At 46.1% G+C, this 57,671-nt stretch carries 51 protein-coding genes, 1 pseudogene and 1 riboswitch; of the genes and pseudogenes, 27 read left to right on the top strand and 25 right to left on the bottom strand.

The window, feature by feature from the left end; translation table 11 throughout:
* Positions 1 to 269 precede the first annotated feature (269 nt).
* Positions 270 to 1,214, bottom strand: a complete 945-nt coding sequence (locus VL525_RS00790) for a helix-turn-helix domain-containing GNAT family N-acetyltransferase (protein ID WP_325382282.1) — start codon at positions 1,212 to 1,214, stop codon at positions 270 to 272.
* 126 nt (positions 1,215 to 1,340) lie between these two features.
* Positions 1,341 to 1,943: a GIN domain-containing protein gene (locus VL525_RS00785; RefSeq protein WP_325382280.1), complete on the bottom strand. Its 603-nt coding sequence runs from the start codon at positions 1,941 to 1,943 to the stop codon at positions 1,341 to 1,343.
* A gap of 256 nt (positions 1,944 to 2,199) precedes the next feature.
* On the opposite strand from VL525_RS00785, the gene VL525_RS00780 reads away from it, so the two are divergent.
* The 6 genes from VL525_RS00780 (at position 2,200) to VL525_RS00755 (ending at position 7,481) form a co-directional block, all read left to right on the top strand.
* Positions 2,200 to 3,117 carry a DUF72 domain-containing protein gene (locus tag VL525_RS00780; RefSeq protein WP_325382278.1) on the top strand — a complete coding sequence of 306 codons (918 nt, stop codon included), beginning with the start codon at positions 2,200 to 2,202 and terminating at the stop codon, positions 3,115 to 3,117.
* Between the two features lie 60 nt (positions 3,118 to 3,177).
* Positions 3,178 to 4,224 (top strand): hypothetical protein, encoded by a 1,047-nt coding sequence (locus tag VL525_RS00775; protein ID WP_325382276.1) that lies wholly within the window; start codon positions 3,178 to 3,180, stop codon positions 4,222 to 4,224.
* Positions 4,225 to 4,320: 96 nt separating this feature from the next.
* Complete coding sequence (locus VL525_RS00770; protein WP_325382274.1) at positions 4,321 to 4,605, top strand: autorepressor SdpR family transcription factor; 285 nt, start codon at positions 4,321 to 4,323, stop codon at positions 4,603 to 4,605.
* Positions 4,592 to 5,263 carry an SdpI family protein gene (locus tag VL525_RS00765; RefSeq protein ID WP_325382272.1) on the top strand — a complete coding sequence of 224 codons (672 nt, stop codon included), beginning with the start codon at positions 4,592 to 4,594 and terminating at the stop codon, positions 5,261 to 5,263. Before VL525_RS00770 ends, VL525_RS00765 begins: the two co-directional genes overlap by 14 nt.
* A gap of 50 nt (positions 5,264 to 5,313) precedes the next feature.
* The gene (gene bla / locus VL525_RS00760; RefSeq protein WP_325382270.1) at positions 5,314 to 6,201 is read left to right on the top strand and encodes a class A beta-lactamase, subclass A2; all 888 of its coding nucleotides are present in this window, start codon (positions 5,314 to 5,316) and stop codon (positions 6,199 to 6,201) included.
* Between the two features lie 68 nt (positions 6,202 to 6,269).
* Positions 6,270 to 7,481 (top strand): MFS transporter, encoded by a 1,212-nt coding sequence (locus VL525_RS00755; protein ID WP_325382268.1) that lies wholly within the window; start codon positions 6,270 to 6,272, stop codon positions 7,479 to 7,481.
* 83 nt (positions 7,482 to 7,564) lie between these two features.
* On the opposite strand, the gene VL525_RS00750 is transcribed toward VL525_RS00755, so the two are convergent.
* Both VL525_RS00750 and VL525_RS00745 read right to left on the bottom strand, forming a co-directional pair.
* Positions 7,565 to 8,263: a class I SAM-dependent methyltransferase gene (locus VL525_RS00750; RefSeq protein ID WP_325382266.1), complete on the bottom strand. Its 699-nt coding sequence runs from the start codon at positions 8,261 to 8,263 to the stop codon at positions 7,565 to 7,567.
* A gap of 49 nt (positions 8,264 to 8,312) precedes the next feature.
* A complete protein-coding gene (locus VL525_RS00745; RefSeq protein ID WP_325382264.1) occupies positions 8,313 to 8,816 on the bottom strand; it encodes a hypothetical protein in 504 nt (167 codons plus the stop codon).
* 99 nt (positions 8,817 to 8,915) lie between these two features.
* On the opposite strand from VL525_RS00745, the gene VL525_RS00740 reads away from it, so the two are divergent.
* Positions 8,916 to 10,793, top strand: a complete 1,878-nt coding sequence (locus VL525_RS00740) for a CocE/NonD family hydrolase (RefSeq protein WP_325382262.1) — start codon at positions 8,916 to 8,918, stop codon at positions 10,791 to 10,793.
* 39 nt (positions 10,794 to 10,832) lie between these two features.
* Here VL525_RS00740 and VL525_RS00735 read toward each other — a convergent pair whose 3' ends face one another.
* Entirely contained in the window at positions 10,833 to 11,132 is a 300-nt protein-coding gene (locus tag VL525_RS00735) for an antibiotic biosynthesis monooxygenase (protein ID WP_325382260.1), read from the bottom strand.
* A 1-nt stretch (position 11,133) separates the two neighbouring features.
* Positions 11,134 to 12,675, bottom strand: a complete 1,542-nt coding sequence (locus tag VL525_RS00730; RefSeq protein WP_325382258.1) for a GDSL-type esterase/lipase family protein — start codon at positions 12,673 to 12,675, stop codon at positions 11,134 to 11,136.
* 184 nt (positions 12,676 to 12,859) lie between these two features.
* On the opposite strand from VL525_RS00730, the gene VL525_RS00725 reads away from it, so the two are divergent.
* Positions 12,860 to 13,354, top strand: a complete 495-nt coding sequence (locus VL525_RS00725) for a hypothetical protein (protein ID WP_325382256.1) — start codon at positions 12,860 to 12,862, stop codon at positions 13,352 to 13,354.
* A 1-nt stretch (position 13,355) separates the two neighbouring features.
* Here the strand turns inward: VL525_RS00725 and VL525_RS00720 are convergent, their stop codons facing one another.
* From VL525_RS00720 to VL525_RS00710, 3 genes are all read right to left on the bottom strand, one after another.
* The gene (locus tag VL525_RS00720; protein ID WP_325382254.1) at positions 13,356 to 14,117 is read right to left on the bottom strand and encodes an MBL fold metallo-hydrolase; all 762 of its coding nucleotides are present in this window, start codon (positions 14,115 to 14,117) and stop codon (positions 13,356 to 13,358) included.
* Positions 14,114 to 14,386 (bottom strand): hypothetical protein, encoded by a 273-nt coding sequence (locus VL525_RS00715; protein WP_147032209.1) that lies wholly within the window; start codon positions 14,384 to 14,386, stop codon positions 14,114 to 14,116. The genes VL525_RS00720 and VL525_RS00715 overlap by 4 nt, the downstream gene beginning before the upstream one ends.
* A 345-nt stretch (positions 14,387 to 14,731) precedes the next feature.
* Positions 14,732 to 15,541: an SDR family NAD(P)-dependent oxidoreductase gene (locus tag VL525_RS00710; RefSeq protein ID WP_325382251.1), complete on the bottom strand. Its 810-nt coding sequence runs from the start codon at positions 15,539 to 15,541 to the stop codon at positions 14,732 to 14,734.
* Positions 15,542 to 15,660: 119 nt separating this feature from the next.
* Between VL525_RS00710 and VL525_RS00705 the strand changes: the two genes are divergently transcribed.
* Positions 15,661 to 16,722 carry a polysaccharide deacetylase family protein gene (locus VL525_RS00705; RefSeq protein ID WP_325382249.1) on the top strand — a complete coding sequence of 354 codons (1,062 nt, stop codon included), beginning with the start codon at positions 15,661 to 15,663 and terminating at the stop codon, positions 16,720 to 16,722.
* A gap of 168 nt (positions 16,723 to 16,890) precedes the next feature.
* Complete coding sequence (locus tag VL525_RS00700) at positions 16,891 to 17,370, top strand: hypothetical protein (RefSeq protein WP_325382247.1); 480 nt, start codon at positions 16,891 to 16,893, stop codon at positions 17,368 to 17,370.
* Positions 17,371 to 17,534: 164 nt separating this feature from the next.
* Here the strand turns inward: VL525_RS00700 and VL525_RS00695 are convergent, their stop codons facing one another.
* Together VL525_RS00695 and VL525_RS00690 are read right to left on the bottom strand one after the other, a co-directional pair.
* The gene (locus tag VL525_RS00695; protein ID WP_325382245.1) at positions 17,535 to 18,215 is read right to left on the bottom strand and encodes an outer membrane lipoprotein carrier protein LolA; all 681 of its coding nucleotides are present in this window, start codon (positions 18,213 to 18,215) and stop codon (positions 17,535 to 17,537) included.
* Between the two features lie 65 nt (positions 18,216 to 18,280).
* Positions 18,281 to 20,824: an FtsK/SpoIIIE family DNA translocase gene (locus tag VL525_RS00690; protein ID WP_325382243.1), complete on the bottom strand. Its 2,544-nt coding sequence runs from the start codon at positions 20,822 to 20,824 to the stop codon at positions 18,281 to 18,283.
* A 185-nt stretch (positions 20,825 to 21,009) separates the two neighbouring features.
* Here VL525_RS00690 and VL525_RS00685 point away from each other — a divergent pair, with 185 nt between their 5' ends.
* Positions 21,010 to 21,657, top strand: coding sequence for an ankyrin repeat domain-containing protein (locus tag VL525_RS00685; protein WP_325382241.1), 648 nt, complete (start codon positions 21,010 to 21,012; stop codon positions 21,655 to 21,657).
* 8 nt (positions 21,658 to 21,665) lie between these two features.
* Here VL525_RS00685 and VL525_RS00680 read toward each other — a convergent pair whose 3' ends face one another.
* A complete protein-coding gene (locus VL525_RS00680; RefSeq protein ID WP_325382239.1) occupies positions 21,666 to 21,989 on the bottom strand; it encodes a hypothetical protein in 324 nt (107 codons plus the stop codon).
* 175 nt (positions 21,990 to 22,164) lie between these two features.
* Here VL525_RS00680 and VL525_RS00675 point away from each other — a divergent pair, with 175 nt between their 5' ends.
* Positions 22,165 to 22,866: a peptidoglycan-binding domain-containing protein gene (locus tag VL525_RS00675; RefSeq protein ID WP_325382237.1), complete on the top strand. Its 702-nt coding sequence runs from the start codon at positions 22,165 to 22,167 to the stop codon at positions 22,864 to 22,866.
* Positions 22,867 to 22,978: 112 nt separating this feature from the next.
* Here the strand turns inward: VL525_RS00675 and VL525_RS00670 are convergent, their stop codons facing one another.
* Positions 22,979 to 24,550, bottom strand: coding sequence for a M20/M25/M40 family metallo-hydrolase (locus tag VL525_RS00670; protein WP_325382235.1), 1,572 nt, complete (start codon positions 24,548 to 24,550; stop codon positions 22,979 to 22,981).
* A gap of 106 nt (positions 24,551 to 24,656) precedes the next feature.
* Between VL525_RS00670 and VL525_RS00665 the strand changes: the two genes are divergently transcribed.
* On the top strand, positions 24,657 to 25,250 hold the full coding sequence (locus VL525_RS00665; protein ID WP_325382233.1) for a Crp/Fnr family transcriptional regulator: 594 nt from the start codon (positions 24,657 to 24,659) through the stop codon (positions 25,248 to 25,250).
* A gap of 140 nt (positions 25,251 to 25,390) precedes the next feature.
* Entirely contained in the window at positions 25,391 to 25,822 is a 432-nt protein-coding gene (locus tag VL525_RS00660) for a carboxymuconolactone decarboxylase family protein (protein ID WP_325382231.1), read from the top strand.
* A 49-nt stretch (positions 25,823 to 25,871) separates the two neighbouring features.
* On the opposite strand, the gene VL525_RS00655 is transcribed toward VL525_RS00660, so the two are convergent.
* Positions 25,872 to 26,126, bottom strand: coding sequence for a DUF4342 domain-containing protein (locus VL525_RS00655; RefSeq protein WP_325382229.1), 255 nt, complete (start codon positions 26,124 to 26,126; stop codon positions 25,872 to 25,874).
* A 141-nt stretch (positions 26,127 to 26,267) separates the two neighbouring features.
* On the opposite strand from VL525_RS00655, the gene VL525_RS00650 reads away from it, so the two are divergent.
* Positions 26,268 to 28,133 carry a RagB/SusD family nutrient uptake outer membrane protein gene (locus tag VL525_RS00650; RefSeq protein WP_325382227.1) on the top strand — a complete coding sequence of 622 codons (1,866 nt, stop codon included), beginning with the start codon at positions 26,268 to 26,270 and terminating at the stop codon, positions 28,131 to 28,133.
* Here the strand turns inward: VL525_RS00650 and VL525_RS00645 are convergent, their stop codons facing one another.
* Entirely contained in the window at positions 28,134 to 28,817 is a 684-nt protein-coding gene (locus tag VL525_RS00645) for a GDSL-type esterase/lipase family protein (RefSeq protein ID WP_325382225.1), read from the bottom strand.
* Between the two features lie 209 nt (positions 28,818 to 29,026).
* Here VL525_RS00645 and VL525_RS00640 point away from each other — a divergent pair, with 209 nt between their 5' ends.
* From VL525_RS00640 to VL525_RS00630, 3 genes are read left to right on the top strand one after another with little or no spacing between them, the layout of a single operon-like run.
* Positions 29,027 to 30,070, top strand: coding sequence for a sensor histidine kinase (locus VL525_RS00640; RefSeq protein ID WP_325382224.1), 1,044 nt, complete (start codon positions 29,027 to 29,029; stop codon positions 30,068 to 30,070).
* 5 nt (positions 30,071 to 30,075) lie between these two features.
* On the top strand, positions 30,076 to 31,260 hold the full coding sequence (locus tag VL525_RS00635; protein WP_325382223.1) for a TlpA disulfide reductase family protein: 1,185 nt from the start codon (positions 30,076 to 30,078) through the stop codon (positions 31,258 to 31,260).
* Positions 31,257 to 31,937, top strand: a complete 681-nt coding sequence (locus VL525_RS00630; protein ID WP_325382220.1) for a LytTR family DNA-binding domain-containing protein — start codon at positions 31,257 to 31,259, stop codon at positions 31,935 to 31,937. Before VL525_RS00635 ends, VL525_RS00630 begins: the two co-directional genes overlap by 4 nt.
* Here the strand turns inward: VL525_RS00630 and VL525_RS00625 are convergent.
* Positions 31,914 to 32,744, bottom strand: a complete 831-nt coding sequence (locus VL525_RS00625) for a hypothetical protein (RefSeq protein WP_325382218.1) — start codon at positions 32,742 to 32,744, stop codon at positions 31,914 to 31,916. The two genes, VL525_RS00630 and VL525_RS00625, sit on opposite strands and share 24 nt — an antisense overlap.
* A gap of 120 nt (positions 32,745 to 32,864) precedes the next feature.
* A riboswitch (Fluoride riboswitch) is annotated at positions 32,865 to 32,941 on the top strand.
* A gap of 38 nt (positions 32,942 to 32,979) precedes the next feature.
* On the opposite strand from VL525_RS00625, the gene crcB reads away from it, so the two are divergent.
* Positions 32,980 to 33,354 carry a fluoride efflux transporter CrcB gene (gene crcB, locus VL525_RS00620; protein WP_325382216.1) on the top strand — a complete coding sequence of 125 codons (375 nt, stop codon included), beginning with the start codon at positions 32,980 to 32,982 and terminating at the stop codon, positions 33,352 to 33,354.
* On the opposite strand, the gene VL525_RS00615 is transcribed toward crcB, so the two are convergent.
* The 7 genes from VL525_RS00615 to katG all read right to left on the bottom strand — a co-directional run bounded on the left by VL525_RS00615 (position 33,347) and on the right by katG (position 41,197).
* The gene (locus VL525_RS00615) at positions 33,347 to 33,988 is read right to left on the bottom strand and encodes an HAD family hydrolase (RefSeq protein ID WP_325382214.1); all 642 of its coding nucleotides are present in this window, start codon (positions 33,986 to 33,988) and stop codon (positions 33,347 to 33,349) included. The two genes, crcB and VL525_RS00615, sit on opposite strands and share 8 nt — an antisense overlap.
* A 13-nt stretch (positions 33,989 to 34,001) precedes the next feature.
* Positions 34,002 to 34,763 carry an NYN domain-containing protein gene (locus VL525_RS00610; RefSeq protein ID WP_325382212.1) on the bottom strand — a complete coding sequence of 254 codons (762 nt, stop codon included), beginning with the start codon at positions 34,761 to 34,763 and terminating at the stop codon, positions 34,002 to 34,004.
* A gap of 318 nt (positions 34,764 to 35,081) precedes the next feature.
* Positions 35,082 to 35,372 carry a hypothetical protein gene (locus VL525_RS00605; RefSeq protein ID WP_325382210.1) on the bottom strand — a complete coding sequence of 97 codons (291 nt, stop codon included), beginning with the start codon at positions 35,370 to 35,372 and terminating at the stop codon, positions 35,082 to 35,084.
* A gap of 378 nt (positions 35,373 to 35,750) precedes the next feature.
* Complete coding sequence (locus VL525_RS00600) at positions 35,751 to 37,268, bottom strand: Gfo/Idh/MocA family oxidoreductase (protein ID WP_325382208.1); 1,518 nt, start codon at positions 37,266 to 37,268, stop codon at positions 35,751 to 35,753.
* A gap of 8 nt (positions 37,269 to 37,276) precedes the next feature.
* Complete coding sequence (locus tag VL525_RS00595; protein ID WP_325382206.1) at positions 37,277 to 37,981, bottom strand: DUF1080 domain-containing protein; 705 nt, start codon at positions 37,979 to 37,981, stop codon at positions 37,277 to 37,279.
* A gap of 250 nt (positions 37,982 to 38,231) precedes the next feature.
* Positions 38,232 to 38,579 carry a DHCW motif cupin fold protein gene (locus VL525_RS00590; protein ID WP_325382204.1) on the bottom strand — a complete coding sequence of 116 codons (348 nt, stop codon included), beginning with the start codon at positions 38,577 to 38,579 and terminating at the stop codon, positions 38,232 to 38,234.
* Positions 38,580 to 38,914: 335 nt separating this feature from the next.
* Positions 38,915 to 41,197, bottom strand: coding sequence for a catalase/peroxidase HPI (gene katG, locus VL525_RS00585; RefSeq protein WP_325382202.1), 2,283 nt, complete (start codon positions 41,195 to 41,197; stop codon positions 38,915 to 38,917).
* A gap of 586 nt (positions 41,198 to 41,783) precedes the next feature.
* Here katG and VL525_RS00580 point away from each other — a divergent pair.
* From VL525_RS00580 to VL525_RS00570, 3 genes are all read left to right on the top strand, one after another.
* A complete protein-coding gene (locus tag VL525_RS00580) occupies positions 41,784 to 41,939 on the top strand; it encodes a lmo0937 family membrane protein (protein ID WP_325382200.1) in 156 nt (51 codons plus the stop codon).
* Between the two features lie 153 nt (positions 41,940 to 42,092).
* Positions 42,093 to 42,557 (top strand): PA2169 family four-helix-bundle protein, encoded by a 465-nt coding sequence (locus VL525_RS00575; RefSeq protein WP_325382198.1) that lies wholly within the window; start codon positions 42,093 to 42,095, stop codon positions 42,555 to 42,557.
* Positions 42,558 to 42,676: 119 nt separating this feature from the next.
* The gene (locus VL525_RS00570; protein ID WP_325382197.1) at positions 42,677 to 43,156 is read left to right on the top strand and encodes a hypothetical protein; all 480 of its coding nucleotides are present in this window, start codon (positions 42,677 to 42,679) and stop codon (positions 43,154 to 43,156) included.
* On the opposite strand, the gene VL525_RS00565 is transcribed toward VL525_RS00570, so the two are convergent.
* Both VL525_RS00565 and VL525_RS00560 read right to left on the bottom strand, forming a co-directional pair.
* Positions 43,153 to 44,136 (bottom strand): GlxA family transcriptional regulator, encoded by a 984-nt coding sequence (locus VL525_RS00565; protein ID WP_325382195.1) that lies wholly within the window; start codon positions 44,134 to 44,136, stop codon positions 43,153 to 43,155. The genes VL525_RS00570 and VL525_RS00565 overlap by 4 nt on opposite strands.
* 171 nt (positions 44,137 to 44,307) lie before the next feature.
* Positions 44,308 to 45,069, bottom strand: a complete 762-nt coding sequence (locus VL525_RS00560) for an NUDIX hydrolase (RefSeq protein ID WP_325382193.1) — start codon at positions 45,067 to 45,069, stop codon at positions 44,308 to 44,310.
* 212 nt (positions 45,070 to 45,281) lie between these two features.
* Here VL525_RS00560 and bglX point away from each other — a divergent pair, with 212 nt between their 5' ends.
* The 5 genes and pseudogenes from bglX to VL525_RS00535 form a co-directional block, all read left to right on the top strand.
* A complete protein-coding gene (gene bglX / locus VL525_RS00555; RefSeq protein WP_414684718.1) occupies positions 45,282 to 47,591 on the top strand; it encodes a beta-glucosidase BglX in 2,310 nt (769 codons plus the stop codon).
* A gap of 791 nt (positions 47,592 to 48,382) precedes the next feature.
* The gene (locus VL525_RS00550) at positions 48,383 to 51,613 is read left to right on the top strand and encodes a TonB-dependent receptor (RefSeq protein ID WP_325382191.1); all 3,231 of its coding nucleotides are present in this window, start codon (positions 48,383 to 48,385) and stop codon (positions 51,611 to 51,613) included.
* A 40-nt stretch (positions 51,614 to 51,653) separates the two neighbouring features.
* Positions 51,654 to 53,528, top strand: coding sequence for a RagB/SusD family nutrient uptake outer membrane protein (locus tag VL525_RS00545; protein WP_325382189.1), 1,875 nt, complete (start codon positions 51,654 to 51,656; stop codon positions 53,526 to 53,528).
* Positions 53,529 to 53,617: 89 nt separating this feature from the next.
* Positions 53,618 to 57,196, top strand: a complete 3,579-nt coding sequence (locus VL525_RS00540) for a VCBS repeat-containing protein (RefSeq protein WP_325382187.1) — start codon at positions 53,618 to 53,620, stop codon at positions 57,194 to 57,196.
* A gap of 7 nt (positions 57,197 to 57,203) precedes the next feature.
* Positions 57,204 to 57,671: pseudogene (locus tag VL525_RS00535) on the top strand (phosphoesterase); the annotation flags it as partial.

Below are 57,671 nucleotides of genomic sequence, written 5' to 3'. Positions count from 1 at the left end.
GATCAGAGATTAGTGATCAGCTAATTGGATAAGGAGGTTTTTATATTTTCCTGAATTCAAAAAAGACCCCCTCTTTGCGCAGCAGAGAGGGGGTAGGGGGTGAGTCGGCACGCCGCTTTGCGAGTTGACTCACTCGGCCGGCGCTACGCTGGGCCACCCTCTCTATCGCAAGCGATAAAGAGGGTTTAGCGGTTACCCTAAACAAAAAAAGACACCCTCTTTGCGCAGCAGAAAGGGGGCAGGAGGTGAGTCTCACGGAAAGGATGGGTTCACACCTTCAATTCCATCTGTATATTCGACCGTTCATAAGGTGACGGCGGACCTGTTATTTTTTCGAAACCCAACTTTAGGTATAAATTGATGGCAGGTTTTAACATGGTGTTGCTTTCCAGGTAAACGGTATCGGCGCCAAGTTCTTTCGCCTTGTCAATACAAGCGCGACCAAGCAGTGTGCCGATGCTTTTGCCCTGTGCTTTGGGTGACACCGCCATTTTTGCCAGTTCGTATTTTTTGTCGTCCATTTTGATAATGGCACAGGCGCCCACAACATCACCTTCATAAACGGCCATAAAAATATGCCCGCCTTTATCGATGATGTATTCATCGGGATGGTCCAGCGCTTTATGGTCCGACTCCTCCATCCGGAAGTATTGGGTTATCCATTCTTCATTCAGTTGCTTAAAAGCCTGTTTATGTTCTGGAGTGTAGTTAATGATCTCCACCTTGCCGCCTTCACGTTTCTTTTTTTCCTCCTGTACCCGGCGCAGCAGGCTCTTTTGCTCCAGTAAATATTCCCATTCTTCAATGGCTTTCCACAGGTCGTACTGGCTTTCGCTGAAAGCCTGGTTGATAGCCGCCGAAACATCTTCGTGCTGGTCGTTCAATTTCATAGCTGCTGCCTTTCCTTTTTCGGTTAACGATACAAAGTTTTTACGCTGGTCGTGCTTGTTCTTGCGTTCGGTAACAAAACCACATTTCACCATTTCACGCACAACCTGGCTTACCGAGGCATGGCTTTGCCCTATCTCGCGTGCGATGACGGTTATCGAGTTTTCGTTGGTTTGCGTCAGTACATAAAATACCGGCCACCACCTGGGCTGTATATCCACCCCATAAATGTGGTACAGTTGCGCGGCATCAGTGGTTATCATATCGCTCAACCCCCTTAGCCTCGAACCTATTGCCATTTTGCCAACCTTGTTGTAAAATTCCATTTTTATTTATTTACGTAAGTACTTACGCAAGTTTAGATACTTTATTTTTATAAATCAAATAATCATGCAAAAAAAATGGGTACAGAGGTTAAAACTCCATACCCATTGCTTTGAAAGAGAAATGAATTATTGTATAGCTACCAGGCTCTTGTCAGCGTTTAAATAATCTGGGTTCATCTTTTTTACCAAATGTTCGCTGTCAAGCATTGCATAATTCAGCGTAGCCGAATATTCGCAGCGCAGATTGGCATTATAAGCTGAACCTGACAGATCGGCCTTAGCATGACCGTTTAGTTTAAGATCAACTGCAAATACGTCAAGATTTAACTGGGCCGATGCATGATCATATAAGTTTACATCCAGTTCAAGTGCAGACAACTTGCCGAATGATTTCACCACTGCAGCATCATACATCGACAGTTTTTGCAGGTTGACAGCGCTAACCCAAACTACTAGTTTCTGATCCTTGTATGATGCTATGCGCAGCACACCGTCCTGGCCCTGCACCATAGCGCTTTCGGCGTAGTAGTTGTTATAAACTTTTACCTGGTCGGCGGCACCGTAGGATACATAAAGCTCCACGTTGCCGTGCACTTCTATCTTGTTGATGGGACCAACCTGGTTTAAAGTAGTTACTGCTTCTTTATCTGGTGTTGCAGCAGATGCAGCCTGGCTTGCACCCAGCAGAACTGATAAAGCAATTGCGAGAGTTAGTATTGAGGATTTCATTTTATTTAATGTTTTTAATTCTTGTTTTAATTATTGATCGTTTACACCCCTATGCCAAAATTGATACCTGTTTTGTAAAGTACTGATAATCAATAAGAAAAAATTTTACGAAAATGCGCTATTGTTCCGTAAGCGAACACCTGCCGTACACTGGCGGACGATTTTGTATTGCTTTTCCGGAGGTAGCCATCATTTTTTGACGGAAAGTTTTCAGGGGTTCGGTGGTAAATATTAACTTGCTTCAAAATTATCTGACATGGAATTTGGCCGCGTTGACCCCCACGAATTAGCATTGATCGATTTCACTCTTCCGGCCGACCCGGAGCTTACCGTCAAGACGTTAAAAGCTGCCAAAGGTACTGGTGAACTACAGGTGCATGTGGGCTGCGCCAAATGGGGAAGAAAGGAGTGGCTTGGAAAGATATATCCCCCTAAGACCAAAGAAGCAAATTTCCTGGACGAATACGTAAAGCATTTCGACTGCATTGAATTGAATGCCACCTTTTACCAGGTGTACGGGCCGGAAACGATCAATAAATGGAAGGAAAAAGCGGCCGCAAATCCAGGGTTTAAATTTTGCCCGAAGTTTTCTCAATCCATTACACACATCCGCAGGCTAAAAAATGCCGACGAACTGACTACGCAATACTACAACGGCATCATGGCTTTTGGCGACCAGCTTGGGCCGCTGTTTTTGCAGGTAGGCGACAACTATACTCCCAAAAGTTTTCCCGAACTGAAAGCTTATCTGGAACATTTGCCGAAAGATGTGCCGGTATTCGTCGAGGTTCGGCATAAAGAATGGTATGCTGTACCGGAAATACGCGATAATCTATTCAATGCCCTGCACGAATTAAACATTGGCGCAGTAATAACCGACGCCGCCGGTCGCCGGGATTGCGTACACATGGAGCTGCCAACACCGCACGCCTTTATCCGCTTTGTGGGTAATAGCCTGGATAAAACCGACTACAAACGTGTGGACGACTGGGTGGCCCGAATTAAAGACTGGAAGGAACAGGGCCTGCAATCGGTATGGTTCTTCATGCACCAGCACGACGAGCGCTATTCGCCCGAGCTTTGCGACTACGTTGTGGATGAGTTGAACAAGGCGTTGGGGCTTAGTTTGCACCGGCCCGAGTTTATCGAAAAAGAAAAAGGAATGTTTGATTAAATTGCATTCGCCTGTTCTTATCCTGATTTTTAGTATATTGATAACCTAAACTTATTACGCATGAAATATTTTTTACTCCTGATTTTTTTGCCCTTATTTTCATTCGGGCAGGTGACCGACCAGGCATTAACGGGTCTTTGGGTCAAAGTAAAGGCCCAGATGAAAGACGGCAGCCGGATCATAGACCATTATGGCTGCGGCATGGATTTCTTAAAGTATAATTTCGGAAACGATGGTTATGTGATCTATAGTAGCGGCGTGCTATTTGAGGGATATAAACTGCCGTATAAACTTAAAGGTGATTCGTTAGTTGCCGGAGGTGCTATCTACAACGTGATAGGTCTTGCAAATGATACTTTGAAGTTATCTCTGTTCGCTCCATTCGGCGTACAGGATAAACAGATCCCTGTATACTATTTTGTAAAGACTATGGAGCATAATGTGCATACGGCGGCAACATTTAATGCTATTTTAAAGGACTCGGTGTACGAGGCTACAAGAGAACTTTTTCCTCAATGCAAAGGAGACCTCAATGGTTGGATGTCCGAGATAAATACCAGGTATGATAAGGGGAGTTTAAAAGCCAGCTTTATAGTGGATAAAAAAGGCCGGGTGAAAAATTTCACGGTGTTAAGCCTCGATAGCGTGTCCAGAAGTTTCGCAAAAATAGCTGGAAATGGCATTGGAAATTTAAGCTGGATACCGGCAAAGAAAAATGGTGTGCCGGTAAATTCATTAGTGCTGATTACTTTAAAAACGGGCCGGCGCCCCTACCCCGGGTTAGGCGAGATGAATACGATGAGTATCGAATATCCCTTTATTTCCCCCGCGCCTTACGGCAAACTGTCTGAAGAGGAAGTGGAAGCTGTACGCCAAACTACAGATGAAGCCATTAAGCAATCAAACAACCGTAATTATGATAAGGCTCTGGAACTGCTCGATCAATGCCTCCAGGTAGATAATATAAATTTGAATGCGTATTATCTGAAAGCTTTTATTCATACTAACCTGGGTAAAAAGAAAGAGGCCTGTGCTGACTGGAGCATACTCGCCGGCCTGGGACAGGTGGAGGCTATTCAAAATCTCGCGAAATTTTGCAAGAATTAAGATAATATTCTATTGATAATCAACTCAATCATAAAATTGAGTTGTTTTTGTAACAAAGTATTTAGACATTTGTCTAAATATATAAATAGTCGAGAGTTGAATATATTATTTAAAGCATTGAACGACCAAACCCGCAGGGACATACTGGAACTGCTGAAGGACAAGGATATGACGGCAGGCGATATAGCCGATCAGTTCAACATATCCAAGCCCAGCATATCGCATCACCTCGACCTGCTGCGGCAGGCGGGCCTGGTGGTATCGGTAAAGGAAGGCCAGTTTATTTATTACTCGATAAACACCACAGTAATGGACGAAATGCTGAAATGGATAATGCAATTTAAATCACCACAAAAAGATAAAAACAATGAAAAGATTTAACAAAATGGACGTGGCTGCGCTGGTAATATGGCTGTTGCCATTGGCTTACCTGCTCTATGTTTTTCCAACCTTGCCGGAAACGGTGCCGGTCCATTTCGGGATCAAGGGCACACCCGACAGGTATGGCAGTAAAAATGAATTCCTGATCGGTCCGCTTATATTGATGGGCATGTCATGCCTGGTTTATTTTTTGTTCAAGTTCCTTCCGGCCATCGACCCCAAAAAGCTGGTAAAATATGGCGATGCAACTTTTCAAAAGATCGGTTTAGGTATCGTATTGCTGATGGCCGTTCTGTCCATCGGGATCACCCTGGCAACTATCGACAAAACCTTCAGGGTTGATAAAGTAATCTTGCCGGCGGTCGGTTTGTTCTTTGCATTCATGGGCAACCTGATGCACAGCATAAAACCCAATTATTTTGCCGGCCTGCGTACCCCCTGGACACTGGAGGACCCTGATAACTGGCGGGCCACCCACCGCCTGGCCGGAAAACTATGGTTTGCAGGGGGGCTGATACTCGCGGTGCTTGTGCTGCTGTTGCCTGTAAAAACCGGGCTTATTGCCTTTATGAGCGTGATGTTCGTTATCGTCATCATACCTGTTGTTTATTCGTACAGGTATTTTAAAAGTCATCATCCAAATAAAACAGGAGAGTAAGAAATTTATTAATTTGCAGGGCGTTAATCATAAAGTTTAACGCCCTTTTTATGCCTAAGATATTTGCCTCCTGCCTGTTGTTTGTAGTTTTATCCTTTAACGCAGTTTATGCCCAGGATAGCGAACTCTTAAACAAAATAAAAACCATCTCTGCCGAATCCAAAGGAATTGTCGGCGTGTCCATTCTCGGGCTTGAAAGCCACGATACCTTAAATTACAATTCGCAGTCGCGGCTGGTCATGCACAGTGTATTTAAGTTTCCGATTGCCATGTGCGTGCTTAACCTGGTAGATAAAGGAAAGTTCAAACTCGATGAAAAGATAAAGGTGGCTAAGCGAGACATGCACCCCAATACCTGGAGCCCCATGCGCGACAAATATCCCGACGGCGCCGAATTGCCTTTGAGTGAGATAATTGGCTACATGGTTTCACAAAGCGATAATACGGCCTGCGACTTTCTGCTGAAAAAAATAGGCGGGCCGAAAGTAGTGGAAGAATATATTCATAGCCTTGGCGTAAAAGGGATCGCGATAAAGGCTTCCGAGGCTGATATGGCCTCGGCCTGGGAAGTGCAATACACCAACTGGGCCAAACCCGCCGACCTGGTACATTTGCTTGATATTTTCTATCACGGAAAAGCCTTATCTAAGGCGAGTAACGATTTTTTGATGCAGGCTATGCTGGCTACCACTACTGGTCCGCACCGGCTCAGGGGGCTGCTTCCTAAAGACGCGGTGGTGGCCCATAAAACCGGCACCTCGCCAACCAATGCCGAAGGATTGTCTCCTGCCACGAACGATATAGGTATAATAACACTCCCTAATGGCAAGCACCTGGCCATAGTAGTGATGGTTTGTAATTCAAAGGCCGATGAAGCCACACGCGACGAGGTTATTGCCAAAATTGCCAAAGCAGCATGGGATACCTATGGGAAATAAGTATCATGGAAATGCCACGTGTTAAATTTTCATTAACCCAATAAAAGTTAACTATTACTTTTACCGGCATGAAAACCGGGTCTGTCACAACCAGCGAGGCGCCTGTTGAGCAAACAGTGTTCCTGATTTTATTCGCGATCAGCTTTTCGCATCTGCTGAACGATATGGTACAATCGCTGATGCCGGCGATATACCCTGTCATCAAGGATAGTTTTCATCTTAATTTCTCGCAGATCGGTATTATTACACTGGTATTTCAACTATCTGCTTCTATACTGCAGCCACTGGTTGGGATGTACACCGACAAGAAATCACATGCCTATTCCTTGCCCTTAGGTATGGGTTTAACGTTGATCGGCTTATTGTGTTTATCGCAGGCGCCGTCTTACGCTATGATACTAGTTTCTGTGATGCTGATAGGTATGGGTTCGTCCATATTCCACCCCGAATCGTCACGGGTAGCTTACCTGGCATCCGGCGGCAGGCGCGGACTGGCACAGTCGATCTTTCAGTTGGGTGGAAACGCAGGCAGCGCTCTGGGCCCCTTACTGGCAGCCTGGATCATCGTTCCGCAGGGGCAAAAAAGTATTTCCTGGTTTGGCATCGGGGCTTTGCTGGCTATCGTTATCTTATTTAAAGTAGGCGGCTGGTATAAAAAACAAATGCTGACCAGGCTCGCCACGCGCAAACATGCCGGTACGGGTCATCCTGAATTCCCTCGTAAAAAGGTTATATTCTCCATGTTCATCCTGCTGGTACTCATTTTTTCTAAATTTGTTTACCTCGCCAGTATCAGCAGTTATTATACCTTTTACCTCATCGGCAAGTTCCACCTTTCTGTACAGCATTCGCAATATTTTCTGTTCATGTTCCTGCTGGCCGTAGCCGTGGGTACCATAACCGGCGGGCACCTGGGCGATAAGTTCGGGCGAAAATATATTATCTGGATATCGATCCTCGGCGCGGCGCCGTTTACCTTGCTGCTGCCTTATGCTAATCTGTTCTGGACGGGTGCACTCTCCGTTATCATTGGTCTCATCATTTCCTCGGCTTTCTCTGCCATCCTGGTCTACGGTCAGGAATTGATACCGGGCAAGGTGGGCCTGGTGGCCGGCTTGTTTTTCGGGCTTGCATTTGGCATGGGCGGCTTGGGCTCAGCCCTGTTAGGCAGCCTTGCCGATCATACCAGCATCAATTACGTGTTTAAAGTGTGTGCGTTCCTGCCGCTTATCGGCGTATTAACAGGGTTTTTGCCGAATATAGAGGCGAAGAAGAAATAGAAGTCGGAAAGTCCGGAAGTCCGCACAAGTCCGAAAGCAATAATTTCCTGCCATGAACTATTATCCATCAACCATTAGCCAAACTAAATCACCGCCGTTTCCACATCCTCGTCCTTAAAGCCGCCGAACACTACAAAGTTCATGTTTTTGTAAATGCAATCCACGTCGTTAAAACCGGCTTTTGCAAGCATCTGTAATTGGGTTTCCAGGGGCGCCAGCTTATCCAGTTTGGTACGTTCAAAAGCCTGTACTATTGCTTCATGGTCAAGCCCCGAATGCGTCACCGTTTCGCGCCAGTTGTATTTATACAGGCTGTCGAACAGTTGGTTGCGGCCGGCTACCTGGTCGGCGTTAATGAACAGGCCGCCGTCGTTCAATGCTTGGTAAATGTTTTTATAAAGTTTCGCCTTATCAGCATCTTCCAAATGGTGGATGGCCAGGCCCGAAATGATCAGGTCGTACTTGCCGGGCAATGGTTCTTTGCCAAAGTCCAGCTCAATGTAGTCAAAATTGCTTCGTCCTTCAAACCGCTCTTTGGCCACGTCCAGCATCTTGCCCGAAACGTCGAGCAGGGTGTATTTCAGGTCGGGTTTTTCGCTGTAAATAAATTGCGAGAACAGGCCAGTGCCGGCGCCTATGTCCAAAACGGTTTTGGCATGGGTCAGGCTTTTTACCAGCGGCATGCAGGCAGTGTAAAAGTCGTTAAAGCAGGGGATCAAAAATTCCCGCTGCGAATCGTATTGCTTTGAAACGTTTCCGAATTGTTCTTTGATATCGCTCATAGGCCTTGGTTGTTTGATAAATTAACAATTCGAACTTAAAAAGGTTCGTTTACTGTATCGAGGGCTGGGTAGGTTCCGGTATCACCAGCTTTTTATTAAAGTTCGGGAATAACTGAGGGATTTTACTATAGGTGCCCCGGTTAATATCAAGAAAATACCAAAACTTCCCGCCGTCCTTTGTAACCGCCAGCAAATAACTGTTGTTAACTATACGGCTGTTAGGCGACTTAAGCGCTATCCTTTGCGGGATAAGGCAATGGATCTCGGTACCCGCTTTGTAAAACTTGCCAGGCGAGCCAACCGTAGCATCGGCGAAGGAAAATCCCTGGGCATTCATCTGCTCCAAACCTTGCTTAATGGTAGCTATCATTTTCTCTTTCCCGCCCATTTGTGCAACTATTTTTGGATAGGTATGGTCAGCTAAGGTGCTATAATCACCCTTTAGCAGTGCGTCAGCAACAGCCTGCGCCTGGTGTTTTAATCTTACCGTATCCTGCGCAAATGAGGCTAAAGGAATAAAAAGAATAATAACAGTCTTAATAAAAAATTTCATCACGCAATTTAAAAGCTTTACCCGATAATTCAAGCGCGAAGGTGGCTATTTTCAATCACCGTTAAAATTCCACATCTTTAAAATTATTAACCGATCATCATGAGAAAGACCTGTCTCTTCGCCCTGTTGTTATTGCCCTTTTTTGTCAGCGCCCAAAATGCTGATTCTGTTTGGTTTGTCAGCCATTACACCAAAAAGGAAGTTACCATACCCATGCGCGATGGTATAAAGCTTTTTACTTCCATTTATTTGCCGAATGATAAGGCAGAAAAGCACCCGATTTTAATGGAGCGTACCCCATATAGTTGCCGGCCCTATGGTTCAGACTACCTTCCCTTTTGGAGAACTCATTTAATGCAATATTGCAAAGAACAGTATATCATGGTGATACAGGACGTACGGGGCCGTTGGATGAGTGAAGGCGAATTTGTGGATGTGCGGCCCTTTAACCCAAATAAAAAAACGAAGCAGGATATTGACGAGTCCACTGATGCGTATGATACGATTGACTGGATGATAAAGAACCTGGAAAATAATAATGGAAACGTGGGTGTTTTAGGTACTTCGTACCCGGGATTTTATTCCAATATGGCCTCGCTAAGTGGGCACCCTGCATTGAAAGCGGTTAGCCCGCAGGCACCTGTTACCGATTGGTTTGTGGGTGATGACTTTCATCATAACGGTGCATTTTTCCAGATGGATGCCTTTGACTTTTATTTTGGCGGCGGCTTCGGTCAACCGCATCCCAAACCGACACCCCTCCCCGCCAAAAAATATGATTACCCGGTACATGATAACTATGAATTCTATTTGCGTGCCGGTGCTTTGCAAAATTTGACCAAATTGGTTGGCGACAGCATCAAATTCTGGAATGAAATGATGAACCATCCAAACCGCGATGCCTGGTGGCAGGCACGCAACGCCAGGGTAGGGGTAAAGGATGTGAAACCGGCAATACTAATAGTAGGCGGCGAGTTTGATGCGGAAGACTGTTTTGGCGCATGGAACCTGTACCAGGCGCTGGTAAAACAAAGCCCCGCCACAAATAGCCGGCTGGTGATGGGCCCCTGGTATCACGGACAGTGGGAGAATAACGACGGGACGCACCATGGAAATATTCAATTCGGCAGCAATACCAGCGAATGGTATGCCAATAACATCGAGGTGCCGTTCTTTAACTACTACCTGGAAGGTAAAGGCTCGGTAGACAGCATTACGAAAGCTACTATTTATTTTACCGGAGAAAACAAATGGCATCGCCTGCCGCAATGGCCACCTGCGGATATGACCCCGACACCGGTTTACCTGGAACCAAAAGGCGATTTGTCTTTCAGCATGATGGGGAATGAAAAGACTTCGTCTGACAGTTATATCAGTGACCCCGCCAAACCTGTACCGTATGATGAAGGCGTACATTTTAACCGCACACGTACTTACATGTCCGACGATCAGCGTTTTGCTTCGCGAAGGACCGATGTGTTAAGCTATCAAACTGACATTCTGAATAAGGATGTTACGTTGGGCGGCCCGGTTGTCGCCGACCTGGTGGTAAGCCTGTCCAATACCGATGCCGATTTTGTGGTTAAGCTGATAGATGTTTACCCGGATAGCGGGTCGTACAACGATGTTAATATTTATGCCGAGGAAGACCAGAAAGGTCCGTACCCGATGGGTGGTTACCAGATGCTGGTGAGGGCGGAGATCATGCGGGGCAAATTCAGGAACAGTTACGAAAAGCCGGAACCATTTGTGCCCGGTAAGCAAACCGAAGTTAAATATACCCTGCCCGATGTGGCGCATACCTTCAAAAAAGGACACCGCATCATGATACAGATTCAAAGCAGCTGGTTCCCTTTAGTCGATCGTAACCCGCAGCAATTTATGGACATCTATCATGCAAAAGATTCGGACTTTGTGAAAGAGACCATCAATATTTATCATGACCAGTCGAAGATCATTTTGCCGGTGCTGAAATAAGACACGATTTCGGGATTTAAGGGATTCGCAAGGAATTTGTCAAACATAAATGTCATAGTGACTTACAGATGGGTCAAAACTAATCATCATGTCCTGTGCAATTTTCGGTACTACAGCAGTTTCAAATGACTCACCGGCGAATTGTTTGATGGCGTCAATGCTCTCCCATTCGGTAATGATCAGGAATTCAACGCCTCTTTCTATGTTGCGCCTCAGAATGGACGCCTTTGAAAATCCCTTTATCTCTGATAGTTTTTTAAATGTATCGTCTTGCAAATGGGCGATATAATCGTCGACCCGTTCTTTTTTAACAATACCTTTCCAATGTCGCGCTATCATATTACTGCTTCCTTTTGAGCGCCTCAGCAATCGCTTTTTCTGCCAATGGTTCCATTACACGGTAGCCTTCCAAAGTAGGGTGTACGCCATCGTTTGATAGATTTTTTGGCAGGCCTTTTTCCGCGTCTACCATTTTTGAATAATAATCCAGGTAAACCACCCCATTTTTATCGGCATAACTTTTCAGCATTTTGTTAAGGGCGATAACCTTTTCCGTTGGGATGATCGATGGCCTCCAGGGGAAATGATTGGATGGCAAAACAGACGAGATAACCACCTTTATCCCTGCTTTACGCGCAAGTTGTGTCATGGATACTATATTGCCAAAAACATTTTCAAGTTTATTTGGGCCGGTATTTTCAGCAATGTCATTAATGCCAGCCAGTATAACCACCACCGATGGCTTAAGTTCGATCACGTCCTCGCGGAAACGCACCAGCATCTGCGGCGTAGTTTGCCCGCTGATGCCGCGGTCGTAATAAGGTTTCCCTGCAAAAAAGGCCGAATCGGACCTGATCCATGCGTCGGTAATAGAGTTACCCATAAACACCACACGCTTTTCGTTAGGTGCGGGCGGCGGTACCTTGCTGTTGTCACCTGCGTATCTTCTCAGGCCGGCCCAGTCGGGCTGGCTTTCAATCCTGCGGGCTTCTGCAACCTGCGGATCAAGGGGCGCTAAAAGGCCCTCCAATCCAAGCCAATCATAAAAGCGGTCTATCCAGTTGTCGGTAGGTATGCCCTGGTGCTTCATCCCGAAACCATGGTTCCCTTTGGCATACAGGTGCAGTTCGGCCGAGTGTTTGGATGCCAGCCATTTACTGTACAGGTCGACACTATGCGGCGCCAGGCCAAAACCATCGTCACTTGCGGCGGCTAAAAACAGGGGAGGGGCATCGGCAGGTATGGTTCCCTGCAATTCCGGCGGCATATATGCATAGATGGGGGCTACGTAATCGGGTTTGTTTTCGGGTGTATAATTGTAGGCGCTTGATGCTGCCATCGTTCCGCCTGCAGAGAAGCCGATGATCACAATGCGGTCCGGCGAAACCCCATACTCAGCAGCGTGCTGCCGAACATAAGCTATAGCGGCACGGGTATCAGCAATGGCAAGTGGGATAACTTTTTTTGCATCTTCCTGCATTTGCTTTACCGGTTTGGTACGCTGTTCCTCGGTAGGGTCGCTCGTCAGCGTGTGCATGACGCGATACTTCAGTACGAATGCTGTCAGGCCTCTCCATCTTAGCCAATCGGCTACATCGGTACCTTCGTTTTTAATAGATAAGGCCTGGAAACCACCGCCCGGGCAAACGATAACCGCTGTGCCGACGTTGTTGTTTTTCCACGGTTGGAACACAGTGAGCGATGGATGGGTGACATTGTAAACCACCGGCGTATGCCATAAGTTACTGTCGAGCTGTTTTTCTTCCCAGTTCCAGCTTTCCGAGCCGGGGGCAGCGCCGTTGTATAGTTGAATTACCTTTTGCTGTGCATGGACGGCGAATACCGCGAATGCGAATAATGCTGTCAATAATTTCTTCTTCATAATTAAGTTGATGGCAGATATGGTCACAATATCAGATTTTTTAATAGGCTTGTCAAAGTATAATTCGTCATTTAAACGCTGCTATTGTAAAAATTATGTTCATATACTGATTTTCAGGGCGTTTGTAATCCATTGATAAAATATCCGGCGGTGAATTTCGTATAGCTGTCTAAACATGTTTGTTATGGCGTTACCCCAACCACAACAATATCCCTTTCGTTCAATGCGCACCAGGATATTGCCCTTGCTCTTTGTTGTTACAGCTATCGGGCTGCAATCCTGCAGTCATAAAAGGCAGGTATTTATTAGCGAATGCGATGATGGCGTCGCTTTCAAGAAAGTAAGTTTCAGCAAACTGATGGACAGTATCGAAAATTACGACCAGCAATACATCGAAGTTTCGGGCAAATACGAAGAAGGGAAGGAACTGTCCGCCTTATTCAATGACCAAACATTGATCAATACTACAGCAGGCAACGCACTCTGGGTGAATTTTAACCCTGACTGCCCCTTGTATCTTGCCGGTACGCACCATGGGCTTTTTGAGTATAACGACGGGCAATTTACCCGGTTGAACAATAAATCGATAGTTATCCGCGGAAGAGTTGACGTTCGCAATAAAGGCAGTCACCAACGTTGTAAAGCGACAATTGACAGGGTAAGTTTGGTAAGCCTGTAAGTTACACTTCCAGCACCAGGCCGTCGTAAGCCAGGGTGATGTTTTTTGGAAGTAATCCGAGGATAGACTCATGTCGCCCCAACCGGTGACTGATGTGTGTGAAATAGGTCTTTTCGGCGCCGATCTCTTTGGCGAAAGCGATAGCTTCGACAAATGTGAAATGGGAAATATGCTTCTCTATCTGCAACGCGTTGATGACCAATATTTTTGTCCCCTTTATTTTTTGTTTTTCGGCTTCTGAGATAGTTTTGGCGTCGGTGATATAAGTAAAATCGCCAATGCGGAAACCCAGTACAGGCAGTTTGTAGTGCATCACCTCTATAGGCCTGAACTGGATATCACCTATCGAAAATGGTTTCAGGTCGATGGTTTTAAGGTTCACTTCCGGTATGCCCGGGTATTTCATTTCGGCAAAAACATAGGAAAACTCGCGCTTCAGCGCTTCCTGCACACGTGTGGTGGCGTAGACATCAATGGCCGATTCCTGGCGATAGTTGAAAGCGCGAATATCGTCCATACCGGCGATATGGTCCTTATGTTCGTGCGTAAAAACAATGGCGTCCAGGTGCCTCACTTTTGCCCGCAGCATCTGGTAGCGGAAGTCGGGTCCCGAATCGATCACGATCACCTTTCCTTGGGCCTCGACCATAATTGACGACCGCAGCCGCTTGTCGCGCGGATCGGGCGAGGTACACACCTCGCAATTGCAGGCTATAACAGGTACACCCTGCGAAGTTCCGGTTCCTAAAAAAGTAATGGTCACAGTTGCAGCCGGGTTTGTTTTATTTGTTGAACGAAGGTTATCTGTTTATCGTCGAGCAGGTCGTAATCAAGGTCCAGTTCGCGCACCAGCTCAACAATGGCGTGTATCTTGCTTTCGAGGTTGGAGAATTTGTTGACTACAATAACCTTGCTGCTCAGCAACATGCACGCGCCGGTTTTAAAGTTGCCTTTCTCGTACCGCACTTTATACCCTGCGCTGCGGAGTAAGATTTCCAGTTTTTCAAGCGTATGGGTAGTTAGCGTAAGCATGTGTCCCAAAAATAGCAAGAATAGATTTGAGATGTGAGATTCGGGGCGTTAGTTTTTAAAATATTTTGAATTTATGAAGTGCGGATGTTTTATTTTCGGTACACTACTTAGCGCCGCGGTCAGCAATGGACTCACCCCGACATCGCTAAGCCGCTTGTCGGCTCTTTCTCCGCCTTTGATGTAAAGAGGGCTGTAAAACAAGTAACCAACCGTTTTTAGCTATTGATCAGCAAGTAAAGACGGAGCTCTTCGGTTCAGAAACAACCCTCTTTGCTGCCTGCAGCAGAGAGGGTCGGCGAGCGAAGCAATGCCGGGGTGAGTCGGCACGGTGAGAGGTTAGACGCGTTATTTTTTTTCGGCCTTATCCAGCGATTTCCTGTATACTCCGCTCATTTGCTTCATTACAAATCCTTTCGGTAAAAATTTGATAAAAAAGCCGCCAACACGGTTCATAAAGCCAGGGATATGTACCAGTTTCCGTTTAACAAATGCATCTATCCCTTCTTTAGCGGCCTGGTCCACAGGCATCAGCCAGCTTTTCAGATCATTGAATTTTTCGCCTGCGGTCATTTCGGTAACAATGCCGCCGGGAGTATATACCGTAATGGAGAAATTTCGATTTTTCAATTCGTGCGATAGTGCAGTGGCGAAACTCAAAATGAATGCTTTGGTGCCCGAATATGCAGCCTGGTAAGGCACCGGGAATATCGCCGCCATGCTGGATACGATGAGGATGCCGCCTTCTTTGCCGGTTTTTTCAAACTCGAAAGTTAGCCGGTTGGTCATCCTTGCTACAGCATTTACGTTGGTTTGCAGCATTGTTTGGAAGTCGTCCCAGCCCAGTTCCTCGTGCCTGCCAAAATAGGTTATCCCGGCGTTAAGGATAGCGCCGTAAAGGTCGCCGCTTTTCAAAATTTCATCCAGCGCATGGTCAACATCTTCCAATTTGGAAAGATCGGCTGTTATCACTTTAACTTTGACACTGGCTTGCGTTTCCAATTCGGCTTTTAACTGTGCGAGCTTATCTTTCCTTCGCGCCAGCAAAATAAGGTTAGCGCCATGGCGGTTTGCCAGTTGCCGCGCTATTTCCTCGCCAAGCCCGGACGATGCGCCGGTAACTAATATCCATTTATCTTTGAATTGCAGTCTGCTCATGAACGGGATAAAGCTAAAGAAATTTGTGTGATTTGCCTCAACCTATATCTCCTCCCAAAGGAGGCGGACTATAATTTCCCGACTCAAAAGCTTATATTTATTTCCCAATTATAACCTTTATGAAAAAGCTTCTCCTTACCCTGTTGCTCTTAACAACCGGTATCTACACCTTTGCGCAGGAAGCCAAAACCTATGCCGAAAAGCTTGGCTGGCCCAAGGGTGCTAAAGTATTGATACTGCACGTGGACGATGCCGGCATGTCGCACGATTCAAACGATGGTGTCGAACAAGCAACCGGAAAGGGCGTAGCTACCTCTACCAGTGTGATGATGCCCTGTCCCTGGGTGCCTGAGATAGTGAAATATATTAAGGAACACCCCGATCTGGATGCCGGCCTTCACCTGACGCTTACATCCGAGTGGGAGAATTACCGCTGGGGGCCATTGGCAGGCAAAGCGGCTGTACCCGGCCTTGTTGATAAACAGGGAAGCTTCTATCCTGCGGTGGCGGCGGTTTACTTTAGTGCATCGGGCGACGAGGTGGATAAGGAGATACGCGCCCAATTGGATCGTGCGCTGTCCATGGGTTTTAAACCCACACATCTCGATTCGCACATGGGGACACTATTTGCGAAAAAAGCCTTTATGGAAAAGTACATCCGGTTGGGAATTGAAACACAGATTCCGGTGATGTTCCCCGGCGGAGATGACACTTTTTACAAAGCCGAGGCCAAAGCTGCGGTGGTAGCTGATATGAAGAAAAAAGGAACATACAAAGAAGGTATGACCATACCAGACCCGGCAGAACTTGCCGGGGCCAAAGATATTGGCGCCATGATATGGAAGAACGGCCTGCCCGTGCTCGACGATCTGCACAATTCGAGCTACGACTGGCAAATGCCGGATATTGACCATAAAACCGATGCCGAGATACAAAAATGGTACACCGATCATTATATCGAAAGCATAGGCCGGCTTAGTCCGGGCCTGACAATGGTGATCATGCACTGCACCAACCCGTCGCCTAACTTCCAGTATATTTGCAAAGAAAGCAAAAAACGAAAAGGCGACCTGATGGCTATGCTCGACCCCCGCTTAAGGACGTTTTTGAAAAAGAACGGTTATATTCTTACCACCTGGCGAGAGGTGATGGAAAGAAGGCAAAAGGCCGGGAATGAATAAAAGAAATTATTTTATTAATTCCTTTGTAGCATAAAGCCAATAATAGCCGTAATGTATGATATATCATTATCACCCGTCCAAATTTGACTGTTTCCGGGTGATAATATTTTAATAAATATCAAAATAGAAACTACATTTATACGTTTACAATTATTTAATAACCAAATTATGAAAACTTTACTCTTAACAGTTGCCATTGCTCTTATCACAATAACTATTTTTTCCTGTGGGAAGACGTCGGTTACACCTACTACACCTGTAAAGGTGGATACCAGTACCACACTTGTTGGCAGCACCTTAATAGTTGGTAACTGGAACCTGAAGAAGGACTCCGTTTTTTTAAATGGGGCCAGTAATGTTTACACGGGTGTGGATGGCGATCATTTTAAGTTCACAAAATACAGTAACCTGTATATCCACATAACATCGGGTAATCTTGTCGATACAGCGATATATACGCTTTCATCCCTCAATTTGCAGGTTTCATGGACGAATTTGTACTATAGCCAAAATGGTAATGTGGTAACCGGCCAAAGTAATTCATACCCATTCATCGTTACAACTATTGATGATAATAACCTGGTTCTTACATCAAATGTGAGTACCCCTGCCGGACAACGTTATGAGCGGCTGACTTTTACGAAGTAAGCCGGCATCCGTTAAATTTATCCCGCAACCGAATATTTTATTGCTGACCAATGCGTCAGTTTTTGAAAATTAAATATTTAGTTGTGGGATATGTTTTTTAATTTCGTTCAGGATCAGATCTAAATCTTATCTTCTCTCCTCAGCAAGGCTAACTTATCCCTGGTTCATCGCAGATCCACTACTTCCACACCCGGATGATCTTTTTTGTCAAAGGTAAATGTGCTTTCGGGCGTTTTTGGTTCGGATGTGAGGCTGCGGATAGTATAAGTATAGCGGCTGCCATTCTTATCGAATATCAAAGCGCTGTATATGGCTTTTTTGGTCTTGTCAATCGTCAGGCGTACTTTAAAAAATTGCTTTTTCGAGTCATCCGGCGTCAGATCAATTATTTGACATAATTTGCCGTCTATTTTTTCGTCGCCATTATAAACGTATTTGTAACCGTGTTCATAAATGGTGAATATCTGGGCAGGGTTCAGGTTATCGTCGCTATGGTCCACATCGTTCAATTCCACTTCTTTATCCTTTTTATTGTAGGTCCATTGGCTTTTGCCATCGCTGATAATTTCCTGTACTACGGTAGCTTTTTTTTCCTTTGGGTCGTAAATGGTCACTTTAAACTTATTGGCTTTAGGTTGCGATATCAGCGTCCCCGTTTGGGTATCATTCATCTGCGCCTGCGGGTCTTCCAGGGAAAAGGTAAAATCAGCCTTAATAATGTTATACCTGCTGTATTTTTTGCTAACCGCGCTTAATATCTTTTTTGCTTCCGCGTCTTTTTGGGCAAACGCGATGTTTAAGGTTAACAAAATTGCCAGGGTAGATGCAAATATTTTCTTCGTCATAATTATTGGTCATTAGTCAATGGTCAACTATAGTTCAGACCGCGACTGGTGAACAGGGTTTAATATCAAATTGTTTTTTGAATGGTTTCCAGGTGCCTTTCCAGGCTGTATTCGTCGCTGAACAGCACCTCACGGGCTTTGCTGCCTTCAAACGGGCCGACAATGCCTGTAGCTTCCAATTGATCGATTATACGCCCGGCGCGGTTATAGCCCAATTTCAGCTTACGCTGGATAAGCGAAGTGGAGCCTTGCTGATGCATAACTACCAGCCTGGCAGCTTCTTCAAACATCGGGTCGCGGTCCGCAGGATCAAAATCCTTTGCACTGCTGCTTTCGCCTTCGCCTACGTATTCGGGCAATAGAAGCGCGGTCGGGTAGCCGCGTTGGTTCCCGATAAAGTCGGATACTCTTTCAACTTCAGGCGTATCAACAAAGGCGCATTGCAGGCGTATCAGGTCGCTCCCTGTCGAAAGCAGCATATCCCCGCGCCCGATCAGCTGGTCGGCGCCGCCCGCATCCAGGATGGTACGCGAGTCGATCTTCGACAATACCCTGAAGGCAAGCCTTGAAGGGAAGTTGGCTTTTATGGTACCCGTAATAATGTTTACCGATGGCCTTTGCGTAGCAATAACCAAGTGTATGCCCACCGCACGGGCCAGCTGCGCCAGTCGCGCTATCGGCATTTCCACTTCTTTGCCGGCAGTCATCATCAGGTCGGCAAACTCATCTACCACCAGCACAATAAAGGGCAGGTAGCGGTGTTTTTCCGGCTCGCTTATTTTGCGGTTGATGAACTTAGTATTGTATTCTTTCAGGTTACGCACCCCGGCATCTTTCAACAGGTCATAACGCTGGTCCATTTCGATACAAAGCGAATTGAGCGTATTTACCACCTTCTTGGTATCGGTTATGATAGCGTCGGACTCATCGGGCAGTTTTGCCAGGAAATGGCGCTCTATTTTGCGGAATAAAGTCAGCTCGACCTTTTTCGGGTCGACGAGCACAAATTTTAATTCGGCCGGATGCTTTTTGTAAAGTAATGATACTAATATGGCGTTGATACCGACCGATTTACCCTGGCCCGTAGCGCCCGCTACCAGCAGGTGGGGCATTTTGGCCAGGTCGGCAATGAAAACTTCGTTGGATATGGTTTTACCTAAAGCAATAGGCAGGTCCATTGTGGTGTTCTGGAATTTATCCGTAGCCAGTATGGAGCGCATGGAAACCATCTCGGGGTTCTGATTTGGCACTTCGATACCGATAGTGCCTTTGCCCGGCATAGGGGCAATGATACGGATACCCAATGCAGCCAGCGAAAGCGCGATATCATCCTCCAGGTTCTTGATCTTGGAGATACGCACACCCGGCGCCGGTATGATCTCGTACAGCGTAACCGTCGGCCCAATGGTAGCTTTTATTTTGTCGATCTCGATGTTATAGTGATTTAAGGTCTCGACGATCTTGTTCTTATTTGCCTCTAGCTCCTCCGAATTGACCGTGATCTTGTTCGATCCGTAATTCTCTAACAGGTCAAGCGAAGGGTATTTATAGGAAGCCAGTTCAAGTTTATGGTCGTATGTGCCGAACTGATCGACAAGACCTTTTGCCTTATCGTCGTCGGCCTGTTCAATGTTCAATATATTGGTTGGGCGGGCAGTGTCGATGGTGAGCGGTATTTCATCTTCAGACTCTGGCTCATGTGTCGATGTGTCGGGCTTTAAAACTACCGGTTCATGAAATACAGGCTCGGGTTTTACCACGTCCAGCGGTTCAGCCTTTACCGGCTCATCCTTCATTTGATTGCCGTTCTTTTGCCACTCGATAGGGCGCGAACGGAAATCGTCCTCCAATTCAACTGCTTCGGGCACTAAATTTTCAACTATATCATCATTCAGTTTTTTGGCCCTTAACCTTGGCAAACGGAAGTCGATGTTATAGGCAATGATCAATACGGTAAGCGCGGCAAATATCAACAGCCCGGCAACACCTGTCCGGCCAACCTGTGCATCCATCAGGCGGTTGGTCCAAAATCCGAAGTTGCCTTCCAGGAAATGCGGAACATCGCTTACAAAGGCATGAAAAAAACCAAGCGTTACCGATACAAAAACAAGCAGGAACAGCGAATAACCCAATGTTTTGCCAACCGGGTAAAGCCTTACCTTGAAAAGCAGCCGGTAACCGACTATGAAAAATACGAATACGAACAGGAAAGAAGCTATGCCAAACCACTGGAAAATAAACTGGTTCGAGAGGAGGGCGCCAAATTTACCCAGCCAGTTTTCGACAACCGGGTTTTTGATGCCATTGTCGATGAGTTCCTGCTGGGTTTTGAACAGGTTGTGCCAGCCGCCGTTGGCAACAGATACGTAACTTTGATCTTCCTGCCAGGTAAACAGGTACGATGTAAACGCAATAAGAAAAAACACCGATAAAATGAGCAAAAACAAGCCCAGGATCTTGGTAGCGCGCCCGTCTTTGAAGTTAAACGGCGGCTGCCTGTCCTGTTTTTGCTTAGATGGCTTTTCCTTTTCGCTTTTTGACGAGGAACGGTCGGGTTTGCTATCGTCCCTTAAAGTGTTTGTTTTGAATTGGTTTCCTTTAGCCGGCATCCTTTACATGAGCGCGTTAAAACGCAACCGTAAAGTTAGCAGATTAAACAAATATTGGAAGAATAAATTACAGGCGAATTATGATTGGTGATCAGCGATGAGTGATTATGCATAGGTTTTTTCCACATTCGTCAAGTTATTAACGCATGCCCTGTTTGTGCCTGATTTTTTAGTAATATTGGGGTATGAGCGTGGAATTACTGGAAGAATACATAGCTGCAGCCGACCTGAACAGCCTGGTTAGCCTGTTGCAGCAAAATCCGGCGCTTGCCAAAGCGAAAACCTCGGCCCAGGTTTCGCCCTTAATGCTTTCCTGTTATTATAAAAAGCCCGAGGTTACAGCGCTGCTGCTGAAATATGTAGAGGATATCAGCCTGTTCGAGGCTTCGGCTGCAGGCAAGTTCGACGTAGTAGCACACCTGCTTTATACCCATCCCGAAGCGGTAAATGATTATGCCGACGACGGATTTACACCGCTGGGGCTGGCCTGTTATTTCGGGCAATTCGAAGTGGCCCGTTACCTGGTGCTGAAAGGGGCCGACGTAAATTTACCCTCAAATAACGGGTTTAACGTATTCCCCATACATTCGGCCGCAGCGGGGAATTATACCGAAATTGTCCGCATGCTGGTGGACAATGGCGCGCAGGTAAATGTACGCCAGCAGGCAGGCGCTACCCCTTTGCATTCAGCAGCGCAGAATGGCAATCTTGAGCTATTGATATTACTGCTTGAGCATGGCGCATCAACCGAAGCGCGCATGGAAGGCGGTAAGCTTCCGGCAGACCTTGCCCGGGAAAAGGGTTTTGCTGAAATAGCCGAGATATTGAGCTAAAGCAAAAATCAAACATACCTGTCTGCGTTGTCAGAGCCATCATTTTCCCTGCTCCTTGCCAGGATATTAAATATTTCGATGTTAATAAATTCTAATGGCGGTGCTTTTTTGTAATCCTGTTCAATAGCGGAGATGACGCTGCATATCTTTTCCATTATTTCCGGCTTTAAAGCTGCATTACTATCCAGTTGTTCGCAATCGTTTGTACCGTGGGTCTTTAATATAAAATATTCCGCCTCGTGGTAGCGAATACCGTAAATAAGTTTTGAGGCATGCGGTTTAATGATATGATTAACCGAAAAATAAAACGGGGGGTCTTCTGTTGGTATCATGGCATCTGAAATTTGTATCGGCTATATATTAACTAATATTTAATACGGATATTATGTTTTACTTAATGGGAAATGTTTATCGAATGTCGCCGGAGTTTGAGTTGAAAGGGGCAGAAATTGTATTTTGGTCGGCAGAAATAAAAAATATTTATCTTTATTAAGTAAAGCATACTTAATGACTGGCGACGATATCATTTTGTTAGGCGACAAGCACGTTGGAGAACCCTACCAATTAGGGGTGCATGTGCCTAAGGATGACGGCAATTACAAAGGACCCTGGGATTGCACCGAGTTTGTATCATGGCTTTATTACCAGGTTTTCGGGCTACTTTACGGTTGTGAGAATAACCAGGGCGATCCGCATACTTACGAAACCTATAGCAGCCAATGGGCCCGGGATGCCAATACGCTCGGCCGCATCATTACGGTTGAAGAGGCCAAGGCTACGCCGGGAGCGGCCATCATCCGGTTTGCCGGAAATGGTGATGTGGGCCATATAGCCGTATCGGACGGGAACGGCGGAACTGTAGAGGCACATGGCAAAGCCGACGGGATTACCAACTCCGTAGTTGACGGGCGCCGGTGGGACATGGGCGTGCTGGTGCCGGGCGTAAACTATAAACCAAACCCGGTCATTCCCTACACGCCGCCGTCTATTATCATTTACAGGCTGATGCACCCGTATATGGTGTCGCCTGATGTGGGAAAGATACAAGCGGCCCTGAACCACCGCGGTTTTGATACCGACGGGGTGGACAACATTTTCGGCGAGTGCACCTTTAACGCGGTAAAACTTTTCCAGGATTCCGTCGGACTGAACCCGGACGGCGAGGTAAGTGCACTCACAGCCGCTGCATTAGAAGTTAGCCTAAAGTAATTACTGTCGAACAAAATAAAAGCCCTCTCCAAAAGGTAAGGGCCCATAAATGGATTATTTAAAAAAAATCTCCCCTACAAGGGGAGACCGATAGCTATCGGGTTAGAGGTTGTCAATCAAACCCGCCGTGCCTGTTGGCTTTAACCGGCTCCGGCCAATTCGCGGGCTGGCCCGTTTTCGTATCGATAGGCAGCACGCTTTTTTCGTTCGACGTCTTTGCAGGGTCCTCGCAGGCCTCGTAAGCCAAAATTGCTGTAAGGATGGCGTTGTTCCGCACATCGTCGAATACAATTTTGTCATAAGTATCGCGGTTGGTATGCCAGGTGTATATGCCATACGACCAGTTGAGCGAGCTTAACGAAAAAGCCGGAGCGCCTGCCGCTACGAATGAGGCAAAATCAGACCCGCCCCGGCCCGGCGCGCCGGGAAAACTTGTCTTGAGGTCGGTTTTATATTCAGCCGGCACTTTCGACAGCCAGCGTGTGATGTATTCGTAAGAATTAAGGTATCCCTGGCCCGAAATGTTCTCGATGCGCCCGGTTCCGTTATCCTGGTTAAATAATGCCTGTACATTTTTTACAATTTCGGGATGATCTTCCACGAACGCCCTCGAACCATTTAGCCCTTCTTCCTCGCTTCCCCAATCGCATATCAGGATGGTTCTTTTTGGATTTGGATATACTTTTTTCAGGATGCGGATGGCTTCCATCATCGTTATCGTGCCTGTCCCATTGTCGGTAGCGCCGGTGCCACCGTCCCATGAGTCGAAGTGGGCCGAAAGTATGACATATTCATTCGGTTTTTCAGTGCCCTTTATTTCGCCAACCACATTGAAGGTGGGCATTGGCCCAAGCTCCTTTGATTCGCAATGCACGCTGATCTTCGGCTTGTCGCCCGATTCGGTCAGGCGGTAAAGCATACCATAATCTTCAAGGCCGATATCAATGGTCGGTACTTTTTTAGTATACGCGCCGAATATCTTATCTACTCCAAAACCATTCGACCAATTATTGATCACTACGCCAACCGCGCCGGCGTTCTCCAGTGCCACGGGCAAAGTTTTGTTGGTAAGCCCGGTTTTACGCAGGCGGTCGCGCCAGGCTTCGGTTTGAGCAGTACGCTCTTTCTTCATTTTTTCAAATGATTCTTTCGTGCCAAATTCAGTCCAGTTATAATCGGGCCGGCCGGTTGGCTGGCACATGGATATCATCACAAATTTGCCTTTCACATTGGGCAGCCAGGCCTTAAACGCATTGCTGTCAGCCAGGTCGGGTATAATAACTAACTCAGCGGTAACCGTCTTTTTGCCCATGCCGGGGCTCCAGGCCAATTGCATTCCCTCCAGCGATTTTTCGCGCGGGTAAACCAGGTCGATATGCGAAACGCCACGTTCCCAGCCCCGCCAGTCGCCCCATTTTTCCTGCTTGGCGCTGATGCCCCAACCGGTATATTTAGCCACCGCCCAATCGCCCGCTTTTTGCATCTGGGGCGTACCGACCAGCCTTGGACCTATACCGTCGAATAGCTGATGCGCAAGTGTTTCAAGCTGTGAGTTGCTGTTTTCTTCCTGTATGATCTGGTCAATAACGGGATCTTTTGTTTGATTAGTGCCCTGGGCGGAGCATAATGTCGCCGATAATAAAACTGCGGTGGCGAAACCTATGGATAATGCTGCGATCTTCATGACAACGAAATTAAAAAATAACTATAGGATTGCGGAATGTATTAGTTTTGTTACAGCACCCGCCCGCTCTCTTCTTCAAAGAGCCAGGCGCGTTATATTTGAGCGAATGGTAAATGATCTTATTACCCACATCAATAAATTTGTCCGGCTGACCGAAGCCGAATCGGAAGAAATAATTGCGGCGGTTAAAACGGTCTCCGTAAAAAAGAAAGGCTTTCTTTTGCAGCCCGGTGAAACGTGCCGTGCCAATTATTTTGTAGGGAAAGGCTGCATGCGCCTGTATTTCATCAACCGCAACGGGCAGGAACAGATCACCATGTTCGGTATCGAAAACTGGTGGATAACAGATTACAGCAGCCTGGAGACCGGTAAGCCGTCCAGTTATTACCTGCAGGCAATTGAGGATTCAGAGGTGATCAGCCTGGATAAAAAAGCGCTGGACGACTTATTGGTAAAAGTGCCAAAAATGGAACGCTATTTTCGCCTGATATTGCAAAAGGCTTTCACCGCTACGATGCGGCGGCTGGAATACTTCCGTGACCAGACCGATGAAGAACGCTACCGCCATTTTGTGAGCCTGTTCCCCGGTTTCGTTCAGCGTATTCCGCAATACATGCTGGCGTCTTATCTTGGTTTCACGCCGCAATTTTTAAGTAAGATAAGGGGAAAGAAGTCAGGAAGTCCGCATAAGTCCGAATAAGTCCGAAAGCACGGAAAGCCCGGTACCCGTCTTTCGGACTTCCGGTCTTTCCAACTTTCGGACTAACATTAATTAATTACGATTAACTTTTTTGTCCCCGGGACAGCGGACCTTTGTCTCAACATTTAATCTTTAAAGTCATGAGCAAAAGAGTTGGCGTTGAACCCAAGGCATACGAAGCCATAATGGGTTTAGAAAATTATTTAAAAACCACAGGGATCGATCAAACACACGCTGAGTTGATCCGGATCAGGGCATCGCAGATCAATGGCTGTGCCTACTGTATCAATATGCACACCAGGGACGCAAGGGCAGCCGGGGAGACCGAAAAACGTATTTATTTATTGAATGCATGGCGCGAAACTGAGCTTTATACGCCCGAAGAAAGAGCTATTTTAGCTTTGACCGAAGAAATGACATTGATCAGCAATCACGGTGTGTCCGACAAAACATACGAGGAAGCGGAAACTTTACTGGGCCGGAAATACGTATCGCAGGTACTAACAGCAATCATTGCTATCAACGCATGGAACAGGCTGGCGATAACCAGCAGGATGCAGCCCGCTGATTAAATAATTGAGGCGCAAAGACTTACGAAATTTTAAATTTCGTAAGTCTTTTTTATTGTTGCACTTCAGGCTCCTCTTCGCGCTCAACCGTAATTGTGCATTCGGTAACCAGCGCGGCAATCGCGCCAACCGCAGCCATGGTAGGCAATAACAGGGCGCCAACTACACCTACGGTCAGCGGAAAACTGGCCAGTTCTTTTCCCGATTTATCGTTGATCGTGATCTTGCGTACATTGCCTTCCGAGATCAGCTCCTTTACCTTTTTTAGGAGGTTTTCGCCGTTTAGTGAAAATGATTCTTTGGTCATGATAATGTTTTTTATTTAGACCTGAAACGATGGCTTATGTTACACGAAAGACATCTTTTGCAAGTCTGGTAAAATTGTTATATTTGATAGGTAAACCTTTCTTTTCCAGCTACAACCGTTGATGCTCAATTTAATAATGTTATGAAGAATAAGTTAGTTGTTCTTGCTTTTCTTATGTTGGCAGCCATTGCTGTTACGTGTAAAAAACCAAAGGTTAAACTTTCAGATCCAAACCAGGCCGATTCGTTGCTTGCCAATACGCCAAAGACCAGAGCCGGTGTCGAAAACCTTCTGATCAATGCTTATGGCCTGCTTGATGGTACTTACACCGGGCAACCCACGGCAACCTGGACCACCGGTACCGATAACTGGATGTATGGAAGCGTAGCCGGTGGCGATGCCTACCGTGGCAGTAATATAACCGACCAGGGGGATGCCTTTGCTCTTAATAATTATATAGAAACCCCTGATAACACCTGGCTGGACCCTAAATGGCAAACCACTATGCAGGGGATCTATTACTCCAATACGGTGCTTAAGCAGTTACCATTGGTTAAGGATGGCTCGCTTAGTGCGGCTGAAATGGCTGAGGTTACCGCCGAAGCAAGATTCCTTCGCGGTTTTTTCGAGCTTGAGCTTGCTAAAATATGGCATAACGTACCTTATATCGACGAGACGGTTGCTTATGACAAAGGCTATAAAAACATCACCAATACCGGGGCGATATGGGATAAAATAGAAGGCGATTTCAGTGCAGCAATGGCTGCTTTGCCCGCTACCCAGGCGTCAATTGGCCGTGCCAATAAATATGCGGCAGAGGCGTTCCTGGCAAAAACATTTATGTTCGATCACAAATACACCCAGGCGCAGCCGCTGCTGGCCGACCTTATCACGAACGGCGTCACATCAAGCGGTGCAAAATATGCATTGGGGCGTTATGCCGACAATTTTAACCCATCTACGAAGAACGGGCCGGAAGGCGTATTTGTGATACAGGCGTATGTGCACGATGGAACGCAGGGACAAAATGGCAATGCGGGAGATATACTTAATTTCCCTACGGCGGGTCCTGCTGCCTGCTGCGGATTTTTTAAACCATCGTTCAGTTTTGTAAATGCTTTCAAAACCGATGCGAATACCGGTTTGCCCCTGCTGGACACCTACGATGCTTCCGACCTGAAAAACGACGAAGGGCTGGCAGCCTCTGCGGCTTTTGTGCCAACTATTGCTACTTTGGATTCGCGGCTCGATTGGTCTGTCGGCAGGCGTGGTATACCTTACCTGGATTGGGGCCTGATGCCGGGTGATACGTGGAGCGGCGGTGCAAATGCCAGCCAGGCAACCTCGGGGCCATACGTTAATATCAAAACGGTGTACTACCAGGCTGCGCAAGCGGCAACAACCGAGAATTATGGCGGATGGGCGACTAACCAGGCAACATCAAACAGCTACAATGCCATACGCTTTGCGGATGTGCTGTTGTGGGCCGCCGAAGTGGAAGTTGAAACAGGCAGCCTCCAAAAGGCCGAAGATTACGTGAATATGGTGCGTTCCAGGGCTGCTGACCCCACCGGATGGGTGCACACTTACAAGGACCCGGCAAACCCAATGAGTGGTTATACCACTGCGCCAGCCGCTAATTATAAAGTCGGGCTTTATGGTGCTGCCGGCGGTAACCCGTCAACCGGGTTTACGGCAGGTGGCCAGTCATATGCGCGCAAAGCGGTTTATTTTGAGCGTATGATAGAACTGGGTATGGAAGGACACCGCTTTTTCGACCTGCAGCGCTGGGATGGTTTGTATGGTGGACCGGCCGGCAGCGGGTATATGGCCGGCATATTGAATGCCTATATCGCTCATGAAAAAACCTCGCTTGGTTCAGGTACGCAAAGCCCTATGGAACTAACTTCCGCAAAGTTTACCACCGGCAAAAGTGAGGTGTACCCGATACCATTGACTGAGATCACACTAAGCGGAGGGAAATTAAAACAGAATCCCGGTTATTGATCAAAGGTAACCCTCTTTCTTCAGGTAATCGGTCCATATCACATAAGCTTCTGGCTTCAGGTGCAGGCCCTCGTAAGTGTATTTGGCTATCAGCCGCTGATTTTCATCAGTAAAAAGATGAAAAATATCGACATAGGTGTAGCCTCCTATTACCGCGTTTGCTTTTAGTAATTTATTCAAAGCCAGCACATGCTCCTCTTTATCATAATGTTGCGGAAAGCGCGGCAGGGTAGGGTTTACCGGCAATACACTTTGCACATAAACCTTAGTTTGCGGGCATTTGGCATGTATCTCGCGCACTATTTTCAGATAATTATCAGCAATTACCACATCCGGTATATCCCTGCCAATGTCGTTGATGCCCAGCAGGATGAAGATTTTTGAGGGCTGCCTGTCGGTAATGTCCTTCATTCGTTTCAGCACGCCAAACGTGATATCGCCGCCGATACCACGGTTAATGACGGTAGTATCATTCAATACCTTTTTCCAGTCACCCATTTCGGTAATACTGTTGCCAAGGAACATAATTTTGCCGGTTACTATAGGTTCTTTCGCAAATTGAGCAATCCGTTGCGGGGTATGCTCCGGAATAAATGGGATGGTGTCGAACAGGTTCTGGTTGGTTACGCTTTGCGCCTTTACGCCAAAAGGTAAAAGCAGGAATAAAAACAAGCACTTCTTCATTTTTTAAAAGTAGCAAGTACTTGTTTTAAAATCAATATGCCATGTGCGTTGTAACAGGATTATTGCGGCCCGGCGAATTTAATATTAAATCAACAATGAATTGAAATAAGCATATAGCACTGCTCACCCCATGAAACAGCCGTTTTGCCACATTTATTTGGTCATCAGATTTTTGCCGCATTTCTTTGATTCATACAAATACGAACAATATGAAGGCAAGGAAATTTTTATTGAATTGGTGCGTACATGTGCTGCTGTTATGGCTGTTGCTTAACGGCTGGTTCAGCTTTATATATTTCTATAAAGGGCAATTGTGGGGGCTGTATACCCTTAACAAAGATGGCAGCGCGGTAACCATAGGGCAACAATTGGCCGAGCACAATTTGCACCGTTTTGATTATTTCTTCCTGGTGCCGTTTGTACTACTGGTAGAACTGAACTATTGGTTTGTATTTAAAAAGCGGCACCTTGCGTATTTTATTGCTGGTGCAATTTTTACGGCGGCGGTTATGCTGTTCTTTACCCAATTTATCAATACCGACGGGGCGCAGAACAAATTTCCGCATGATTATGTAGAGCCTGGCGTGGCCTTTTTTGCTTACGCGATAGGTTACGGCCTGCTGCGCGAATTTTTTCACCAGCGCCTATACAGTATGAACGTGCGCCTGAAGGGTTCGCAAAGCGAGCTGCATTTGCTAAAGCAGCAGTTGAACCCTCATTTCCTATTCAACACGCTCAACTACCTTTACGGCACAGCATTGCAGGAGAATGCCCCACGCACTGCCGAAGGTATCGATATGATGTCGGGAATGATGCGTTATACTGTGGCGGGTATGCAAGAGAACTTTATGCCCCTCGCAGATGAGCTGGATTTCATCCGCAACTACTTTAGTTTGCAGCAATTAAGGCAGCTGGCAGGCGATCGGCATAAAGTTGAACTTAAGATCGGCTCGGATAACAAACCAGCCAGGATAGCGCCAATGCTGCTGATACCCTTTGTTGAAAATGCTTTCAAATATGGCGTCAGTACCGATAAGCAGAGCTTTATCCGGGTGCTGATAACAATCGAAAACAACCGGCTTAATATGGAGGTGCATAACAGCATTAGCGCCTTCGCTGAAACAAAAGGCACTAATAGCGGAATCGGCCTTACCCGCAAGCGGCTTGACCTGTTGTACAAAGGGAAGCACAGCCTGGAAACTGAAAATACCGGGAATGCCTTCAGCGTAAAACTTAACCTGCAACTCAACTAACCATCATGAAAAACAACATACTTACCCTGCTGCTGATCTTATTCGGCATGGCAGCGCTTGCGCAACGCAACTCAAACAATGCCATTTTTACAATCACTGTTAAAGCCAACCGGATTGCTACAGACACTAAAGCCTACCTGCTTTACCAATTTGAAGGACAGAAGTATATCGATTCGGCAACACTTATAACCGGCAACTTCAAATTTACCGGGCATACTTCACAGCCGGTGAATGCCACACTCGTGTTCGATGATTCCGGGCAGGGGATAAGCGCCATTTTCAAACGAAAAGCCTCCGGCGCCGATGCGCTCCGGTTTTATATCCATCCGGGAAATATTGTAATAATTGCAGATCAAAATATCGCTGATGCAAAATTTTTACTGTCAACCATCAACAAAGACAATTACATCCTTCAGCAGCGGTTAAAAAACATATACCGCCAGCAAATACTCATCAGCCAAAAATTGATGGCCGAAACAGATACCCTCAGGCTTAAAGCCGAAGAACGCACCGACGATAGTTTGAAGGATGCTCGTGTACCTATTCTCAAAGCGTTTATCGTGCAGCATCCTCAAAGCTATATTTCGCTGGTGGCATTGCAGGATTATGAGCGTTATTTATCAGGCAAGGATAACTATGCGCTTTCGATAGCACATGCGAAGGAAATTGAGCGCATGTTAGCCGGGCTTTCGGCAAACCAGCGCAGTACCGTATTGGGAAAGCAAATGGTTTACGAACTGGCCTCCATGAAAACCCTGAAAGTGGGTGCCGCCGCTCCGGATTTTACGCAACCAGACGTTGACGGGAAACCAGTACGGCTATCCCAATTAAAGGGAAAATATGTCCTGCTTGATTTTTGGGCATCATGGTGCGGGCCATGCAGGCAAAATAATCCGGCTATAGTTCAAATTTATCATGATTTCAAAGGCCGTAATTTTACTATCTTGGGCATATCGCTTGATGAAAAGACAGGTAAAGCCAACTGGCTGAAAGCGATAAAAGATGACGGGCTGGAATGGCTGCACGTATCGGACCTGAAACATTGGGATAACGAAGTGGTGAAGTTGTACGGCGTACAGGCCATTCCCGAAAGTATTTTGATAACCCCCGATGGTCGCATAGCTGCTAAAGGCTTATCACCGGATGAATTGAGAACCAAATTGAAAGAACTGCTGCCACCCGTAAAATGATAACCGCTATTGCCATAGATGACGAGCCCGTTGCGCTGGATATTATCAGGCGGCATGCGGAGAAGGTGCCGTTTGTGGAGCTGAAAAAGACATTCACCAGCGCCACAGAAGCATTGACTTATATTACCGGCGACCCGGTGAACCTGGTGTTCCTGGATATTCATATGCCCGACATTTCGGGGTTAGAGGTTGCAGGTTTGCTGGACCCGGAAGTGCTGGTGATTTTCACCACCGCACACCTGGAATATGCCGTGAATGGCTTCGATATGGCCATTGCCGATTTCCTGCTGAAGCCGATCAATTACAGTCGCTTTTTACAGGCTTGCATGCACATACAGAAGAAGATCGAAGCAGGGGAGGGAAGACGGACGGAATCGCTGTTTGTTAAAGACGGCTACAACTGGGTGAAGATCAGGTTTGATGAATTGCTATATATCAAAGCAGAAGACAATTACTGCAGCCTTTTTTGCACAGATAGAAGAATCATGACCCGCATGACATTACATGAACTGTCTGAAAAACTTCCGCTAACTAAATTCAGCCGTGTGCATAAATCATATATGGTAAACATGGCTGCAGTGGAAAAATTGGAAAACCATCAATTATCTATTAATGGCGAAAGTATCCCGGTGTCCCAATCGTACCGTGATAGCTTACGCCGCCTCCTTCTTAAATGAGTAAGAACTCACCGGTTGCTGTTTCCGCGCTATCAGAAACGCAATGCCGCTAAACGCAAGCGCTTCGAAAACGCTCGTCCACTCGTTGCCATTTCCGGTGTGCGGGTCGGCTATGGCACGAGGGACGTGCAACATAATGAACCATAAAAATATCATGATACCTACCAGCCTCGCCGCCAGTTTGGAAAGGTTGTTAAAGAACAGCAGCTGTCGCCCTAAGACGCCGAGGATTATGCCTAGTCCGCCGGCTATAAGTGCCACCCCAGCAAAGTCGGACCAGAAATAATGGAACGGTATCCAGTTCGGCACCAGCGAGGCGCAAAAATCCCGGTAAATAAAATGTGTCGATCCGAACGTGGACAGCGTTATCGCCAGCATATATTTTCCGAAAGGAATGACTTTTTCCAGCAGTTTAAAAAAATCAGGCATGGTATCATCCTCCGGCAGCGAGCCGGCGATAACCAACGCGCCGCCTGCGAGTGCAAATTCTTTAAAAGGATTGATCCACGAGCCAATATGCGCCGGGTATTGCGTGCCGGGTACCTGGAAGATCAGCACAAATAAAAACAATACCAATGCCAGCAGCAGTGATGCCAAACGCCCTTTAAACCCAAACAAAATGCAAATGGAAGCAGCGATAAGGCCGATGCTGGTGACCGACGTCCACAGCAAACGTGGTGTGAGCCATGCAGGGTAATGCGGTGGCATAATAACAGCCATCATATCGGCAAAGATGAATTGCTGAACAGCTATGCCCATAATTGCAATGGCGAAAAACGCCCGCCATATTTTGCTGAAATCGTCCATAAAGGCTTATTTATTAGGTTGTAAGAAGCAAATTATACAAAATTTCGTCTAAAACTAAAAGAATAGGTGATTGGGTGAGAACGGCATATTTGTAAAACATATACCTATTATGTATAATTGCACTATCAAGGTGATGGTGTTCCACCTATTTGAACCGTTCGGCCCTTAAAGGCAGTTCTGATGACGCCTGCGAAATAAAGAGTTTTGTGTTTTATTTTACAGCGTTTTATCATTCATGAAAAATATACTCCTGATCTTCATTGGCGGCGGCGCCGGCAGCCTGATGCGCTATTTTTTAAGCCGTTTCATTAATAGCCTGTCAACCTCGCACTTTCCTTTTGGCACATTCGTAGTTAACGTTGCCGGTTGTTTTCTTATCGGCTTTGTTATATTTTATACCGAGCGGTATGGTGAGCGGGCCGATACCTGGCGATTGCTACTGGCTACCGGCCTTTGTGGCGGATTTACAACTTTTTCAACTTTTTCGCTTGAAAGCAGCGAGTTGATCAGCGAGCAGCATATCCTGGTTTTCCTGCTATATGCAGGAGGAAGCATATTGCTCGGGTTATTAGCTACCTATTTAGGATTGCTGGCAGGCCGGGCTATCTGATCAGGCTTGACAGCTCAAAGAAATTATTGATGGCATATTCCGGCCTATCAGCTTTGCCAAAACCATATTCCGCCCAAACAAATGGCACGCCTGCCGCAATTGCCGCTTGCTGGTCCCAAAGGGTATCACCAATATAGACAGGCGATTTTAATCCATTCCGCTCAACGATCATTTTAACATTCTCGCTTTTGGGCATACCCGTATTGCCCGACGATTCAAAGTCGGTGAACGTACCATCTAATTGGCAGAATTCGATAAAATCTTCGATATAGCCGGCCATGCAATTGCTTACGATAAACAGCCTGTACGATTTTTTTAACTCATCCAGCGTTTCCCTTACTCCCGGGAACAAGGCGCCGCCTCTTGAGCGCATAAGTGCGGGCTCGTGCTGTTTGAAAGCGGTGAATACGTCGCCCTGTTTCTCTTTGGGGATAAAGGTCAAATGCTCTTCAAAAAGCTGGTCGATCTTGATGCCTGAGTAGGAGCGTATATTATCGGCGGTAAGTACACGGCTGCTAACGCCTGCTTCGGTTAAAGCAAGGTTCCATGCCACCGTACAAGCCTCAGAAGCGTCCCATAAAGTCCCGTCGAGGTCGAAAATAAGGCCGTCGGTTTGTATTGCATGGATATTCATTCTGTATGAAGTGCTATTTTTTCCTGATGTAAATATGCTTTACATTCTTTTTGCCGGTATCGCGCTCGTCTATCTCAAACCGGTTAATGCTGCGTATCATGGGCGACATCTTTGCGAAACCATAATTGCGGGGGTCGAAATCTGGTTTCTTTTTGATGATCAAACTGCCGAGGTCGCCCAGGTAGGTCCAGCCATTTTCATCGGCCAGGTCGGTAATGCTGTCCGATATCAGTTTGATGATCCCGGGATCTATTTTATTTAAGGGGCCTGCTGCCGACTCCGGCGCAGCTTTTGAAGGCTCACGGTTATCAGGTTCGGGCTGGCTTTCCCGTTCTTTTTTCAGAATTTCGATATAGATGAACTTGTCGCATGCCGTAATAAAAGGGGCCAGTGTTTTCTTTTCGCCTATCCCTATTACTTTCATGCCAGCCTCCCTCAGCCGGGTGGCAAGGCGTGTAAAGTCGCTGTCGCTTGATACAATACAGAACCCATCCACTTTACCGGTGTACAGGATGTCCATCGCATCGATGATCAAAGCGCTGTCCGATGAGTTTTTGCCTTTGGAATAACTGTATTGCTGAATGGGTGTGATGGCATTCTCGAGCAGCACCTTTTTCCAGCCCGAAACTGTGGGTTTCGTCCAGTCGGCGTATATTCTTTTAAATGTGGGAGTGCCGTATTTGGCTATTTCCTCAAACATCTCTTTTACGTAAACGTAAGGCACATTATCGGCGTCTATCAGTACGGCCAGCTTAAGGTCGTTATAGGATTCCATAGAATGAATTTATCTGAAGCTAAGGTAGGATAAATATTGGTGATGAGTGGATGGCAATGTCGTATAGGTAACATACTCCGACTACGCTGCGCCGGTCGACCCTCTCTACCGCGAGTGGTAAAGAGGGTTAGTTTGTTTTTCCTTGATTTCAAAGACCCCCTCTTTCTAAGGGAGAGAGGGGGCAGGGGGTGAGTCGACCCAGCGGTTTGCATTAGTACCAACGCCGCATAGTTGACTCACCCGGTCATTGCTTCGCTCGACCACCCTCTCTACGACAAGCCGTAAAGAGTGTTTATTAACTTGCTTTAGATCAGGTATTTACTGCACATAGTACACGCCGCGCTTGATATCAACAATCTTATTCCCTGCAAATTTGAACATGTAGCTATTTATTTTTCCCATGTAAGTTGCCATATATTCTATTAGGTCAAAACTGGTCTTTTTTTGAGGATTATATGGTATCATTTCGACGTACACTATGTTGTTCCATGGCCTGGAAAACGAAATGATATAGGAGCATTTTACTTTTTTAGTCGTCAAATAGTTAAAATGTTGTCTTTCATATTTTTCATTTGCTTGCGCGTCCATGTCTTCTAATGCTTTAGTCAAGCTGTCTGAATTTATGGTTTTTAATTCCTGGAGATTCAATCCAATAACCGAAACAAAGTTTGTTTTAATAAGATACGGGTATACGCACCCACAAACAGTCTTTTTCAATTTAGAACTGTGAGAAACTAAACCTATGTCACTATCGAGGTATTTTATTATTTGACGATATCGAAATTGTTGATCCTGGTTTTGGGAAAACAGCTTAGTAGAAATACAAATAGTCGCAATAGTTATTAACGTGACATATAATTTGTACTTATTCATTGTTGGTTTTTAATTTATCCTCCAACCAGCCGCGTGTAGCCAGCCCAGTTAGAGCGTGGCGTACTCATGAATTGCCATCGTTTAAACCCAAATTCGTAAATCGTAACTCCGAAATTACAACTTCACCTCACCCCATCCCTTTCGGTATTCGCGTTTAATGAATTGGTTGGCAGGTTCGTAATTAGTCACCTTCATATTGGCGCCATCCCATTGCAGTGCCTTGTAGCGGCCATTAAACTGGTAACGCTCCTGGTCTCCGTAAACAGGGTCTTTGTATTTGATCTTTTCCTGTATATCGAAGGTGCGCAACAACAGGTTGCCCATAAGCACAGTTTCAGTCAACGGCCCGGCATAGCCCACAAACGGCGAATCCACCTCCATTTTGCCATAGCCGGCAATGGCCGCATCAACCCATTGCCACCAGTGGCCGTCCATGTCGCCTTCAACACGCGGGTATTTCTTCGGCACATTAACATCTTTATTCAGGGATAGCGGTAGTAACCTCGGATGGCTGCCGCCCCAGCCGCATGATGCTTTTCCTTTAGTACCGATAAACAGTGTACACCCTTCAAAATCATTTTCGCTTGGTATATCGCCCAATGCTTCGTTCTGGTTTACATCGGGATCAAGTTCCTCTAAACGTTCCGGCGTAATACCACCGTCCATCCAGTACAAGTCAAGGTCGCTGCCGTTTTTTTGCTTGAATTTAAATTTGATGGAACTGGATACCGGCCCGCTCTCGGGGTAAATGCCTTCTTTAAAAATCCCTTGATAAACCGTGCTCGCACTTCCCGAAACTTCGGTAGGATAGCCCAGCCCAAGCAGTTTAAACGGCGGGCCCATGATATGGCAACCCATATCGCCCAGGGCGCCGGTGCCGAATTGCCACCAGCCGCGCCAGTTAAAAGGCACCAGGTTGTCAATATAGTTGGTTTGCTGCGCGGTACCGAGCCAAAGGTCCCAATTCAATTCTTTCGGTATAGCCGGACCTGTTTTTGGCCATGATATGCCTTGCGGCCATACGGGCCTGTCCGTCCAGCAATAAACCTTTTCGATATCGCCTATCAGCCCGGCCTCAAACCATTCGCGCAGGGTACGCATACCATCGCAGGATGCTCCCTGGTCGCCCATTTGGGTTACAACTTTGTATTTTTCTGATGCCTGGGTTAGCACGCGGGCCTCATAAATATCGTGCGTAAGGGGTTTTTGCAGGTAAAGGTGTTTTTTTAGCTGCATGGCGCTAAGGCCCACAATAGCATGGTTATGGTCGGGGATCGCCACCGTAACGGCATCAAAATTTTTGTGTTCCTTCTCAAACATTTCGCGCCAGTCGTGGTAGAATTTTGCCTTTGGAAATTCTTTGATACGCGGCGCGGCGCCACGGTCGTCCACATCGCACAGGAAAGCTATTTCTGCATTCTTTTTCGGCGCGGTAGCATAGTGGTGAATATCATTTTCAGCCTCCCCGCTGCAGCCTACGGCGGCAATGTACAGCTTATCGCTTGGCGGTACATAGCCTTTTCCGCCTAAAACATAACGCGGAACTATATAGAACCCTGCTGTTGCCACAGCCGCTTTTTTGATGAACTCGCCCCGACTGATCCCTTTTTTGTTTTCTTTATTTTTTTCCATGGCCATCCTTATTTTTTAGCAAGCGGTTTAACAGCTACCTCCTTAAAGAATACCACATCATCGTCCCCGTGATTTTGCAAGCCGATATAACCGGCTAAAGGGCGCGGACCGTGGTAGGGCTCAAAATCGAATTTGCGTTCGGGTACAGGCTGGCCTTCGGTATAATCGGTTACCTTTTTGCCGTTTACCGTGACGATGGTCCGCAGTCCGTCAAGGGTTATTTCCATTACGTTCCATTCAGGGCCGGGTTTGCCGGGTTTTGCCAAGGGGGTAGTAAGCGAATATAGCGTTCCTGTAACGTGGTGGTCGTCCTCGTTGGATGTTTCGGGATGATTGTCTATCTGTACCTCGTAACCATAATAAACCGGCATCCAGGGTTCGCGCGGCTCGATAGGAATGCGGATAAATACGCCGGAATTACTGTTTGATTTCTGCATCCGGTAAACAATACGAATCTTGCAGTTGCTGAATTTTTCCTTTGTCCAGTAAAGCAGGCCCATGCCGCCATGACTACCCGTCACACCGTCTTTAACGTACCTGCTGCCCGGGCCAACCATCTTCCAGCCATTAAGGTCCTTTCCGTCAAAAAGCTGGCGCCAGCCTTTTTCGTCAAGTTTGGGTGGTTTCGGGATGGAATCCTGCGCCTGTGCGTAAAAAGCCAGGCAAATGAAAGTAATAAGGCAGGAGAGTTTAAGAAGACTGTTTTTTTTCATGATGAATTTAAATATGATGCTTGTGTGTGGGGGCACAAAGCAATAGCGGTTAATAATTGTGAAAGCAAGGTAGGGATAATTTAAAAAAGCAGGGACGGCTAATTGTAAATATTTTGATAATGTATCGGCCCTTGCTGCCAACTTTAACAGAGGGTATGTTTAGGGTTAACACATTTTTTGTGAGTTCATATTTAAGTATTTGATAGCCAAGGTGTTTAAAAATAAAATAGATCAAATTGTGTTAACCATGTTAACCCTCATTCTTCAGGAAATCCCCGTCTATGATCAGCAATTTAACGCCGTTTTTTGAGATAGAACGGTGCGAACTCAAATTGTCCGATACGATATAGGTCATGCCGGCTACTAATGAAAAGATCTCGCCGGTTTGCAATTCGCTTTCAAATTCGCCATCAAGGCAATGCACAATATGACCCTTTTGGCACCAATGGTCGGCCAGGTAACCGGCTGTGTATTCTACTACGCGGATGCGCAGACCGGGGTATTGCAGGGTTTGCCAAAATGAGGTGCCTGTTTCGCCGGTATGCTCCGTTTTGGCGACAGCGCTCCAGTCGACGGTTTGGAAAGGAATATTACTCATAGTATTGTATTTTGGACGAAAGATAACGGTTTGGCAGTATTAAGTGCAATAGCTTGCAAAGGACGGGATGGGCATAAAAAAAAGAAACCGGATCGACTCCGGCTTCTTTTCCCCTAATTAATTTAAAACTATTAAATTACTGTATATATAACCCGGTAAAGGGACAATTGTTTAGAATATTTGATAAAATAGCCATATGTTGTGCTATTTTATTTTTAACAGGTGCAAAACCCAGGTTGACCTGCTTAAGGATCTAATGCCCTCTGTTGGTCACGGAAATAAAAAATGCAGCAGGGTATCCTGCTGCATTTTTTTTCTTTTTTTTTGGCTATCGGTTACTTACCTTTCAGGTCAAACCTGTCCAGGTTCATCACCTTGGTCCAGGCAGCCACAAAGTCGTTCACAAATTTTTCTCCGGCGTCTGCGCTTCCGTACACTTCTGCAAGGGCCCTTAGTTCCGAATTGGAACCAAATACCAGGTCGGCACGGGTCCCGGTCCATTTTACCGCGCCTGTTTTACGATCGCTCCCGACATAAACTTCCCTGTCGGCAGATGCCGCTTTCCATTCCGTACCCATATCCAGCAGGTTCACAAAGAAATCGTTGGTAAGCTGACCAGAGCGCGATGTGAAAACTCCATGTTTAGAACCATCAAAATTGGTGTCCAATACACGCATCCCGCCTATCAGTACAGTTAATTCCGGCGCGGTAAGCGTAAGTAATTGAGCCTTATCTATCAATAACTCCTCTGTCGACGCTTTGACTTTCGACCGGCGGTAGTTGCGGAAACCATCGGCAAGCGGTTCCAGGTAACCAAACGATTCAACGTCAGTTTGCTCCTGCGAAGCATCGGCCCGTCCGGCTGCGAATGGTACAGTTATGTCGTGCCCCGCATCTTTTGCGGCTTTTTCAACAGCAGCACAGCCCGCCAGCACAATCAAATCGGCAAGTGAAACCTTCTTGCCGCCTGTTTGCGCGTTGTTAAATTCCTTTTGAATACCTTCCAGCGCGGTCAATACTTTTTGCAGTTGAACAGGGTTGTTAACCTGCCAGTATTTTTGAGGCTCCAGGCGGATACGGCCGCCGTTGGCGCCACCCCGCTTGTCGGAACCACGAAACGTAGATGCCGATGCCCATGCTGTCGAAACAAGTTCGGATATGCTTGATCCAGACGCCAATATCTTTGCTTTTAACGCTGCAACGTCACCATCGTCTATAAGTGCGTGATCGACAGTGGGGATAGGGTCCTGCCAAAGCAGTTCTTCCTGGGGTACATCCGGGCCAAGGTAACGTGCCTTAGGCCCCATATCGCGGTGGGTTAATTTGAACCACGCCCGTGCAAAGGCGTCAGCAAATGCATCGGGATTTTCGAGGAAGTGTCTTGATATTTTTTCATACTCCGGGTCGAACCTTAGCGAAAGGTCGGTGGTGAGCATGGTTGGTAAACGCTTTTTTGAGCCGTCAAATGCGTCAGGGATTATAGCTTCAGCATTTTTGGCAACCCATTGATGAGCGCCTGCCGGGCTTTTGCTTAATTCCCATTCGTAGGCAAAAAGGTTTTCAAAAAAATTGTTGCTCCATTGGGTAGGTGTCTTCGTCCAGGTAACTTCCAGCCCGCTGGTAATAGCATCGGAACCTTTGCCCGACCCATAAGCGTTTTTCCAGCCGAAGCCCTGCATTTCGATACCGGCAGCTTCAGGCTCTTCTGCCACGTTACTGCTCGGGGCGGCACCGTGGGTTTTGCCAAAGCTGTGCCCGCCTGCTATCAAAGCAACGGTTTCTTCATCATTCATAGCCATGCGGCCGAAAGTATCGCGTATATCTTTAGCGGCCAGCAGCGGGTCGGGATTGCCGTCGGGTCCTTCGGGGTTAACATAGATCAAACCCATCTGTACGGCAGCAAGCGGTTTTTCGAGGTTGCGGCTATGTACATCGCCGTCGGCATCATCGTCAGAAACCAGTACGCCGCCATCTTCGGCCACGCCCGGCGAACCATGTGCATAACGCAGGTCGCCGCCCAGCCAGGTGTTTTCGGCGCCCCAGTAAACCGACTCATCGGCTTCCCACACATCGGCACGGCCACCGCCAAAGCCAAAGGTTTTAAAACCCATGGACTCCAGCGCCACGTTACCTGTCAATATCATCAGATCGGCCCACGAAATTTTGTTGCCATATTTTTGTTTAATAGGCCACAGCAGCCTGCGGGCCTTGTCAAGGCTTACATTATCGGGCCAGCTGTTTAGCGGGGCAAAGCGCTGCATACCAGCCCCTGCTCCGCCGCGACCGTCTCCTACGCGGTAAGTACCGGCGCTATGCCACGCCATGCGAATAAATAATCCGCCATAGTGCCCAAAATCTGCCGGCCACCAGTCCTGCGAGTCGGTCATCAATGCATTAAGATCCGCCTTCACTGCTTCAAGGTCGAGGCTGTTAAATGCTTCGGCGTAATCAAAATCCTGCCCCATCGGGTCGGATAGCGACGAGTTTTGCCGGAGGATACTTAATTTTAATTGTTTTGGCCACCAGTCGCGGTTGCGCGTACCGCCGCCGCCAACATTGTTTTTCATCGTCCCATTATGAAAAGGGCATTTGCTGATGTCATTCGATTCTTTGTCCATAGCTATTAGTTTCTGTTCCAGGTTTGTAGCAACGTTAAGTTACACATTGCTTAGTGGCATAAAATTATCACCTTAATAATTATAATCACAATCAATTAATTCTATGCTTAATAGGTAATATCTATAATGATTTAAGAGAAGACCGTCTAACCGGCAAACCCTGTATGCTACATCGTAATGAATGGTTAATAAGGAGGCAAGTCGTACTTAGCTGTGAAAGCAGGAGCAACAAAAAAAGAAGCCGGTTCGCATGCCGGCTTCTTTTCCCCTAATTAATTTAAACTATAATAAATTACACTTTAGGTAACCAAAAACGATGCCAAAATGCTGCGTAGACTTAAAATTAAACAAAAAACCCCGCCTGTTTTACCTGGCGGGGCGGGCCGTTTAAATTAGTAGTAGGATTAATCCTGTATAATTGAAACAACACTCCCTTAGCAACAGCACAGGTAACAAAAAGTTTTGCGTTATTAATAATTATACTATTCTGTATATTATATGGCACACAACCGGGTATAGTCGCCTGTAAGATATTTCTGGCACGGTTTTATCCTCATTTCATTTAAACAAACTAATATTTATCGTTATGAGATCATTATTGTATATAGTCGCTGTCATCCTTGTTATAGGGTGGCTTGTGGGCGTATTTGCCTACTCGGCAACAGGATTAATTCATGCTTTGCTGGTGATAGCAATCATCGCTTTTATATTGGCGCTCATCCGGCCGTCAACAACGGTTTAAATTAAAAGATCCATAAAGAAGGCGGCCAAACAAGTCGCCTTCTTTTGTTAAACGAGCGATTGGACGGGATTATGTCTATTTCCTTAGAACGAAAAAAAATTAAACAATGCGATAAAAACAGGGTTGTTAAAGAAACTAAATAGAGGGAAAAACATGGAAACTACGAAAGAAACACTGGATTTGCTGAACGACCTGGTACTGATCAACAACGATCGTATAGAAGGCTTTGAACGCGCGATAAAAGAATTGAAAGAAAGCGGCGAGGGGTTGAACCTGGAGCCGGTTTTCCTGCGGTTTATTGACGACAGCCGCCGTTACAAAATGGAGATAGGCACCGAGATACAAGCGCTGGGAAAAGATATTGAGCAGGGCACAAGCACAGGTGGTAAGCTGCACCGCGCCTGGATAGCCGTAAAGGAAACTTTTACCGGCCACGACCTGCATAGCCTGCTGGAAGAATGTGAGCGGGGCGAGGATGCGATTAAGGAGGCCTACGAAGATGCGCTAACGGGCGATGCATTGCCCGCATACGTCATCGACCTGCTTGATGCACAGTTGCAAGGCATATTGGAAGCCCACGACGAAATTAAAGCCATGCGCGATAGTGTGCCCCATTAAGTTGAGGAGTGTGAAGTTGACGGGCCCGCGTAAGCGGGCCTTTTTTGTTTAAATAATATTTGTATTAGGTTGAAACTTAGCTACTAATTACAGCGTAGAACGTGCATCTGATCTCTCACATGAAAATTATCGCACTCCTGTTATCATTTATCGGCGTAGCCATGCTGGTATTATCGTTTACTAAAGTTGTTGCTAAAACAGCGGTTAAAAAAAACATTAACGTTTTGATATCCGTTAAAACGGATGACCTGGTTAAAAAGTCGCCAGTAGATGCCACCGCCGCGGGCAAATGGCAAATAGTCAACCGGCAGGTATATAAACCGGCTGTGCAGCCGGGAATAAAGCATAATTATTGGTGCGAAACAGATGACCGCCCCGGTGAGGATAAACCCGGCCGATTATTGACCGCACGCAGTTCAAATGGTTATAAAGCAGCATCAGTAACCTATCGTGTTACTTCAATACCTGCACCTTACAACGCGGGCAGAGACATAAAACAATATGGTATCGGCACGCCAAACTGGCTAGCGGGCGCACCCATTGCCGCCGAAAACGAGTTAGCATTTGTTACAACTATAGATACTATTGTTTACGCTTAATTAAGCAGCGCCTCGCGGTTGTACTTGTTGCGGTATTCGATAGGGGACAGCCCGGTTATCTTCTTGAATATGGTGCGGAACGCTTTATGATCTGAATAGCCCACTGCGTACATAACCTCGTTCACATTTTCACGCCCCGACTCAAGGCTTTTTTTGGCGGCCTCTATCTTTACGCGTTGCAGGTATTCGACCGGGGTATTTGAGGTGGCTTTTTTAAAGCGCCGCTCAAAATTGCGCCGGCTTATAGCAAACATTTCTGATAGCTGGTCGATGGTGATTTTGGTGCCCACATTACGTTCGATGTATATCTGCGCTTTTTTGATGGGTTCGTCGCTATGCTCTTTTTGCCCGCTGAAAATAACAAAGGGCGACTGGCTTTCACGGTCGATCTCGATCTCCATAACTTTGGAACAATGAACGGCCACATCGCGCCCGCAGTACTTCTCAACAAGGTAAACAACCAGGTTAAGAAAGGAATAGGCCCCGCCGCTTGAATATATCCCCAGTTCGTCGATGATGAGTTTTTCGGGCATCAGGGTGATATTAGGGAACATCTGGCGGAAAGCATCGGCAGCCAGCCAATGCGTGGTGCATGTTTTACCTTTCAGCAAGTTGGTCGATGCCAGAAGAAATGCCCCGGTGCAAAGACTGGCTACTTCGGCGCCATGTTTATATTGTTCTACTATCCAGGGAATGAAGTCCTGGTTACGCTCCATGGCGGCACACGGGTCGCCCGAAAAAGCCGGTATCATCAGCAGATCAGTTTTTTTGATATCGCCGATAAGCGCATCCGGTCGTATAGCAAACAGGCCACCGTATAATTCGGTCTCTTTGCTAAGTCCCACAAGGTGAATGTCGAACGGCGGATTTTTACCCTTTGATAACATATGTCCATTCACAAAATTGAAAATTTTATAAGTGCCGATAACACTGCTTAAAATGATGGGGCCTTGAGGAATTACTATTGATACGTGTTTCATTGATTAGCGTGAGATTTACTGAATGTTAATTTCAAAGGTAAACTAACCTATTGGCGCAATCAACCCCTAAGGTTGTCGTATTTGCCACCTCTGGTTGCAATCAAAGTTGATTTACGAACTGAGAATTACGATTTTCTGAAAGGGGATTTAATTGCGGATATTAAAATAAGCTTACCAGCCGCCTTTCAAGCCCTCTTTAAGGGCATTTTGGTAGTTAGCCAGGTCGAACGAGTAGAGGTAGGGTGCTTTATGCGCTCCGCCCTTTCGTGGTTTCTCCGATCGGGTGAGTATACCAAATCCAAGCATGCGCCTCTGAAAATTACGCCTGTCAAGTTTCTTGTCAAGAATAGTCTCATAAAGCTTCTGCAGTTCGGGCATGGTGAATTCCTTCGGCATCAGGTTGTAGCCTATGGGCTGATAGTTAAGCTGGAGGCGTAGCGTGTCGAGTGCAGTTTTCAATATAACGCCATGGTCAAGTTCCAGTTGAGGGGTATCGGCCAGGTCGCGCCAGGTACAGGCTTCGGAATGACTATCCGGGGTCGGATTTACATGGACAAAATCAACCAGCGCATAGTAACCGATAGTGAGAAACCTATTGGCAAACCAATTTTCCGACGGCGGTAGCATGTGGTTGTACATTTCGCGGTGGGGTCTTGAACGGTCGGGGTCGCCGAAGACATGAAATTGTTGCAAAAATATTTCGTCGAGACCTGTACGATCCTTTAAAATGCGGTTGGCAGCTTCGTCGATAGGCTCGTTTTTTAGTACAAACCCGCCCGGCAAATACCACGACTGCTCATTTTTCATTTTTAGTACCAGCACTTTTAGCTGCCCTTCATGAAATCCGAATACCACGCAATCGATAGAAATATGTGCCAGGTAACTGTCCCTGGCGTTATTGCAAAAGTCTATAAGTTCCTGTTTATTAAACATTTTAAGCTATAGTACAAAAATACTTTGATTATCCCAATAATAATAAATAGTATTGTGTTCAAAATACACCAAGAGGCCGGCGGCTTCGGTGTTGAACCAATTTTTAAACTTATAATTTTATAAATATATCAGGAACAGGATTTATTATTTCGCTCAGAAATATTTTTTCCGTTAATGTCCTGCGTTTTTGAAATCCAATTCGATAGCCAAAGATGAAAAATAATTTAATATACCGATCGGCACAAAAAGTTGTATTGTCAGTTGTGATGTTCTCGTCCGTCAATTTATCTTCTGCACAAGTCAAAACTGCCGACACAAAGATGAATGTTTTTGTAAGCGGTTTGATGAGTAAAATGACGCTGGACGAAAAAATTGGTCAGCTAAACCTGGTAACAGGCGGTCAAAGCGTAACCGGATCGACAGTCAACAAGGATATCGAGGCTAAGATCGGCAAGGGCGATATCGGCGGGATATTTGGTGTTTGGGGGACAAACTATATAAAAAGGGCGCAGGAAATAGCTGTTAAAAACAGCCGCCTGCACATACCGTTAATATTCGGATTGGATGTGATACATGGTCACCGAACTATTTTTCCTATCCCCCTGGGTATGTCGGCAACCTGGGACATGGGGTTAATACAACAATCGGCACGTATAGCAGCTACGGAAGCAACCGGCGAAGGTATCAACTGGGTTTTTTCGCCCATGGTGGATATAGCCCGCGACCCTCGCTGGGGGCGCATATCGGAAGGGTCGGGGGAAGACCCATGGTTGGGCTCTCAGATAGCTAAAGCAATGATAAAAGGTTATCAGGGCAATGATATGACCAAAAGCGATGCGGTGATGGCCTGCGTAAAACACTTTGCCCTGTATGGGGGCGCCGAAGCAGGACGCGAGTATAACACCGTTGATATGAGCCTGATCAAAATGTACCAGGATTACCTGCCGCCTTACAAAGCTGCTTTGGATGCTGGTGCAGGTAGCTTTATGAGTTCGTTCAATACCATTAATGGTGTACCGGCTACGGCTAATAAGTGGCTGCTAACCGATCTGCTGCGTAAGCAATGGGGATTTAAAGGTTTTGTTGTTTCTGACTATACTGCTGTTAATGAACTAAGCGCGCATGGTTTGGGCGATCTGCAAACGGTATCTGCACTTGCATTAAAAGCAGGGCTGGATATGGACATGGTGGGGGAGGGTTTTCTTACCACCTTGAAAAAATCATTAAAAGAGGGTAAAGTTACCCAGGCGGACATTGACCAGGCATGCCGCAGGGTATTGGAAGCGAAATATAAACTGGGGTTATTTGCCAATCCTTACAAGTCGATCAGTGCGGATGTTGAAGCAAAAGCAGAAATGACCGATGCAAACCGCAAGGCGGCAAGAGAAACAGCAAAGCATTCGTTTGTGCTATTGAAGAATAAAGGAAATATATTGCCCCTGAAAAGATCGGGTACTATTGCGCTGATCGGACCATTGGCCGATAACCATTCGGAAATGCTGGGTACCTGGGTAGTTGCCGGCGACCCGAGAAAGTCAGTTAGCGTGATAGACGGTATAAAGAATGTGGTGGGTGGCGATGTAAATATATTATATGCACGAGGATCGAATTTTACAGATGATTCGCTTTTGAATGAACGTTCGTGGTTTTTTGGCATGAAGCAGATAAAGGATAAGCGTCCGGCGCAGGAGATGATAGACGAAGCAGTTGAAACTGCAAAGAAGGCAGATGTGGTTGTTGCAGTGGTAGGGGAGTCGGCAAATATGTCGGGCGAGTCATCAAGCCGTTCCGACATCACTATACCCGAAACGCAGCGCGACTTGTTAAAAGCCCTCGCAAAAACCGGCAAGCCGGTGGTTATCGTGTTATTTAACGGCCGCCCGCTTGCTTTAACCTGGGAAGATAAAACATTCGATGCTATTCTGGATGTTTGGGCGCCGGGTACCGAAGCCGGTAATGCCATTGCGGATGTGCTTTTTGGCAATTATAACCCTGCCGGCAAAATAACAGCAACATTCCCGCGAAGTGTTGGGCAAGTACCTATATATTATAACCACAAAAATACAGGCAGGCCATTTGACGGAAAGGGCCCTGCCAAATTTAAGTCTGATTACCTGGATATTTCGAACGATCCGCTTTACCCCTTCGGTTACGGGTTAAGTTATACTTCGTTCAGTTACGGAGATGTGAAACTCAGCAATACCAATTTGAAAGGAAATAAAAAACTAACGGCAACTGTTTCTGTAACTAATACCGGCAAGGTTGCCGGCGAGGAAGTCGTGCAGCTTTATGTCAGCGATCCGGTGGCAAGTATCAGCCGGTCGGTGAAAGAACTTAAAGGCTTCAAAAAAATAAATCTGCAGCCCGGTGAGCAGAAAGAGGTATCGTTTACTATCACTCCTGACGACCTGAAATTTTACAATACTCAACTTAAATATGACTGGGAACCGGGTAAGTTCGTTATCGAAATCGGAACGAATTCTGCTGAAACCCATTCGGCATCAGTGCAGTGGACAAAGTAATCGGAGCTGATATTATTTTATCAGAAAAATAGCAGGCCAGCGCCTGCTATTTTTTTTATCTTTTATTTTAATTGATTTCACGACGACTTTGAGGGGTGATTTTGACTTATTGGACGATAATCCGGCTGTGACATTCCTGGCAGTGGTATGATGATATTTTAACATTTTCTGGGCTTTTTATGAATCGGGATTTACAGTTTAGATACATGGCCGCTAAGCAAATATTTATCTCTGAATAATGAATTATGATATGAATGACCGATTTTTAGTGCTAAACCTGACCATCCCTCTCATTTTTGTATTGCATTTTTGTTAATAGCCGGTCAAGTTTGTTGCTTATTTCATCGCTATTATTAGATTGTGTTGATATTTTGCCGAAAATTCAAGGTTAAAAATATTTAATTGATAAATCTTAAAATAATTCTTGTGTAAACAATACACTCTATTTAAATTAGAGGAATGCCAATTTTAGCTTTTCCGGGTAGCGGACCGGCTAATAGAACCTGATATAATTATAACATAATAGAAATTTAATATTCCCGACACATTGAGGTGTCGGGCGTGTTAGAGCAAAAAGGACAGCGATTGTTTTTTAATATCTGTTATCAAAAAATATAGATGATAAAACCTTTACATTTTTTTCTTTTAGGCCATCTTTCACGTACCCCATACTTTCACTTTATGGGGCATCGCGTAAATCTTTTTGATTCGAGCCAATAGCTTGTGGTCAATTCTCTCTGGAATTCAATTATCAACTAAATCAATAAATTAATCAACTAAATCTCAATCTCATGTTTAAAAGTTTACTTCAAAAAGGAAGGACGATGTGCTTGCTGGTACTATGCACCCTTTCCTCGTTGGTAGTTACAGCCCAAACAAAGATTACAGGTAAAGTCATCGGCAGCGATGATAAACAACCAGTAATAGGCGCTACCATCAAAATCAAAGGTACTAACACAGGTGTTGTGACGGACGTTAATGGTAACTTCACACTCAGTGGTAAAGTAGGCTATGTATTGATCGTATCATACATTGGCTATCAACCCAAGTCGGTTACAGTAAACTCTGCCGACCTTGGTACCATCACTCTGGAAGTAACCAACAGCACCCTTAACGAAGTTGTTGTTACAGGTTACTCTTCGCAGCGTAAAAAGGATATCGCGGGCGCGGTTGCCGTTATCGATCTGACAGACGCCAAGAAGATACCTACAGGCGGTAGTACGGATGCCATACTGCAAGGGCAGGCTGCCGGTGTTCAGGTAGTAACAAGCGGACAGCCTGGTGGTGGTAGCTCTGTTTTGATCCGTGGTATATCAAACCTTGGGAACTCTCAGCCGCTGTACGTTATTGATGGTGTTCAAACAAGCACTATGTCGGATTTGAACCCGAATGACATCGAAAGCATCCAGATACTGAAGGACGCTTCTGCTGCTATTTATGGTGTGTCCGGTGGTAACGGCGTAGTTATCATAACTACCAAGCATGGTAAAGCAGGAGCATCGACACTAACTTACGATGCTTATTATGGTACTCAGGTGCCAAAAGGCGGTAATGTATTCAATATCGCTTCGCCTGCGGGCCAGTCAAAGATCGCTTACCTTGCAGGTGACGCTACTGCTCAGCAGAAAATTTATCCGGGTGGTCCCGGCACTGTGCCTGAATATGGTTACCAGGGTCCGGGCGGTGTAGCTGGCGTGGCCGGCGGCACTGGTGCTCCGGCAGTTGGCGACTTGCTTTCGAAATATAACTTTAACGCAAGTGATCACAGCCAGGACTTCCTGATCCAGAAATTTAACCAGGCAGGTACAGATTGGTTCCATGAATTGTTTAAGGCAGCTCCTGAGCAATACCACACGGTAACTGCCAGCGGTGCAAATGACAAAAATGCTTACTATTTTTCGTTAGGATTTCTTGATCAGCAGGGTACACAGCAGTTCAGTTATTTCAAGCGTTATGAAGCGCGTATCAATACGAACTTCAATATCGCGCATAATATACGTGTAGGCGAGACTGGATATTTATTCTATTCTGAGACCCCAAGCGGTAAAGGCGCACTGTCAAACCAAAATGAAGGAGCCCCGATCTCAATGGTTTATCGCGAGTTCCCGCAAATACCGGTTTATGATATCAGCGGTGTAAATTATGGCGGTGGTTATGATGGACCTGGTGGCGAGCCGCTTGGTAACGCGTCTAACCCTGTTGCACAGGCCGCACAGCTGTTAAACCAACATCACAAAACCTGGAACATACAAGGTAACGTATTCGCTGAAGTAGACTTCCTGAAGCACTTTACTGCACACATGAGTATGGGTGGTAATATTGCTAATGACTACTATTACGGCTTCGGCACACCTCAATACCAGGATTACGAGTCGCACGGCGGCAGTAACTCTGTTTACGAAGGCGCCAGCTATTACAGCAATTACAACTGGACCAATACAGTAAAATATTCTCAAATATTTGGCAAGCACACCGTAAATGCTTTGGTTGGTTTCGAACAGAAACTTCAGCAAGGCAGGTACGTAGGCGGTAACGGAACGCACCTGTTCTCTGTCGACCCGTCTTATGCCAGTTTAAGTGCTGCTACTGCTGATAAGACCTACTTTAGCGGTATAAGCCAGCCGGAAGTTATTCAATCGTTTTTTGCTACACTCGATTATAACTACAACAGTAAATATTATGTTAGCGCTGTAGTACGTCGTGATGGATCTTCGAAATTTTATCCTGGCCATCAGTGGGGTACATTCCCGGCAGTTTCGCTGGCGTGGAGAATATCTCAGGAAGACTTCCTGAAATCAGTGACCTGGATCGATGACATGAAGATCCGCGCCAGCTATGGTGTTGCCGGTAGCGACTTTAACTCACGTGGTGCCAACGGTTTCAATGCTTATGGTTCTGATCCGGGCAATGGTTACTATGCTATCAATGGCGCGGGCGTAACTACGCAAGGTTTTTATGCATCGTTCGACGGTAACGAAAAAACAAGCTGGGAAAAGGATAAAACCTTAAACTTTGGTTTGGATGCATCATTGTTCCATCATTTGGAAGTAACACTTGATATTTACAAGAAAACCATCAGCGGTTTATTGTTCCCTGCATCATTGCCTGGCACTTTGGGTGCACCGAGTTCAAATCCACCCTCTGTTAACAATGGTAACGTTGAGAACAAAGGTATTGACCTGGCCGTTACTTATCATGGCAATGTTGGTAACGATTTTAGGTTTAACGTTGGCGCTAATATTACCGCTTACAAAAATAAGGTTGTTAGTATGCCAAGGGCATTCCAGGACGAAGCAGGCACACGTGTGCTGCCAATTGTGCGCCAGCAACCAGGCCACCCAATTGGCGCCTTCTATGGCTTTAAAACTAATGGATTCTACAGCGCTGCTGACATAACCAATGCCAATGTGCCTAAATATGCAGGTGCTGCAGAAGGTTCATTCAAATATGTTGACGTAAATGGCGATGGCCAGATCACTGATGCTGACCGTACTTTTATTGGTAACCCTAATGCCGATTTTACTTACGGTATTAATCTGGGTGCTACATACAAACAATGGGATTTCTCGGCTGTGTTATACGGTTCGTATGGTAACGACGTGTTTAACTACACTTTGTACTGGACCGATTTCTACGGGTCGTTTAACGGCGCAAAATCTAACGACCTGTTGACTAAGTCTTACGGTGCCCCGGGTGTAACTAACCCAATATTGCCTATTGCAACTTATACCAATACGATGGGTTCAACCCAAACCAGCTCGTTTTACGTATCTTCAGGATCGTTCCTGAAAGTAAGGGTAGCTCAATTGGGTTATACATTTGATCCAAAGCTGATCAAAGCAGTAGGCGTTAACAAATTGCGCCTATACGTGCAGGCAACCAACCCTTTCACTTTTACCAAATATAAAGGCTTGGATCCTGAACTTCCTGCTGCTGGCGGTGCAAACGATTTTGGTATTGATTATGGTAACTACCCTAGTAACCAAAGGCAATATATAGTAGGTGTTAGTTTAACATTCTAAAAAAAAGATATAATTATATAGGATTTTAAAATTTTAAATTATGAAAAATTCAATGTTTAAATTTATTATCCCGGCTGCATTGGTCTTTCTTACGGTGTCTTATTCCTGTAAGAAATTACTGAACCAGCCGGTGGTAAACCAGCTAAGCCCTTCGGTTCTGGCGACCAAAGCCGGTGTAGACGGTTTACTGATTGGCGCCTATGCTACCTTGGAGATGAACTCCAACATTACTGTAGGTGGTACATGGGGTGCTTCGCCAAGTAACTGGCATTTTGGGGGTATTGCTTCGGACGACGCTAACAAGGGTTCAAATGCAACTGACCAGCCTGATGCTGCTCAGATCATGAACCACAGCGTTGACGGTTCAAACCACTATGTTTTGGAAAAATGGACGGTTTGTTTGGCAGGTGTACAACGCGCCAATGACGTCATCCGTGAACTTCCGTTAGTTCAAGACGGTTCAGTTAGCGCTGAGTACGCTAAAGAGGCAACCGCCGAGGCCAGGTTTATCCGTGGTGTAATGAATCTTGAATTATCAAAGATATTCAGGAATGTTCCTTACGTTGATGAATCGGTGACCTACTCCGCCGGTAACTACAATGTTGGCAACCCAGGCCCTATATGGGATAAAGTTGAGGCAGATTTTGCCGCTGCGGCTGCTGATTTGCCTGAAACTCAAGCACAGGCTGGCCGTGCCAATAAATACGCTGCCGAAGCATTTTTAGGTGAGGCATATATGTTTGATCACAATTATGCCGCAGCGAAAACTGCGTTGACAGATGTGATACAAAATGGTAAAACAAATGCCGGCGTAAAATATGCTTTAAACGCCAACTTCAATGATAACTTCAATGCCAACATGAAAAATGGTCCGGAAGCAGTTTTCGCTATCCAGATGGCGGTAAATGATGGTTCAAGCGGTGCAAACGGTAACCCCGGCGACGTACTTAACTGGCCGGCAGCGGGTCCTACCGGATGTTGCGGTTTCTATCAGCCATCGTTCACTATGGTTGACGCATTTAAAGTAGATGCCGTTACCGGGCTTCCATTGATAAATGCCGATGGCAGCATGGGTAACTTTGACACGACCCCGTTAAAGTCAGACCAGGCTGTGTTGTCAGAAGATGCTACTTACATGCCCGATCAGACAACTCCGGTCGATCCGCGTTTGGACTGGACCGCAGGCAGGAGAGGTATCCCTTTCCTTGATTATGGTATTATGCCGGGTGCAAGCTGGGCTCGTGCCCAGGGCGATGCTGGTCCATATATTAACATGAAAAATGTCTACAAGCAAAGCCAGGCTGCTACAGCGAGCCAGTCTTATGGTGGGTGGGCCCCAGGCCAGGCGTCGGCTATGAACTTTAATATGATCCGTTTTTCAGAAGTGCTGTTATGGGCTGCTGAATGCGAGGTTGAAGCAGGCACCCAGTTACAAGCGCAAGTATATGTAAATATGGTGCGCTCACGCATGGCTGATCATCCTGAGAACTGGGTGAAAGGCCGTTTGACCGGTTATACCGGCGGCGATGCTGGCAAACCAATTGTAGACAACTCTCAGAATGCAGCAAACTACAAAATTGGTTTATATACAACTCAAATAGCAACGGGTTCTAAAGAATTTGCCCGTCAGGCCGTATGGTTTGAAAGAAGGCTGGAACTTGCAATGGAAGGGAAACGTTTCTTTGACTTGCAACGTTATGACGGCTTGTATGGTGGCCCAGAGCCTGCTGGCTATATGGCCGGTGTATTGAACGCGTATATTACAAAGAATACGTCATACCCAACTGCGTTCTTTGCAAATACAGTTTTGAAAAACGCCACATTTACCGCCGGAAGGAATGAGATTTATCCTATTCCAACAGGTGAAATTAGTGCAGAGCAAGGTGCTCTAAAACAAAATCCAAACTATCCATAATTAAATCCGGATATTAAAAAAAGGGGAAGAGATTTTATCTCCTCCCCTTTTTTTTTGTAGTTTTAACTGACCAATATTTACATTCTTTAATGAGATATCGTTTTTACTTTTCTTACTTGCTTGCAACCGTTTTTCTCTTTTCCTGCAAGAAAAATACCTTATTTGAGAACATTTCTTCATCACGTTCAGGTATAACTTTTAATAACCTTATTATTGAGAATGATACCATAAATCCCTTAGATAAACTAAATATTTATAATGGCGGAGGAGTAGGTGTGGGCGATTTTAATGGCGATGGGTTACAGGATATTTATTTTGCCGGAAACGCTGTCCCGAACAAGCTGTATATCAATGAAGGCGATATGAAATTCAAAGATGTTACTGCTGAGGCTGGTGTTGGCGGTAAAGGGGGCTGGGGGAGAGGTGTTTCGGTAGTTGATATCAACAATGATGGCTGGCCCGATATATATGTATGTAATACTTTATTAAGCGATTCTGCGAAACGGCTCAATCTGCTCTACATAAATCAGGGGCCCGATAAAAATGGTGTGCCGCATTTTAAGGAAATGGCAAAGGAGTACGGGTTAAATATCAACCTATATTCGACGATGGCGTCATTTTTTGATTATGATAATGATGGCGACCTTGACATGTACCTTGCGGTTAACGACGCCGAATCAACAGATAACGTAAGTTTGTTTAAACCTATTATTAAAGATGGTACCGGACACAGCACGGGCCACCTTTACCGCAATGATTGGGACGCTGTTTTGAAGCACCCGGTATTTCATGATGTTTCCAAACAGGCAGGGATACTTATCGAAGGTTTTGGCCACGCTGCGAGTACGGTGGATATCAATCGCGATGGCTGGAAGGATATCTACGTAACGAATGACTTTCTGCCGGACAATATATTATACATCAACAACCACGACGGTACATTTACCGATAAATCGAAAGACTATTTTAAGCATACCTCGCTCAGTTCGATGGGCCAGGATATTGAAGATATTAATAACGATGGTCTTGCGGATGTGGTAGAATTAGACATGAACCCCGGTGACAATTACCGGAAGAAGATGTTTATGAGCGCGAATAATTACCAGGCTTTTCAGAACATGGACCGGTATGGATATCAATACCAGTATTCGCGTAACGTACTCCAGGTAAACCAGGGGCCGCGCCTGGGGCAAAATGATTCGATCGGCGATCCCGCTTTTAGCGATATTTCTTTCATGGCCGGTGTTTCCCAAACCGACTGGAGTTGGGGGCCTTTACTGACTGATTTTGACAATGACGGCTATCGCGACCTTATTATAACAAATGGTTATCCGCGCGATGTTACGGACCATGATTTTATGAATTTCAGGGCGCAGTCTTATTTTATAGCCAGTAAGAAACAAGTTCTGGACCAGATACCTGTAGTTAAAATATCAAATTTTGCTTTCAAAAATACCGGTCATCTTCAATTCGACGATGTAACAAAAAGCTGGGGATTGGGAACGCCCTCATTTTCAAATGGCGCAGTTTATGCCGACCTGGATAATGACGGCGATTTAGACGTGATCATCAATAATACTAATGATGAGGCCATGATCTATAAGAATACCTCACGCGAGAAAGATCCGAACACCAGTCATTATCTTCATGTCAAGTTCACCGGTGGCCCCAATAACAGGGATGGCATAGGTGCCTGGGCCGACATTTATTACGACCACGGCAAGCACCAGGTGTATGAAAATACTCCGTTCAGGGGATATCTTTCAACTATTCAAAATATAGCTCATTTTGGCTTGGGTAAAATTGCGACTATTGACTCGGTAGTAATACGCTGGCAGAACTTAAAAAAACAGGTTTTGAGAAACGTGAAAGCGGACCAGGCGTTGCATGTAAACATAAAAGATGCGAACGAGCCGTATAGCTTTGCCCAGCCCGCTATAGATAAAAAGACCTTATTCACCGAAGTGACCCGGATGCTTGGGGTTAATTATAAACACGAGGACGAGGATGTTATCGATTTTAATATCCAGAAGCTATTGCCGCATAAATTATCGGAATATTCACCGGGCCTGGCTGTGGGGGATGTGGATGGCAATGGTTTGGATGATATTATTGTTGGCGGAACCTCCAAACATCCGTCACAGTTATTTTTGCAGCGTGCCGATGGTACATTCACCCAGCGAAATTTATTGGCGCCAAATCAAATAAAGCCAGGCGATGCTTTTAAAGACGAGGGATTGGTACTGTTTGATGCAAATGGCGATGGTAAGCCCGATCTGTATGTTGCCAGCGGAGGATACGAAAATCAGCCGGGCTCCCGCTTTTACCAAGACAGGTTGTACATAAACGACGGGAAAGGTAATTTTATTGAAGCTACTGATGCGTTACCAAAAAACTTTACCAGCAAGTTGTGCGTGCGCGCTGTTGATTATAATAAAGACGGCAAGCTTGACCTGTTTGTATCTGGCAGGGTTGACCCGTGGAACTATCCAAAACCTGTGTCCAGCTTTATTCTTCGCAATGATAGTAAGGACGGGCACGCTAAGTTTACCGATGTTACACCATCCGTTGCTAAGAGCCTGGTCAATGTTGGACTTGTTTGCGATGCCGAGTTTACGGATTTTGATAACGACGGCTGGCCCGATTTGATCCTGGCGGGAGAATGGATGCCGGTAACCTTTCTGAAAAATGACCATGGGGTATTTAAAAATGTAACGGCAACTACCGGTATCGAAAATAAGTTAGGCTGGTGGAACACTATTGCCGCAGGCGATTTTGACCAGGATGGCGATATCGATTATATAGTTGGCAACACCGGCCTTAACACATTTTTTACCGCGACCGACCAATATCCCGCTTACATTACAGCCAAGGATTTTGACAATAACGGAAGTTATGACGCGTTTCCATCGGTGTTTTTAAAAGATGAGAACGGTGAAATGAAGGAGTTTCCCGTGCATACCCGTGACGATATCATCAAACAGGTGCTGATGATGCGCACAAAGTACCAGAATTATAAATCGTTTGCTACAGCTACGATGGATGATGTACTGCCGCCCGACATGCGAAAAGGAGCATTGCGCTTGAAAGCGAATACGCAGGAATCGGTTTACCTCCGTAACGACGGAAATGGAAAGTTCACCATGATACCATTGCCGCTGGAGGCGCAAACTTCGGAATTATGCGGGATGGTTGTTGACGATTTTGACGGAGACGGTAAGCTTGACGTGGTGATGAATGGTAATGATTACGGTACTGAACTTACTACAGGCCGTTACGACGCTTTGAATGGCTTGATGCTGAAAGGAGATGGCAAAGGCGGATTCAAGCCTCTTACCATTATGCAAAGCGGAATCTATATCCCCGCAAACGGAAAAGCTTTGGTAAAGGTAATGGGGGCAAAAGGCGATTACCTGCTTGCGGCAAGTCAAAACAGGGGGCCGATGAAAATATTTGAGTTAAAAAGGGCCGTTCGCATCGTAAAACTACAGCCTATGGATATGTTCGCCGTTATCAGATACAAGAACGGCAAAACAGCAAGGCAGGAGTTTTATTACGGCGATTCTTTCTTGTCCCAGTCGGGCAGGTATCTCAGTATTGATAGCTCGATGGCATCGGTAACCGTAACAGACAACGATGGTCATTCAAGAAATATTCCTCTTAATTAATTAAGAAATGAAACGTTTAAACCTGATTTTAGCTGCTGCTTTCGTATTGCTCCTTGCTTCCTGCACCCATAAAGCCCCATTACCGGCAGACGCCGATGTGCTGCACGCCAACGAAGACGCCCTGACACAAGTGATCATATATGACGTGTTCAGTCCGCCGGTAGCCAGCCGCATTTACGGCTATACCAACCTGGCCAGCTACGAAGCCATGCGTTATGCCGACCCGAAACTGGCCTCGATAACCGCCCAACTGCGCGACTTTGACAAAATGCCGGAACCGCAGAAAGGCAAAAGCTACAACTATGTGCTGGCAGCCACCAAAGCCTTTTTTACGGTGGCCCACAAAGTCACCTTTTCGCTCGATACGCTGAAAAGATACGAGGATAAAGTCTACGGACAATATAAAGACGCCCTGCCGGATTCTACCTACAATAACTCGGTAGAGCTGGGCGAACAGATCGGCAACACGGTGCTG

It is taken from the genome of Mucilaginibacter sp. (genome assembly GCF_035492695.1).
GTDB lineage: Bacteria > Bacteroidota > Bacteroidia > Sphingobacteriales > Sphingobacteriaceae > Mucilaginibacter.
Note: the sequence above shows the minus strand (reverse complement) of the source record. Positions and strands in the feature narration are given on the sequence as shown.

What these genes read in the sequence shown, in the direction of transcription:
- VL525_RS00790 (WP_325382282.1), bottom strand. Translation starts at nt 1,214, where the DNA reads ATGGAATTTTACAACAAGGTTGGCAAAATGGCAATAGGTTCGAGGCTA.
- VL525_RS00785 (WP_325382280.1), bottom strand. Translation starts at nt 1,943, where the DNA reads ATGAAATCCTCAATACTAACTCTCGCAATTGCTTTATCAGTTCTGCTG.
- VL525_RS00780 (WP_325382278.1), top strand. Translation starts at nt 2,200, where the DNA reads ATGGAATTTGGCCGCGTTGACCCCCACGAATTAGCATTGATCGATTTC.
- VL525_RS00775 (WP_325382276.1), top strand. Translation starts at nt 3,178, where the DNA reads ATGAAATATTTTTTACTCCTGATTTTTTTGCCCTTATTTTCATTCGGG.
- VL525_RS00765 (WP_325382272.1), top strand. Translation starts at nt 4,592, where the DNA reads ATGAAAAGATTTAACAAAATGGACGTGGCTGCGCTGGTAATATGGCTG.
- bla (WP_325382270.1), top strand. Translation starts at nt 5,314, where the DNA reads ATGCCTAAGATATTTGCCTCCTGCCTGTTGTTTGTAGTTTTATCCTTT.
- VL525_RS00755 (WP_325382268.1), top strand. Translation starts at nt 6,270, where the DNA reads ATGAAAACCGGGTCTGTCACAACCAGCGAGGCGCCTGTTGAGCAAACA.
- VL525_RS00750 (WP_325382266.1), bottom strand. Translation starts at nt 8,263, where the DNA reads ATGAGCGATATCAAAGAACAATTCGGAAACGTTTCAAAGCAATACGAT.
- VL525_RS00745 (WP_325382264.1), bottom strand. Translation starts at nt 8,816, where the DNA reads ATGAAATTTTTTATTAAGACTGTTATTATTCTTTTTATTCCTTTAGCC.
- VL525_RS00740 (WP_325382262.1), top strand. Translation starts at nt 8,916, where the DNA reads ATGAGAAAGACCTGTCTCTTCGCCCTGTTGTTATTGCCCTTTTTTGTC.
- VL525_RS00735 (WP_325382260.1), bottom strand. Translation starts at nt 11,132, where the DNA reads ATGATAGCGCGACATTGGAAAGGTATTGTTAAAAAAGAACGGGTCGAC.
- VL525_RS00730 (WP_325382258.1), bottom strand. Translation starts at nt 12,675, where the DNA reads ATGAAGAAGAAATTATTGACAGCATTATTCGCATTCGCGGTATTCGCC.
- VL525_RS00725 (WP_325382256.1), top strand. Translation starts at nt 12,860, where the DNA reads ATGGCGTTACCCCAACCACAACAATATCCCTTTCGTTCAATGCGCACC.
- VL525_RS00715 (WP_147032209.1), bottom strand. Translation starts at nt 14,386, where the DNA reads ATGCTTACGCTAACTACCCATACGCTTGAAAAACTGGAAATCTTACTC.
- VL525_RS00710 (WP_325382251.1), bottom strand. Translation starts at nt 15,541, where the DNA reads ATGAGCAGACTGCAATTCAAAGATAAATGGATATTAGTTACCGGCGCA.
- VL525_RS00705 (WP_325382249.1), top strand. Translation starts at nt 15,661, where the DNA reads ATGAAAAAGCTTCTCCTTACCCTGTTGCTCTTAACAACCGGTATCTAC.
- VL525_RS00700 (WP_325382247.1), top strand. Translation starts at nt 16,891, where the DNA reads ATGAAAACTTTACTCTTAACAGTTGCCATTGCTCTTATCACAATAACT.
- VL525_RS00695 (WP_325382245.1), bottom strand. Translation starts at nt 18,215, where the DNA reads ATGACGAAGAAAATATTTGCATCTACCCTGGCAATTTTGTTAACCTTA.
- VL525_RS00690 (WP_325382243.1), bottom strand. Translation starts at nt 20,824, where the DNA reads ATGCCGGCTAAAGGAAACCAATTCAAAACAAACACTTTAAGGGACGAT.
- VL525_RS00685 (WP_325382241.1), top strand. Translation starts at nt 21,010, where the DNA reads ATGAGCGTGGAATTACTGGAAGAATACATAGCTGCAGCCGACCTGAAC.
- VL525_RS00680 (WP_325382239.1), bottom strand. Translation starts at nt 21,989, where the DNA reads ATGATACCAACAGAAGACCCCCCGTTTTATTTTTCGGTTAATCATATC.
- VL525_RS00675 (WP_325382237.1), top strand. Translation starts at nt 22,165, where the DNA reads ATGACTGGCGACGATATCATTTTGTTAGGCGACAAGCACGTTGGAGAA.
- VL525_RS00670 (WP_325382235.1), bottom strand. Translation starts at nt 24,550, where the DNA reads ATGAAGATCGCAGCATTATCCATAGGTTTCGCCACCGCAGTTTTATTA.
- VL525_RS00665 (WP_325382233.1), top strand. Translation starts at nt 24,657, where the DNA reads ATGGTAAATGATCTTATTACCCACATCAATAAATTTGTCCGGCTGACC.
- VL525_RS00660 (WP_325382231.1), top strand. Translation starts at nt 25,391, where the DNA reads ATGAGCAAAAGAGTTGGCGTTGAACCCAAGGCATACGAAGCCATAATG.
- VL525_RS00655 (WP_325382229.1), bottom strand. Translation starts at nt 26,126, where the DNA reads ATGACCAAAGAATCATTTTCACTAAACGGCGAAAACCTCCTAAAAAAG.
- VL525_RS00650 (WP_325382227.1), top strand. Translation starts at nt 26,268, where the DNA reads ATGAAGAATAAGTTAGTTGTTCTTGCTTTTCTTATGTTGGCAGCCATT.
- VL525_RS00645 (WP_325382225.1), bottom strand. Translation starts at nt 28,817, where the DNA reads ATGAAGAAGTGCTTGTTTTTATTCCTGCTTTTACCTTTTGGCGTAAAG.
- VL525_RS00640 (WP_325382224.1), top strand. Translation starts at nt 29,027, where the DNA reads ATGAAGGCAAGGAAATTTTTATTGAATTGGTGCGTACATGTGCTGCTG.
- VL525_RS00635 (WP_325382223.1), top strand. Translation starts at nt 30,076, where the DNA reads ATGAAAAACAACATACTTACCCTGCTGCTGATCTTATTCGGCATGGCA.
- VL525_RS00630 (WP_325382220.1), top strand. Translation starts at nt 31,257, where the DNA reads ATGATAACCGCTATTGCCATAGATGACGAGCCCGTTGCGCTGGATATT.
- VL525_RS00625 (WP_325382218.1), bottom strand. Translation starts at nt 32,744, where the DNA reads ATGGACGATTTCAGCAAAATATGGCGGGCGTTTTTCGCCATTGCAATT.
- crcB (WP_325382216.1), top strand. Translation starts at nt 32,980, where the DNA reads ATGAAAAATATACTCCTGATCTTCATTGGCGGCGGCGCCGGCAGCCTG.
- VL525_RS00615 (WP_325382214.1), bottom strand. Translation starts at nt 33,988, where the DNA reads ATGAATATCCATGCAATACAAACCGACGGCCTTATTTTCGACCTCGAC.
- VL525_RS00610 (WP_325382212.1), bottom strand. Translation starts at nt 34,763, where the DNA reads ATGGAATCCTATAACGACCTTAAGCTGGCCGTACTGATAGACGCCGAT.
- VL525_RS00600 (WP_325382208.1), bottom strand. Translation starts at nt 37,268, where the DNA reads ATGGAAAAAAATAAAGAAAACAAAAAAGGGATCAGTCGGGGCGAGTTC.
- VL525_RS00595 (WP_325382206.1), bottom strand. Translation starts at nt 37,981, where the DNA reads ATGAAAAAAAACAGTCTTCTTAAACTCTCCTGCCTTATTACTTTCATT.
- VL525_RS00590 (WP_325382204.1), bottom strand. Translation starts at nt 38,579, where the DNA reads ATGAGTAATATTCCTTTCCAAACCGTCGACTGGAGCGCTGTCGCCAAA.
- katG (WP_325382202.1), bottom strand. Translation starts at nt 41,197, where the DNA reads ATGGACAAAGAATCGAATGACATCAGCAAATGCCCTTTTCATAATGGG.
- VL525_RS00580 (WP_325382200.1), top strand. Translation starts at nt 41,784, where the DNA reads ATGAGATCATTATTGTATATAGTCGCTGTCATCCTTGTTATAGGGTGG.
- VL525_RS00575 (WP_325382198.1), top strand. Translation starts at nt 42,093, where the DNA reads ATGGAAACTACGAAAGAAACACTGGATTTGCTGAACGACCTGGTACTG.
- VL525_RS00570 (WP_325382197.1), top strand. Translation starts at nt 42,677, where the DNA reads ATGAAAATTATCGCACTCCTGTTATCATTTATCGGCGTAGCCATGCTG.
- VL525_RS00565 (WP_325382195.1), bottom strand. Translation starts at nt 44,136, where the DNA reads ATGAAACACGTATCAATAGTAATTCCTCAAGGCCCCATCATTTTAAGC.
- VL525_RS00560 (WP_325382193.1), bottom strand. Translation starts at nt 45,069, where the DNA reads ATGTTTAATAAACAGGAACTTATAGACTTTTGCAATAACGCCAGGGAC.
- bglX (WP_414684718.1), top strand. Translation starts at nt 45,282, where the DNA reads ATGAAAAATAATTTAATATACCGATCGGCACAAAAAGTTGTATTGTCA.
- VL525_RS00550 (WP_325382191.1), top strand. Translation starts at nt 48,383, where the DNA reads ATGTTTAAAAGTTTACTTCAAAAAGGAAGGACGATGTGCTTGCTGGTA.
- VL525_RS00545 (WP_325382189.1), top strand. Translation starts at nt 51,654, where the DNA reads ATGAAAAATTCAATGTTTAAATTTATTATCCCGGCTGCATTGGTCTTT.
- VL525_RS00540 (WP_325382187.1), top strand. Translation starts at nt 53,618, where the DNA reads ATGAGATATCGTTTTTACTTTTCTTACTTGCTTGCAACCGTTTTTCTC.